Origin of the sequence: Streptomyces sp. NPDC059718, assembly GCF_042733315.1 — a bacterium.
In the GTDB taxonomy this organism is placed as follows: domain Bacteria; phylum Actinomycetota; class Actinomycetes; order Streptomycetales; family Streptomycetaceae; genus Actinacidiphila.
The window spans coordinates 7180-64358 of the sequence record NZ_JBHWGA010000004.1; the positions used below are offsets into that span (position 1 = coordinate 7180).

Sequence of the window (57179 nt, forward strand, 5' to 3'; positions counted from 1 at the left end):
GCTCAACACCTTCGGCGTCCGCATCGTCGCGCTCCTCAACGACATCAGCGTGTGGTGGCACGTGCTCGGCGTCGGCCTGATCGTCGGCGCGCTCGCCTTCGTACCGGACCGGCACCAGTCGACGTCGTTCGTCTTCACCCACTTCGTCAACAACACCGGCTGGGGCAGCAGCTTCTACGTGGTCCTGCTCGGCCTGCTGATGGCGCAGTACACCTTCACCGGCTACGACGCCTCCGCCCACATGACCGAGGAGACCCACGACGCCGCCACCGCCGGGCCGCGGGGCATCGTCCGCTCCATATGGATCTCCTGGATCGCGGGCTTCGTGCTGCTGCTCGGCTTCACGTACGCGATCCGGTCCTACGACGACGTCCTCGGCACGCCGACCGGCGTCCCGCCGGCGCAGATCCTCATCGACGGCCTCGGCGACGTCGGCGGCAAGCTCCTGCTGCTCGTCGTCATCGGTGCCCAGCTCTTCTGCGGGATGGCCTCCGTCACCGCCAACAGCCGCATGATCTACGCCTTCTCGCGCGACGGGGCGCTGCCCTTCTCCGCGGTCTGGCACCGCATCAACCCGCGGACCAGGACGCCCACCAACGCCGTCTGGCTGGCCGCGCTCGGCGCGCTCGTCCTGGGCCTGCCGTACCTGATCAACCTGACCGCGTACGCCGCCGTGACCTCCATCGCCGTCATCGGCCTCTACATCGCGTACGTCATCCCGACCTTCCTGCGCCTGGGCAAGGGGGACGACTTCGAGCGCGGCCCCTGGCACCTCGGCCGCTGGTCCCGCCCGATCGGCGTCATCGCCGTGACGTGGGTCGTCTTCATCACCGTGCTCTTCATGCTGCCCCAGGTCAGCCCGGTCACGGTCGACACCTTCAACTACGCGCCGATCGCCGTGCTGGTCGTCCTCGGCTTCGCCGCGACGTGGTGGTTCGTCTCCGCCCGCCACTGGTTCCTCCGCGACCGGGGCCCCGCCTCCGCCGAGCTCCCCGACGCCGCCCCCGCCCCCGCCCCGGCCGACCCCTCCGGCTGACCTCCCCGCCCCCTCGCCGGCGGCGGCCGCGCCGCACGGGCCGAATGCGCTCGGAGCTACGGCCGCCGTCCGGCTATGCTGCGGGGTGCGGGCCGTTAGCTCAATTGGCAGAGCAGTGGACTTTTAATCCATTGGTTGTGGGTTCGAGTCCCACACGGCCTACCCGCAGGCGGTTGGTCTCGCCACCGCTGTCCTGCGTGAATGCGGCCCCACCGGTTCAGACCGGTGGGGCCGCAGCCCGTTTCCGGGCATGAAAAGCCGTCTGCCGGCCCGCTGCCGGCCCGAAGTGCGGACGATCACGGCATGACGAGGCCCCCACCGCTGGGGGTGCGGTGGGGCCCCGGCCGTCGGCCTCCCGTGGTGCTTGCCGTCGGAGGCCGGTGGTGGTCTCAGGCGGCGCCCGCGCGTCGGGCGCGGATGCGGGCCAGGAGCGCGGCGCCGTTGGCGTCGGGGCGCTCGCCGAGGTGGGCGTGGCCCGGGGTGGGCGTACAGGACGACGCTGGGCCCGGATGCGCCGCCGGCCTCGCCGACCGGTACGGCGTTGCCCTCGATGAGCCCGCTGCAGTGGGAGCAGAGTTCTTCTGACACGGTGTCCCCCACAGGTATCAAATCAGGGGGGACGCCATGTCTACGCCTCAGTACCCGCCGCCGCCGGGACCGCCCGCGGGGCCGCCGTATCCGCCGCCCGGGTGGCAGCAGCCCGGATGGGCCGGGCCGCCGCCGCAGCCGCGGAAGTCCAACACCGGGAAGATCATCGGGTTCGGGTGTCTCGGCGTCGTCGTCCTCGTCGTCCTCGTCGTCATCAGCGGCGTCGTCGGGGTCCTGGCCACCAGGGGCGGCAGCAGCGACCCGAAGCCCGGGGCGTCGAAGGAGTCCAACCGGGCCCCGGCCGCCCCGTCGGAGTCGAAGGACAGCGGCGACGACGAGGAGGAGGCCGGGGCGACGGGTGAAGTGAAGATCGACGCGTGCACCATCGATGACCTCATCAAGTGGCCGGCGGCCGAGCTGACCATCACCAACCGCAGCTCGAAGACGTCGGACTACGTGGTGCAGGTCGAATTCGTGGACTCCAGCGGCAAGCGCATCGCCGAGGGGCTCGCCGCCACGAAGAGCCTTGAACCGGGACAGCAGGCGACGGAGACGGCCCAGGGCCTGAACAAGGCCACGGGGAAGATCACGTGCCGGGTCACCGAGGTGACCCGCTACGCGTCCTGACCCTCCGCGGACGTGACGACATGACGGCACGGCGCGGCACGGGTTCGAGTCCCACACGGCCTACCGCGGGGCCCCCGTCCGGAGTGCATCCGGACGGGGGCCCGAGGCGTTCCGGGGGTCGGCCGGCGGGGTCAGCCGGCGCAGAACTTGAGGCGCTTCAGGGTGTCGTTGATGGCCTTGCCCTGGGCTTCGGTGAGCTCGTTGCCGTGGTAGGTGAAGCTCCGGGCGGCCTCCGCGTCCGCCTGGGGGTCGTTGCTGTTGATGGCGCCGCACAGGTTGCGGGCGGCGTCGATGGCCTTGTCGGGGTCCTTGGCGAAGTCGGGGTTGATGGCCTGCAGGGCGGCGATGAGCGCGGCCCGGTCGGCTCCCGTGGGGGAGGCCGGGATCCCCGCCGCGGGCAGGGACTTCTCGGGGTCGGCCTGGGAGACCGGGGACGCGGACGACACGGCGGTCTCGGGCGCCGTGGCGGCGGTGTCGGCGGAGGAGCTGCAGCCGCTGAGGGCCGTGCCCGCGACGGCGAGCAGCAGTGTGGTTGCGGCGATGTGTGTGCGCATGTCGGGATTATGGCCTTTCGCCCCACCTTAGGTGGTGGAGGCGGCCCGCGGCAGGGGTGTGACATGCGAGGCAAGTCGTCGCCCCCGGGGTGGTGGTGACGGACGGGCACGGCCCCGGCCGCCGCTACGCCGGGGTCGTGCCGCGGCGGCGGACCTCGTCGGGGATGGGGAGTTCGAACCAGACGACCTTGCCCGTGCCCAGGCGGCGGGCGCCCCAGTGGTCGGCGAGGCGGTCGACGACGTACAGGCCGCGGCCGTTCTCGTCCTCCGGTCCGGCCCGGTGTACCCGGGGGACCAGGGGCGAGTCGTCGCCGACCTCGCAGCGCAGCACGTCGGTGCGCAGGAGGCGCAGGGTGATGGGGCGGGAGGCGAAGCGGACGGCGTTGGTGACGACCTCGCTGACGAGCAGTTCGGTCGTCTCCAGCATGGGGTCGAGGCCCCAGCGGTGCAGGGCGCGGCGGGTGAGGCGGCGGGCGCGGCAGGCGGTCTCGGGCTGGGGGGTGAGGTACCAGTAGGCGACGCTGTGCGTGGGGAAGCCGTCGAAGCGGGCGGCGAGCAGCGCGATGTCGTCGTCCCGGGAGCCGCCGGGGCCGAGGTCGCCGAGTGCCTGGTCGCACAGGGCTTCCAGAGGCGGCGGGACGAGGTCGCGGCCGGGGGTCTGGATGCGGGCGAGGAGGTTCTCCACGCCGGTCCAGATGTCCTGGCCGCGGGACTCGACCAGGCCGTCGGTGTAGAGGAGCAGCGTGGCCCCGGTGGGCGCGGGCATCTCGACGGTCTCGAAGTCGATGCCGCCGACGCCGATCGGCGCGCCCGCGGGGACGGGCAGCACCTCGCCCTTGCCACCGGGGAGCAGGACGACCGGCGGCAGATGGCCGGCGTTGGCGATCAGCAGCCGGTGCGAGATGGGGTCGTAGACGGCGTACAGGCAGGTGGCGATGTGCTCGATGCCCAGCCGCTGGGCCTGTTCGTCGAGGTGGTGCAGGACCTCGTCCGGGGGCAGGTCGAGGCCGGCGAGGGCCTGCACGCTGGTGCGCAGCTGGCCCATGATCGCGGCTGAGGTCATCGAGTGGCCCATCACGTCGCCGACGACGAGCGCGACGCGGCTGCCGGGCAGCGGGATGGCGTCGTACCAGTCGCCGCCCACCCGCGCGGTCTCGGAGGCGGGCAGGTAGCGGCTGGCCAGCCGGACCCCGGTGGGCTCGGGGAGGGAGGCCGGGAGCATGGTGCGCTGCAGCGCGTCGGCGACGGACGCCTCGTGGCCGTACATCAGCGCCTTGTGGGCGCCGAGCGCGGTGTGGGTCGCCAGTTGCGAGGCGACCAGCAGGTCGTCGGCGGTGAAGGGGGCGCGCTCGGGCCGGCGCAGCAGGGTGAGGGTGCCCATGAGGCGGTTGCGGCCGTGCAGCGGGGCGATGATCAGGCGGCGGCCGGGTGGCAGCGTGCCGGGCGGGCCGACCACCGGGCCGAGCAGCTCCCTGACGGCGGTGGCGATCCCGGGGGCGTCGCCGAAGACCGGGCGGCCCTCCCGCAGCAGCCGGGTGAGCCGGCCGGTGGTGCTGAGCCGGACGCACTCCGACACCCCCTGCGCTCCGGGGCGGTTGACGCACCGCAGCGCGATCTGCGGCGGCTCCGGCGCGGCGGCCTCCGCGTCCGGTGACGGCAGCCCCGGAGGCGGCCGCTCCGGGGTGCGCCGCCGCGTGGGGTGCAGGTGCAGGACGACGGGACCCGCGGTGTCCGGGCCCTGCGTCCCCTCCCCGGTCAGCAGCGGGTCGTGCAGATGGACGAAGATCGCGTCGGCGAAGGCGGGGACGGCCGCCGTGTCCAGTTCGCGCAGCGTCTCGTCCAGGTCCATGCCGGCGGCGATGCGCCGGGTCGCGGCGTCGAGGTAGCGGAGCCGGTCGGTCTGCGGCTGCCCGGGCGCGCGGGGCGCGTCGGCGTCCCGGGGCCATGGCGTGCGCCGCTCGGGGGGTTCCGCTCCGCCCCCGGTCGGGCCGGGGTCTTCGCCTGGGGTGCGGTGCCGCGCCACGTCCTGGTCCCGTCCCGCCTCAGCCGATTCGCCGGCAACAGAGGAACACCTGTTCCTCCGGCGGTACGTCGCTGAAGGCCGGGGCGTAGGTGTACGAGAACTCCTTGACGATCTCGAAGCCGCCCGACTCGATGACGTGCAGCAACTCCTCCCGGAGGTAGCCGGAGACGCGGATGGTGCAGCCCAGGAACGGGATGGCGAAGTCGTCCACGTCGGCCTCCACCATCGACAGGGCGAACAGCCCGCCCGGGACGAGCAGATGGTGGATCGTGCGGAGGGCGTGCGGGATCTCGGCGCGCGGCAGCATCAGCAGGGAGAAGAAGGCCGCGACGGCGTCGAAGCGGCCCAGCGGGGCCGGGCCGCCGGGGCGCAGGTCGGCGATGTCCAGCTGGTGGAAGGTGGCGTGCGGGACGTACGTCCGGGCCAGTTCGAGCATGCCCTCGGACAGGTCGATGCCCACGACGTCGAACGCCGCGTCGCTCAGCTGCCGGGCGGTGGGGAGTCCGGTGCCGCAGCCGAGGTCCAGCACGCGGGACCCGGGCGGCAGGGTGTCCACGAGCCACAGGCCGGCGGAGAACTGCCCCTCCTTGTGCGGGAAGGCCTCGTCGTAGCGGTCCCCGATGGCGTCGAACGCCTCGGCCTGGCCGCTCCGGTCAGGCCGGCCGCTCTCGTAACCGCCCCACACGGTCTTGTCGATCACGAAAAATCCCTTTCGTGCCCACTTTGAATTATCCCATGGAGTCCTTTTGTCGCCTCTTGATGGAATCTGACCCTCTGGCCACGGGGGTCGCAGGAGCCACGGAGCGCCACCGGGGTCACAAGGGGCGTCCGGTCCCTCTCTCTCCGTGCACGGGAGGTGCTGCCGCGCCGTCCGTTACGGACGGGGCGCGTGCGCCGGGGTGGACCACGCCCGTATCGTGGGGCCACCGCGAGCACGCCGGCCCGGGGCCGCTCCGCCGCGCGCACGCCGCAGACGCCCACCGCACTTGCCAGGAACCGGACCTCATATGACCGCACCCTCCTTGCACAGCACCGCCGACATCGCCTCCCTCCCCGCGGAGGCGCGCGACGACCTGCGCGCCTACGCGGAGCTCGGCGGCTTCACGCTGACGACCGACACCCACGCCTGGTACGCGGCCGTGGACACCGTCGCCGGCCCCGAGGAGGCCCGCGCCGCCTCCACCGTCCTCGCGGAGCTGCGCGGCCGTGACCTGCCCGCGCTGCGCGCCGCCGCAGACCGCCTGGAGGAGACCGAGGCGCTGGGCATCGACGCCCCCCGCACGGTGGCCGAGGGCGGCCGGGCCGTGTCGCTGCTGCTGCGGGTGCGCCTGACGCTGCGCACGCTCAGCGCCGACGTGTACGACGTGGCCGAGGCCGAACTGGACGACCTGGTCGCCGCCACCGCGAGCGGCGCCTGGCGCCGGGACCGCGGAGTGAAGGTCACCTGGCTGCGCCGCCGCTCGCTGCGGGGACGTGTCCGAGGGCTGGCCACCGGGCGGCCGCGGCGCGACGCCGCCCACACCGCCCTGGCCTCCGCGGCCTCCGAGCGCACCGACTGGGCCGCCCTCGGCGGCGCCGGCCGCCCGGCCGTCCCCACGGACGCGGACTTCCTCGACGACGCCTCCCGCGCCGCCGAGGCCGCCGTCACCGGGCTCACCGAACTGGGCCGCCTCCTGCGCCCCGAGGCCGCGCTGGACACCCTGCCCTTCGAGGAGCTCGCGGAGCTCCTCGACCGCCTCGCCGCGGACGAGGGCACGCTGTACCGGCTGCCCAACCTCAAGGCCACCCGCGACCGCCTGGAGGAGCAGGGCCTCGGCGCGGTGCTCGCGGAGCTGACGGAACGTCGGGCGGACACGGCCGAGGTCGTCGCGCTGCTGGGCGAGGCGGAGACCCCCGTCGTCCCCGAACCGCGCACCACGTCGGAAGCGGCGGAGGGGACTCCTGCGGAGGAGGAGGCGGCGGAGGCCATTGCCGAGGCTGCCGTGGTCGAGGCGCCGGTGACGGAAGAGGCGTCGGCGGAAGAGATGCCTGCGTCTGCCGAGCCCGAGCCGGTCGTCGAGGCGGAGGCACCCGCTGCCGAGCCTGAGGAAGAGTCGCCTGCTCCCGCTGAGGCGGAGGCGGTTGACGAGGCTGCGCCCGTCGAGGTGGAGGCGGAGCCGGTCGCCGCGGAGGCTCCTGCCGCGGAGCCCGAGCCCGAGGCGGTTGCGGAGGCCGCGCCCGTCGAGGCCGAGGCCGAGGCCGTCGTGGAGCCGGAGACGGCGCCTGCCGAGCCCGAGTTGGTGGCGGAGGAAGCGCCTGCCACCGAGGCCGTAGCCGTTGCGGAGCCGGCAACGGAGGAGGCGCCTGCCGTCGAGCTCGAGCCCGAGCTTGAGCCCAAGGCCGAAGCCGTCGCGGAGCCCGTGGCGGAGGAGGCACCTGCTCCCGCCGCGGCGGAGCCTGTCGCCGAGGCGCCGGTGGCCGAAGAGGCCCCCGCAGTCGAAGCCGAGCCCGAGCCGGTTGCGGAGGCCGCGCCCGTCGAAGCCGAGCCCGAGGCCGTCGTGGAGCCGGAGGCGGCGTTTGCCGAGCCCGAGCCCGAGCCGGTGAGCGGGGAGGCCCCTGCCACCGAGGCCGAAGCCGTCACGGAGCCCGTGACGGAGGAAGCACCTGCTTCCGCCGAGCCGGAGCCGGTGGCCGAAGAGGTCCCCGCGGTCGAGCCCGAGGAGGAGCCCGCCGCGGCGAACCCGGTGGGGCGGCGGCCGCGGAAGCCGTCGATCACGCCGGGGAAGGCCGTGACGGCGTACTCGGCGGAGGAACTGACCGCGCTGGTGAGGTGGATCGACGGCGACGGCGAGAAGCGGTCGGACGACGAACTGTTGCGTGCCGCGATGAAGGAGCTGGGCTTCGCCCGGCTGGGGCCGCGCATCAAGGAGGCCCTCGGCGCCGCCGTGGCCGAGGCGCGCGGCTGATGGGGCCGCGCGTCATCCGGCGCGCGGCAGGGGTTTGGCGACGACCCGCACCAGGACGGTGCGGGTCGTCGCGTTGTGGCAGGCGTCGGTGATGGTGGCGGTGAACGCGTCGGTGCCGGAGAAGTCCCCGTGCGGGGTGTAGGTGAAGAGGCCGTTGCCCTGTTGGACGACGATGCCCCGCACGGGCTCGCTGTGGGCGGTGACGGCCGTACCGCTGCCGCTGACGCCCTTGAGGACGTCGCCGGTGGCGTGGCCGTGCGGGCCGGAGGTGACGCGCAGCAGGCCCGGTACGAGGACGGGGCGGGGGACGACCCAGACGCGGTGGGCGGCGTGGTCGGAGACGTACAGCCGCCCGTCCGGGGCGAGGGCGGTGCCCCAGCGGGTGCGCGGGGAGGGGTAGAAGAGGGAACCGTCCTCCGTGACCGCCAGCCCGTGGACGTCGCCCGTGGAGACCCGGGTGGTGCCCGGTACGGGGGTGACGCGGCCGTCGCGGTCGATGCGCCGGACGCGGCCGTCGACGACGGCGTAGACGGTGCCGGCCCGGTCGGCGGTGAGGGCGTAGACGGTGGCGCCGGGGAAGGAGCGGACCGGGGCCTTGCCGCCGGGTGGGAGCCGCCGCAGTCCACCGGCCGCACCGCCCGAGACGTACACGGAGCGGTCGCCGCCGACGGCGACGGCGTCGTGCCGTCCGGCCTCGGTGAGCAGCGTGGTCGTGCCGCGGCCGTCGGCGCCCACGGAGACGGCCTTGCCCTCGCCGGAGACGTAGACCGTGCCGTCCGGGCCGACGGCCAGGCCGTACGGGGCGAAGTCGGTGGTCGCGAAGGTCGTGATGACGGGTGCCGCGCCCGCCGCGCCCGGGGTGACGCGGCGGACGGCGCGGTTGGCGGAGTCGGCGATGTAGAGGCGGCCCGCGGTGTCGGTGGCGAGCCCGGCCGGGTCGTGCAGGGTGGCCGCGGTGGCGGCGGCGCCGTCCCCGCCGCGGCCGGGCGCGCCGGTGCCTGCGTAGGCGACCGGGGCGCAGCCCGCGGCGGGGGCCGGGGCGGCGGTGCCGGGGGTGAGCAGCACGGTGACGGCCGCGAGCAGGGCGGCGGCGAGGGCGGGCCGGTGGTGGCGGCCGGGCCGTCCGAGGGGTGGGCGCACGTCGGGCTCCGCGGGATGAGGTGGGGCGACCGGTACTGACGGGACGTCATCAATGTGGCAATCCCCGCCGGTCCCGGCGCGCCGGGTGACCCATCGGGGGGTCGCCCGAACGGTGGCGCGTCCGCGCCAGGGCGCCCGCCGGTGGGTGCGGTGTCGCGGTTACGCCACGGCGGACTCGCAGATTTAACCTCTTCGCCCTTGTCATGTCTGTTTCTACGCGCGTAACTTGAGCCGGTCCGCCGTGCGCTGCCCGTTGTTGACGGGCTGTTGGACCCCGATAGGAGAAACCCTCGTGCCGATCGCCAGACCGAGCCGACACCGCAGCCGCGCCGCGGCGCTCGCGCTCATATCGACCGGAATCGCCGCGTCCGTCGTGCTGACCGGGCTGCCCGCCGCCCACGCGACCCCCTCCAGCGGGGCGGTCGTCGCCGAGGTGTACGGCGGCGGCGGCAACTCCGGCGCGACGCTGACCAACGACTTCGTGGAGCTCGCGAACGCCGGTTCGGCCGCGTACGACCTGGCCGGCTACAGCGTGCAGTACCTGCCCGGTACGCCGTCCGCCTCCTCCAAGTGGCAGGCGACCGCGCTGACCGGGTCGATCGCCCCCGGCGGCCGCTACCTCGTGTCGGAGTCCGCCGGCACCGGCGGCACGACGCCGCTGCCGGCCGCCGACGCCAGTGGCTCCATCGCCATGAGCGCCACCTCGGGCACCATCGCCCTGGTCAACGGCACCACCCCGCTGACCTGCATCACCGCCGCCGACTGCACCGCCGACCCGCGCGTGGTCGACCTCGTCGGCTTCGGCACCGCGGTCGTGCGCGAGGGCAGCGGCCCCGCGGCCGGCGCGAGCAACACCGCCGCCGTCGCCCGCGGCGCGTCCCTGGCCGACACCGACGACAACGCCGCCGACCTCACCGCCGGCGCGCCGACCCCGGTCAACGCCGCCGGGCAGACCCCGGGCGGCGGCACTCCGGACCCGACGCCCACCCCCGAGCCGACCGAGCCCGGCACCACCCGGATCCACGACATCCAGGGCACCACCCGGGTCTCTCCGCTCAAGGGCCAGACCGTCACCCGGGTCCCCGGCATCGTCACCGGCGTGCGCACCACCGGCTCCAAGGGCTACTGGATCCAGGACCCCGAGGCCGACACCGACGCCCGCACCAGCGAGGCCGTGTTCGTCTACACCGGCTCCGTCACGCCCACCGTCGCCGTCGGCGACAAGGTGCTGGTGACCGGCAAGGTCTCCGAGTACTACCCGGGCACCGGCAGCCAGTCGGTCACCGAGGTCACCGGCCCGACCGCCACCGTGCTCTCGGCCGGCAACGCCCTGCCCGCGCCCGTCACGCTGGACGCGTCCACCGTCCCGGCGGCGTACGCGCCCGACGCCGGCGGCGGCAGCATCGAGGGCCTGCCGCTCGACCCGGCCGGGTACGCGCTGGACTTCTACGAGGCCCACGAGGGCGAGCTGGCGCGGTTCTCCGACGCCCGCGTCGTCGGCGGCACCACCCAGTACCACGAGGTCTGGGTGACCGTGAAGCCGGCCGAGAACCCCACCCGCCGCGGCGGCACGGTGTACGGCTCGTACGCCCAGCCCAACACCGGCCGCATCAAGGTCATGTCGATCGGCGCGGGCACCGACGTCCCGACCGCCGACGTCGGCGACGAGCTGGCCGGCACCACCACCGGGGCGATCGACTACGACGGCTTCGGCGGCTACAACCTCCAGGCCACGCAGCTGGGCACGCTGGTCGACAACGGCCTCAAGCGCGAGGTGACCCGCAAGCAGAAGGGCGGCGAGCTCGCGGTCGCCACGTACAACGTGGAGAACCTCGACCCCACCGACCCCGCGGACAAGTTCGCGCGGCTCGCCGACGGCGTCGTCACCAGCCTCTCCTCGCCCGACATCGTGGCGCTGGAGGAGATCCAGGACAACAACGGCGCCACCGACGACGGCACCGTCGCCGCCGACCAGACCGTGCAGAAGTTCATCGACGCCATCGTCGCGGCCGGCGGCCCCCGCTACAGCTGGCGCTCCGTCGACCCCACGAACGACACCGACGGCGGTGAGCCCGGCGGCAACATCCGCCAGGTCTTCCTCTTCAACCCGCACCGCGTGCAGTTCACCGACCGCGCCGGCGGCGACGCCACTACCGCGGTCAAGGCGGTCAAGACCCGCAAGGGCGCAGAGCTGTCGGTCTCCCCGGGCCGGATCAACCCGGGCAGCGAGGCGTGGAACGCCAGCCGCAAGCCGCTGGTCGGCGAGTTCCGCTTCCACGGGAAGCCGGTCTTCGTCATCGCCAACCACTTCAACTCCAAGGGTGGCGACCAGCCGCTGCACAGCGTCAACCAGCAGCCGGTGCGCAGCTCCGAGACCCAGCGGAAGCTGCAGGCCACCGAGGTCAACACCTTCGTGAAGTCGCTGCTCGCGGCCGACCGGGACGCCAACGTCGTGGTCCTCGGCGACCTCAACGACTACGAGTTCTCCGGCACGGTGTCCACCCTCACCTCGGGCGGCGTGCTGAAGGACCTGCTGACCACGCTGCCCAAGTCCGAGCGCTACACCTACGTCTACGAGGGCAACTCGCAGTCGCTGGACCACATCCTGCTCAGCCCGGCGCTGCGTGACTTCGACTACGACGTGGTGCACATCAACGCGGAGTTCGCCGACCAGGCGAGCGACCACGACCCGCAGATCGTCCGCATCAAGCCGGACGGCTGCTGACGCACCCATGCTGAGGGCGGTACCGGCGCGACGCCGGTGCCGCCCTCACGGCGTCACGGCGTCACGGCGCCACCGCGTCACCGGGGGTCGGGCTCCGGGTCGGGGAACCCGCTGGCGGGCGTGTCGGCGCCGGTCCACGCGGCCAGCAGCTGCAGGGCCGCCTCGGAGGTGGAGCCGGGCTCGGCCGTGTGGATGCACACGAGCTGGTCGCTGTCGCCGGGGAAGAGCACGTGCTCGTACGACAGGGTGAGGTCGCCGACGACGGGGTGGTGGTAGAGCTTCACCCCGTGCAACCTCTGCCGCACGTTGTGGTCGGCCCACCAGGCGCGGAACTCGGCGCTCTTGATGGTCAGCTCGCCGACCAGCTCGGTCAGCCCCGGGTCGTCGGGGTGGCGCGCCGCGTCCAGGCGGAGGGCTGCGACCGCCTCGGCGGCGTGCTTGTCCCACTCCCGGTACAGGTCGCGGGCGGCGTCGTCGAGGAACATGAAGCGGGCGAGGTTGCGGTCGCGGTGCGGCAGCGCGTCGAAGTCGGTGATCAGCGTGCGGGCCAGCCGGTTCGCGGCCAGCACGTCCGTGCGGCGGCCGATGACGAACACGGGGGTGCGGTCGCCCAGCAGGTCCAGCACGCGGTGGACCTCGGGGCGCACCCGTTGCGGCCGCTGCGGCCTGCGGCGGGGCGGGGTGCGGTGCCGCGCCAGCTCGAAGAGGTACGCGCGCTCGGCCGCGTCCAGTCGCAGGGCGCGGGCGACGGCGTCCAGCACCGCCTCCGAGACATTCAGGTGCCTGCCCTGCTCCAAACGGGTGTAGTAATCGGTGCTCACCCCGGCCAGCCGCGCCAGCTCCTCCCGCCGCAACCCCGGCACACGGCGCGGCGCACCGCTGACGGTGATGCCGGCGTCCTGCGGGCTCAGCCGGTTCCTGCGGGCCCGCAGGAAGTCCCTGAGCTCGGCGTTGTGCTCCATGTGTTCCAGTATGGGCGGCCGATCATGAGGCGGCCCGGTGCGGCCGGACCCGCCGGCGGCTACCCGGACGGAGGGCTCTCCTCCAGGCGGTCCAGCCGTTCCAGCCGCTCCTGGAAGCGGTCCAGCATCTCCCTGAGCCGTTCCGCCTCCACCAGCAGCTCCTCGTGCAGCGGTTCCTCGTGCGGCGGTTCCTCGGCGGCGCCCGGTCCGGGCGGTTCGCCGGTCACGTTCACCCAGGGCCCGGCCAGCCGCGCGAACTCCGCCGGCCGCAGCACCCGAAGCCCCGCCGCGCAGCGCCGGCAGGACGCCGTCAGCGCACGCCAGCCCGGCAGCCCGGTGCCGTCGCGCACGAACACCCGGGCGGCCCGCCCGCACCGGCAGGCGCCCATGCGCACGGTGCGCACCCGCTGCCGGGCGTAGCGCGTCCCGCGCTCGTACCGGGTGTACGCGCCCAGCACGCTCACCTGGAGCACCACCGCGTCCCGGCAGTCCGTCGCGCAGGTCAGGGCCTGTGCCTCGGCGGCCGTGTGCAGGCAGTAGAACCCGCAGTCGCAACCCCGGGCCGGGCTGCGGTGCCGCCGCCCGTAGCCGCACACGGCGTCGTCGAGGGCGCCGTACACGATCCGTCCGCCCAGCGACACGCCCCGGAAGCCCACGCGGGCGCCGTCGTGCGCCAGCATCGGGAAGGCCAGCTTGTACCCCGTGGGGGGCACCGCCGGCCGTTCCTCGGGCAACCGGCGGGCGAACCTCACCGTGCCGCGGCCTCGGCGGGCTCCGCCCCGGGGGCCGGGGCGGCGTCCGGGGCCCGGCCGGCGGGGGCCTTCTCCTCGTCCACGAGCCGCTCCCGGCCCGTGAGCTCCTCGTCCGTCTCCTCCGCGTAGCCGTTCGCCAGTGCCCTGCCCAGCTTCATTGCGGCCTCCAAGATCGGGCGAATCCCCCGTACGGGGGGTACTCGGGCATCATGGCGCACCGGGCCGCCGCCGGGGTAGGGCGCCTCGGAGCCCGGCCCGCGCCGATTTCCTGTCCGTTACACACAACTCCCCGCACGACCGGTGTGAATGACGGTGCGTCAGCGTAGGCTGGGAAGGAGGGGAGGCGTCATGGACACGTACGTGACCATCGAGCTGGAGGGCGGCAAGGACCCGGCCGCGGACCTGCGCAGACTGGAGGTCTGGCTGCGGGCCGAGGAGGAACTGGCGCCGCTGGTCGTCCGCAGGGAGCGGCCCGCCGACGAGAGCATGGGCGTCGCCTACGACCTGCTCCTCATGATCCTCCAGGAGACGCTGCAGGCCACCGCCCTCACGCTGCTCCGCGCCCTGCGCAACCACCTGCGCAACCAGCCCGGCGACTCGCTCAGCGTCACCGTCCGCGCCGGGGACGTGGAGTGCGTCCTGACCGGCCGGGACGCCCTGACCCGCGGCGAACTGGAGGCGATGGCGGCACGCATCCGCCAGACGCTGGAGAACTAGATCCGGGGAGAACCCGATCCGGAGGAAGACGGCCCTGGGGAGGTCCGGCGGGCATGCCGTACGAACCGTTCGCGTCCCGGTCGCGGGCGGTCCTGATCGGGGTGTCCCAGTACGAGCACGCCCATGACTTCTCCAACATCCCCTCCGCCAGGGCCAACGTGGCGCGGCTGCGGGCCGCGCTCGTCTCCGGCGCGCACGGACGGTTCATCCCGCGGACCGTGGAGACCCTCGCCGAGCCGCGCACCCGCGACCGCGCGCTGCGGCTGATCGGCACCGCCGCCGCCCAGGCCCAGGACCTGCTGCTGGTCCACTTCACCGGGCACGGCTACGTGGACCTCGGCACCGGGGAGCCCGAGCTGTACCTGATGACCCGGGAGTCCACCAAGGACGGCGCCCGCCTCGACGGCATCCCGTACCGGGACCTGCTGAGGCTGCTCGCCTCCTCGCGGGCCGAGCGTGTCGTCCTCGTCCTGGACTGCTGCTGCTCCGGCAACGCCGGCCTGGTGCCGCTGCCCGAGCGGCCGTTCTCCCTGATCACCTCGTCGGCCGTCGGCTCCCGCATCCACAAGGGCGACGGCATCGACCCGACGCCCTTCACCGGCGCCCTGGTCCGGGTGCTGACCGAGGGCACCGACCCGTACGACCCGGTCACCGTGCAGCGCCTCGGGGTACGGCTCCACGAACTGGCCGGGGAGTACGCCGCCACGCTCGACGAGCGGGTGGACTACGACCCCTGGTTCCCGACCGAGCGCTCCAGCAACAGCGCCGGCGACACCGTCCTGTCCCAGGCCCGGCTCACCCCGCGCCCCGCCCGCGGGACCCGCTGGCTGACGCCCTTGCGCAGGCTCGCCCAGTACGCCGGCTTCACCTGGACCTGGACGGCGGGACCCCACCAGCCGCTCTGGCACCGGGCCGTGGGCGCCGGCACCGCCCTGGCCCTGCTCGCGGGCGCCGTCACCGGCTGGACGTGGGCGCACCGCCCGGCACCGCTGTGCCCCGCCCCGCTCGAACTGCGGGTGCTCACCTCGCCGGAGACGCGCGCCGCGCTCACCTCCGTGCTCGACGCCTTCCAGGACAGCGACGCCGCCGGCACCACCGCCTCCCTCGGCGGCCGGCCCGAGGGCTGCGGCCAGATCAACACCACCGTGTACGCGGCCCCCACCGACCGCACCCTCGCCGCCTTCCGCGCCTCCGCCGCCTGGGCCGAACCGGAACGCGCCTGCGAGGACGGCGGGGACTGCGCGCTGCCGCTGCGGGACGTCGGGCCGCACCCGGACGTGTGGATACCGGCGGCCGGCACCTCCCCCACCCAGGTGCTGGCCGAGACGCGGCGTCCGGAGAGCGTCGTCGCCCTCGGCCGGCCGGTCACCCTCGCGCGCTCCCCGGCCGTCCTCGCCGCGACCACCTCGCTGGAGGGCGTCGGGCGCACCGGCGGCACCGCGCAGCAACTCGTCGACGCCGCCCACGCGCAGGACGTGGTCGTCCGCAGCGCCGAACCGCATTCCTCGGACGCCGCCCTGGACCAGCTGCTGCACCTGACGCCGGGCACCCGGGTCACCACCGACGCCGTGCCCCCTGCGGACGACCGGGCCCTGGCCTGTTCCGCCCGCACCTGGCTGGTCGAACGGCGCGGGACCCAGCAGGCCCTCGTCATCGCCGAGTCCACCCTCGCCGGCCTCGTCACCCCGGCCCTGGAGTCCCGTCCCCCGTGCCTGGGCACCCAGTCCGACCCCTACACCGCCTACTACCCCGCCGACGTGCCACCCCTGGACCTCACCCTCGTACCGGTGACCTGGGAGACCGGCCGGTCCGACCGCGCCGTACGTGCCGAGGCGGTGCACCGGCTCGCCGTCTGGCTGCGCTCCGGTCCGGGACAACGGGCGCTGGCCGCACAGGGCTTCCGCACGGGCGTCACCGGGACGGCCGCGGCCGGCGACACCCCGCTGGACAGCGCGATCTTCGTCGCCGACCCGCCGACGGGCGGCGCACCGCCCACCAGGAGGGCCATCGAGGCCGCCCTGCGGGACCACGGCCAGGCCGCCGGCACCCGGCGCGACGTCCTCTTCGCCGTCGACGTCTCCAGCTCCTCCTACTCCGGGGCGAACGTCTCCGTCGTGCGCTCCGTCCTGGCCCGCGCGTCCGGCTACCGGTACGGCATCGCCGCGGTGCCCGGCCGCACCCTGCTGGCGCCGGGGCCGAACGACGCGGCCGCGCGGGACGCCGCGATCCGCGCGCTGGCACCGGTCGAGCGGGACGCGCCCGTGGCCGCCGCCCTGCGCCGGTGGTCCCGCGCGCTGGCCGATTCCCCAGGCGCCCTGATCGTCCTCATCACCGACGACGAGGACAGTGCCCGCGTGGAGCCGCCGGACGTGGACGTCCCCGTACTGGTGGTCTCCCTGGAGAGCTACGGCTGCTCGCTGCGCTTCAACAAGGCGGTGACGGAGGGCGGCGGCGCCTGCCTGGCGGCCACGCAGGACCTTCCGGACCGGGTCGCGGAGACGATCACCCGCCTCACCTCGGGAGGGTCATGACAGCCCCGGGCCTCAGGAGCACGAGCGGCATCCTCCCGCCCCCGCCCCCGCGCCCCGTCCGCCGACAGCGACGGCGCCGCGCCCTGGGCGTCCTGCTCCTGCTGGCCGCCGCGGCCTGCAGCGGCCCCGCCGCGGCGCCGGGCCCGGCACCCGACCGCTCCCGGCCGCTGATCGTCGCGAGCGACGCCGACCTGACCGCCGGCGGCCGGCCCGGCGTCCGCCGCACCCTGATCGACGCGTGGAACCGGCGCAACCCGGACCGGCCCGCCCGGCTCGTCGAGCTCCCCTCCGCCTCCGACGAGCAGCGCAGCGAGCTGATCGGCGCCTTCCAGTCCGGCACCGCCGCGTACGACGTGGTCAACCTCGACATCAGCTGGCTCCCCGAGTTCGCCGACAGCGGGCTGCTGCGCCCGCTCGACCCCGCCCTCGTCGACGGGGACTTCCTGCCCCAGGCCGCGGCCGCGGGCCGCTGGAAGGGCCGCACGTACGCGGTGCCCTTCAACACCGACGTCGGCCTGCTCTACTACCGCACCGACGACCTCGCCAAGGCCGGGCGCCGCCCCGCCGACCTGCGCGGCTACGCCAAGATCGGCGACCTGCTCGCCGACGTACGCCCGCTCGGCCACGCCGCCTACACCACCCAGCTGCGCGCGTACGAGGGGCTGACCGTCAACACCCTGGAGGCCTTCTGGACCGCGGGCGTCACACTCGTCGACGGCGACGGCCGCTACATCGGCACCGAGGACGGGCTGCGCGAGGGCCTGGACGAGCTCGGCCGGCTGGGCGCCGCCAACAACCTCAACCCGGAGTCCCTGGAGGCCGACGAGTCGGTCACCCTCGCCCAGTTCACCGAGGGGCAGAGCGTGCTGATGCGCAACTGGCCGTACGCCTACAACCGGCTGGACGCCACCCTCGCCCCCGGCGTCCGTTTCGGCGTGGCCCGGCTCCCCGGCGTCGCCGCCCTCGGCGGCCAGAGCCTGGGCGTGGCGGCGACCAGCGACCGCCCGGACGACGCCGCGGACCTGATCCGCTTCCTGACCGGGCGCGGCGCCCAACATGCCCTGCTCGGGGCGGGTTTCGCCCCCGCGCGGCGGTCTGCATACGGAGCCGGGGATGTCAACTGTGACGATCCTCACGACCCTCGTGCGTGGTTCTACGACCGTCCCGCGGGGCGCGGCTCGGAGCCCTCGCCCTCGCCGTCCGCCGCGACCCCCGGTTACACGACCCTGCTGTGGTGCGCGCTGCAGGCCGCCAGGGCCCGTCCGGCGACCGCGCACTACGTCACGTTCACCCGGGTCCTGCAGCGTGAAGTGCACGGAATGCTCGCGGCGCACCGCAGTGCCGACGCCTCGGCGGAGCGTCTCGACGCCCGTCTGGGGCGCGCGCTCGGCGGCCGGGGTCCGGGGTGACCATCACTCCTCGTGAGCGCGGCACTCCCTTCCGCATAACGACTGATGCACGCTCACATTTCCCGTAGGTCACGGCAGTCACGTCCCAATGTCCACGTATGTCCTGTCCATCCCCATAGATTCCCGTCATGAACTCGCTTGAGTGGCTTGGAATTGGCGGGCGCCTCTATTAACGTTCGATAACGCAGCGCGGTCATCCCGCCGCCGACAGGGCGGCGCCGTGCGCTTGCCGAATCCCGTCCGCGGGAACCGGGGAACCACTTCCTGGGGTGAATCGGGGGCCCTCCGCGGTCCTCGTAGGAGACCTTCCTGCTCCGAACCCGTCAGCTAACCCGGTAGGCGAGAAGGAAGGAAAGGAGCGCGCCCGAGTGGCGTCGAACGAGCCTGCCCTGATACCCGGACAACAACAGGGGTCCGCCACCGCGTACTCCGAGTGGGACACCGCCGAGTGGAACATCGCCGCCGGCTGGAATCCCCCGGCCGCCGAGCAGGCACCGCCGACGAAGAACGCGATCGACGGCTGGGACACCGGCCAGTGGAACATGGCCGCCGGCTGGTTCGAGGCGGCGGCCGCCGAGGCGACGACCTCCCAGGACACCACGTCCGCGGGGTACGAGGCCGCGGGGTACGAGACTGCTGGGTACGAGGCGCCTGAGGTCGCTGAACCCGCCCCCACCCACCCGCTCCCCGAGCACATCGAGGCCTTCGACGCCTTCGACGGCACCGGGGACTTCGAGGACCCCGACACCTTCGAGAGCGCGCCCTACGAGGGCCCGCAGGCCGAGCCGTGGAACCCCACCGAGGAGTCCGCCGGCCCCCGTCGCGCCCGGCACCGCGTCGCCAAGCAGCGCTCCATGGGCCGTGGTTCGGCGGTCTTCGGGGTCGCGGCCGTGGCCGTACTGGGTGTCGGAGGGGTGGCCACCGCCGAGGGCAAGAACCCGCTCCCCGTCTCCCTGCCCGAGGTGTCCCACCTGCCGGGCATCGGAGCCCTCGTCGACGACGACAGCGCCCCCGAGGCCAAGCAGGTCGCCGAGGCCCTCAGCCCCGACGCGGGTGAAGCGCTGCGCAACCGCATCCTCGACCAGGCCCAGCAGCAGCGGAACGCCGCCGACCGGTCCGCCAGGAACGCCGCACAGCAGGAGGCGGTGGCCAAGGCCGCCAAGTCCGCGGCGGCGGAGCGGGTCCGCGCCGAGGCCGCCGCAAAGAAGAAGGCCGTGGCGGAGGCCGCGAAGAAGCTCGAGGCCGCCCGCCTGGCCGAGCTCGCCAAGAGCTTCGTCAAGCCGGTCACCTCGTACACGCTGACCGCCGGCTTCGGCGAGTCCAGCTCGCTGTGGGCCAACACCCACACCGGCCAGGACTTCGCCGCCCCGACCGGCACCCCGGTCAAGGCCATCCACAGCGGCACCATCACCGAGGCCGGCTGGGCCGGTTCGTACGGCTACCGCATCATCCTGACCCTCGACGACGGCACCGAGCTCTGGTACTGCCACCTCTCCTCGATGATCGTCACCTCCGGCAAGGTCAACACCGGTGACACCATCGGCCGAGTCGGCGCCACGGGCAACGTCACCGGCCCGCACCTGCACCTCGAGGTGCGCCCCGGTGGCGGCGACCCGATCGGCCCGATGGGCTGGCTGCGCAGCAAGGGCCTGTCCGTCTGAGCGACCGGCCCCACGGACTCCGGCGGTCCTGGTGACACCCCCCGTCACCCAGGGCCGCCGGTCCGTTTCGCGGGACGCCTACGGGACGCCCGCGGACGCTTACGGGGACGCTTACGGGACGACGAAGTTGTAGAGCTCGGCGATCCTCGGCGGTCCGCTCGGTTCGGGGAAACCGGACTCCTTGGCGGCGGGCAACATGATCTCCATGAAGGCCTCGAGCGCCTGCGCGGACTGCCAGACGTTCACCAGCCGCAGACCCTCGTTGGTGATCACGGCGGCATGCGAGAGCAGCCCCGCGGGAGGATGCTCGGGCCCGAACCCCGCGCGGTGGTTCGCCTCCTCGTACTGCAGGGCCGTCACACCGGGGAACTCGACCTCCGCCAGGACCGGCATGGGGACCTCCCGCTTCCCACCGACACGCCTACGCCCCAATTTCCTCCGGCTGCACCCCGGCCGCAATCCGGCCGCAATCCGGCCGGGGTCCGGCGACGAGGCCGACGAGGCTAGAGAGCCTCCAGCCGGACGTCCGCCGAGTCGCACGCCGCCGTCTCGTCGGAGTACACCTCGCACACCGGACGTCCGTCGGGGGTCATCGTGTGCTCGACCTCCCAGAGACTGATCTCCTCGCCGGTCTCCAGCAGGAAGGCGTGCTCGTACAGCGTCCAGCCGGCGACCCGGCCCGTGCCGATCCGCGTGTGCCGCCCGGTGACGTACGCAATGTCGTGGCCCACCGCCGAACCCAGCCGGCTGCGCAGCTCCTCGCCCGGTACGTCCGTGTTCTCGGCCCGCCGGAGCACCCGCCACGCGTGCTCCGCGGAGTGGTCCGCCGTGTACTGCCGGGGCCCCGGCGTCAGGTCCATCGCCATCTGCGGCAGCCGTGCCAGCCAGTCCGCCGCCTCCGCCTCCAGTTCCTCCGGAGAGGGCTCGCCGAAGCGGGCGTCGATCACGTGCTGGGCGGCGGCCAGCTCATCCGGGTCGGAGTACACCTCGTACAGCGGTTCGTCGTCGCCCGGGCCGGTGTTGTGCTCGATCTCCCACAGCAGCTGCGTACTGCCGTCGGCCAGCAGGAACGTGTGCCGCAACGTCCTGCGGCTCAGCCTGCGCGGCGGGCCCTTGCGCTGGCGGAAGGACGCCAGCTCCGTGCAGCCCATCAGCGCGGTGGCCAGCCGTCCCAGCACGCGGTCGTCGACGTCGAAGGCGTTCTGCGCCCTGGCCAGCACCACCTCGACGTCCGCCGGACCCGCCCCACCTGGTCGCGCGTTCCCCATGCGGTCCTCCTGCTCACGGCATTCCCCGCGCACCATTGCGAGCACTCAGCGTAGTGGCATCGACGCTCTGCGCGTCGGGTCTCCCGGAAAAATGGTGCACCCCCACCCGTAGGAGGCGCGTAAGACGCGAAACGCACGCTCCCTGCTGCCACTATGCGCCCATGCGCGCACTCTTCGTAGGCCTCTGCACCCTCGATGTCATCACCCTCGTCGACCACGTCCCGGCCCCGAACGAGAAACTCACCGCCCGCACCCAGACCGTCGCCGCCGGCGGCCCCGCGACCGGCGCCGCCGCCACCTTCGCCCACCTCGGCGGCGAGGCCGTCCTGCTCACCGCCTTCGGCGGCCACGCCCTCGCCGGCGCCATCGACGCCGACCTCGCGGCCCTCGGCGTCGACGTCATCAACCTCACCGCGGACTCCCCCGCACCCCCCGCGGTCTCGACCATCCTGGTCACCGCCGCCACCGGCGACCGCGCCGTCGCCTCCACCAACGTGGCCTCAGGGACATCCGTGTCCCCGCCCGGAGACCTCTCCGTCCTCGTCGGCGACGCCGACGTCGTACTCGTCGACGCCCACCACCCCGCCCTCGCCGTCCCCGCCGCCCGCCTCGCCCGCGCCGCCGGGGTCCCCACCCTCCTGGACGCGGGCAGCTGGCGCCCCGCCACGCCCACCCTGCTCCCCTACGTCGACGTCGCCGTCTGCTCCGCCGACTTCCACCCCCCGGGCACCTCCACCCCGGCCGAGGTCCTCGCCTTCCTCCACGACGCCGGCGTCCGCTGGACCGCCGTCACCCAGGGCCCGTCCCCCATCCTCCGGCCCGAGGGGCAGATCCCCGTCCCCGCCGTCACCCCCGTCGTCGACACCCTCGGCGCCGGCGACGTCCTCCACGGCGCCCTCGCCCACCACCTCGCCGCCCACGTCACGCCCCGCCTCACCCCACCCGCCTTCGACACCGCCCTCGCCTTCGCGGCGGACATCGCCTCCCGCTCCTGCGGCTCATTCGGCACGCGTGCGTGGATGCGGGCGTGAGCCCGTCCGTCCCCGGGACCGGCGTTCAGGACCGCCCGCGGCTCCGCCCCGCGAACAGCGTGAACAACACCACGCTCACCCCGAGCACGGCCCATCCCACGGCGGTCTCCGACAACGAGGTCTGCGTCCGCTTCGGCAGTAGCGACAGGCACCCGAGCACGACGAACATCGCCCCCAGGTAACTGAGCCCCGCCGTCAGCACCCACCGCACCATCCGGCCCGACCGCACGTTCGGCGACTGTTTGCCCATGGGGATCCCGCCCTGTTCCTCGACGATGTCGCGACACCGGGGGCCGGTCACGCCCGGCCCCTCCGCAGTGCTTCAACGCTCGCCTACGGTCCCCGACACGGGCGCACGAAGTCGCGAATTCACGGGTGTTGCTCACGGGACTGGTGTGAATGGGCTATCGACAGCCGGTTGGATGCTGCCGCGTCATCGCTCGCGTCGACTCCGAAGGGCCAGGGCCCCCGCCGCGAAGATGACGACAGCGGTGGCCAACACCGTCCAGAAGAAACCCGATTCCTGGAGGGATCGCAGGGCGTCTTGAGGAAGTAGGGCGAAGATGAGCAGGACCAACCCAGTTGCGAGTGCGTAGCTCACTCCCGCGCCCAGGAGAACGCGCAACGCGCGGGAAGCCAGCGAGGGGTGCATTCGAGAGGGCATGGTCGCTCCGGCTGTCACTCGGTGATGAAGTGGCATTGCGATGCGCGCCTGGTGCCAGCGACGAAGAAGTCCGCGCACGCCTTGCCGTAGTGCTTCAACGTGTGGTGCGTCGTGTCGACACGGCCGATCGAACTGTGAAGCGTGCACTTGCGGTGCGTTTCGCCCCTGCTGATGAGGTAGGTGCGGCCATTCGTGTCCGAGTAGCGCCAGTCGATGCGCCAGTTGCACCAGTTTCCGCCGGCGCTGTCCATTCCGAAGCTGTCCTGCACAGAGGCCTCATGGCGATCCACATTCCTGCCCGACCCGCGCACGAAGTGCCCAAGCGTGGTGGTCGGGAGGCAAACCTCCTGGCCCTTGGCGTCCAGGCAGAAGCCGACCACCTTTGCGTACCCCACGGCACTTGCCGACGCGGGCGTCGAGAAGCTGATCACCGTCGCGACTGCCGTGGACGTGGCCAGGGCGACCTGCGACACGTAGCGCGTCACCGCGTTCACTCGACCCATGGGATTCCTCCGATGCTGCTCTTGATGTCGTGACGCACCAGGAACGGCGGATCGGATTCGGGCGATACGTGGTGTTGCGTGCCGGTGACACAAGGTCGCTCGGGGGAGTGGTGCAGGAACCTTTAAGCATCAGTTCCGCAACAGGAGTTGGGGCGTCAGCCTGCGGCGATGGCCGAGTACGTCCAGACGTCCGCGGGCAGTTCGTGCTGGAGGCGCCAGACGATGCCCATGGGGTTGCTGCCCTTGTGTTCGGCGTATTCGGCTGGGCCGAGGAGCATCCAGGGCTGGGGGCCGCCGATGTCCGTCTTCTTGTAGCGGCGGACGAAGAGCAGGACGTGACTGCCGCGGGCGCGGTGCTGCTGATAGCGGAGACCCGTCGGGGACGTGCTGGAGGTCTGGTTCTGGGACTCCCAGTGGAACTCGGTCTCGTTGCGCGCGTAGTCGTGATAGCGCGTCTGCGGGGAGAAGTCCTTCTCGTCCTTCTCCAGCGTGATGAAGAGCGCGTCGGTCCCAATCGACTCGCACCACTTCACGCCCTCCCGGAAATGCCCGGGCAGGAAGCCGCCCAGTGCGGACTGTCTCAAGGCCGGGAGGATCTCCTCGCGGCTGTAGGAGGCGTGGATCGTCAGGGGCAGTTCGCCGAGTGTCCCGCCGAGCGGGATGGGGACGTGGTCGGTGCGGTCCAGGCCGTGGGCGAGGACCTGGCGGAGTTCGTCGCGGAGGTGGGGCTGGGCGTGGAGGGCGTCCAGGCCGTCCTGGTAGGTGGGGAAGCCGTTGCCCAGGGGCCACAGCGAGAAGAAGAGCATGCGGGCGTAGTCCTGCACGCGCGGGTCGAGTTCTTCGTACGTGGGGGCGTCGTCGGCCAGCACCCGCTGGTAGGCGGCGATCCGGGCCGGGTCGTCGACGTGGAGGAACGCGGGGACGCGCTTGAGGAGCGCGGCCTCGCCCTCGGGGTGGGTGGCGGGCAGGAGCCTGGCCCGGCGGAGGAGGCCGGTCCAGGAGTTGCCGCCGCGGTAGATCTCCTTGACTTCGCGGCGGCTCTCCGCGAGGTACTCCGCCAGTGTGGGGCTCGCGTACGTGGCGACCTCACGCGCCAACTGGGTGACGTTGACGTTGATCTGGCTGCGGATGTTGTCGATGACGAGTTCCTTGGCCTTGGGCTCAAGGATGATCTGGCAGCCGGAGGGGAGCTGGGGGAAGTCGTGCTCGATGTTGCTCAGCAGCCGGTTGCGCGTGAAGTTGGTGAGCGCGCGGAACTGCTCCTCGAAGCGGAACTCCTTGCGGTGCTGGCCGATGAAGTCGAGGACGGTGAGGACGGCCTTGCCTTCGCTGCGGCGCAGACCGCGCCCCAACTGCTGCAGGAACACCGTGGCGCTGGACGTGGGACGCAGGAGCAGCAGCGTGTCGACGTCGGGGATGTCCAGCCCCTCGTTGAAGAGGTCGACGGAGAACAGGATCTGCAGCGACCCGGCCCTCAGCTCCTCCAGGGCGGCCTTCCGCTCGTCCCGGGGCGTCTCCCCTGACAGGGCCTTGGCCTTGAGGCCGGCCCGGCGGAAGAAGCCGGCCATGAACTCGGCGTGCGCAACGGACACGCAGAAGCCCAGAGCCCGCATGGAGCCGGGGTCGGTGACCTTGTCGCGGACGGCCTGGACGACGAGGCGTGCGCGAGCGTCGTTGCCGGTGAAGAGGTTGTCCAGGCCGTTGCGGTCGTAGGCGCCCGCCTTCCACGCGACGGCGCTCATGTCGGTGTTGTCGGTGATCCCGAAATAGTGGAAGGGGCTCAGGAGATCGTTTTCGAGGGCCTCCCACAGCCGCATCTCGGCCGCGATGCGCCCGTCGAAGAAGTCGTCCTGGACCTTGTGCCCGTCCATGCGCTCCGGCGTCGCCGTGAGCGCCAGCAGTTCGCGTGGAGCGAAGTGGTCGATGATCTTCCGGTAGGTGGGGGAGACGCCGTGGTGGAACTCGTCGATCACGACGACGTCGAAGTGGTCGGGCGCGAAGCGGTCGAGCGACTGGGCGTTGAGGGACTGGACGCTCGCGAAGACGTGCGTCCAGTTGTCCGGGATCTCGCCGCCGACCAGGAGTTCCCCGAAGTTCGCGTCGACGAGCACGTCCTGGTAGGTGCGCAGGGACTGCTCGAGGATCTCCTTGCGGTGAGCGACGAAGAGGAGCTTCAGGTCCCCGCCGAGCTTCTGCCGCAGGTGCTTGTAGTCGAGGGCGGCCATGACGGTCTTACCCGTCCCAGTCGCGGCCACCAGGAGGTTCCGATGCCGGTCGTGGACCTCTCGCTCCACTTCGAGCCGCTCCAGCATGTCGCGCTGGTGCGGGTAGGGGCGGACCTCGAGCCCCGAGAGGCTGAGCCTGCGTCCGATGCCCGGTGCACTGCCGCCACCCGCGGTGGCGAGTGCCTCGTCGAGCCGCACGGCGTCCCGGTCGGGGTCGTACGACTCGAACGCCGGCTCGCTCCAGTAGGCGTCGAAGGTCGCCTCGAACTTCCGCAGGACGCTGGGCGTGGCCACCGACGACAGCCGCACGTTCCACTCCAGCCCGTCCAGCAGTGCGGCCTTGGAGAGGTTGGAACTTCCCACGTACGCCGTGTCGTAGCCGGTGTTGCGCCGGAAGAGCCACGCCTTGGCGTGCAGTCGGGTGGAGCGCAGCTCGTAGTTGACCTTCACCTCGGCGTCGAACTCCCGGACGAGGCGGTCGAGGGCGCGGCGCTCGGTGGCGCCGACGTACGTCGTCGTGATGACGCGGATCGGTACGCCGCGCTCGTGCGCTGCCCGGAGGGACTGCTCCAGGACCCGCAGGCCGTGCCATTTGACGAAGGCGCAGAGCAGGTCGACGCGGTCCGCGGTCGCCAGCTCGGCGCGGAGCTCGTAACCGAGGCTGGGGTCCTCGGGGGAGTTCGTGATCAGTGCGGTCTCGGAGAGGGGGGTCGCCGGGCGGATCGCGTAGACGCCCTCGGCCTCCCGTTCGGCCAGCGCCAGAAGCTGCCGTGGCCCGTCGGAGATGAGGTCCGTCACCTGCCGGGCGCCCTCGATGGAGCTCATCGACTCGAGGATGAGGTTGGCGGCGACCACCTGCTCGGCCGGCGTCAGCCCCGCGAGGACGTGCTCCACCCTGCTCGCGATGTGCCGGGACAGCACATGCGGCGCCGACTCACCGCCGACGACCTCGTCGACGGCGCTCCACCCGTCGGCCCCGAGCGCCTTGATGCGTTCTTCGAGGCTGTCGGTGATGAGCCTTTCGTACAGCCCGGAGACAGGATCGAGGTCGTGGTTCGGATTCGTCACGTAGGCCCCCCTGAGGCGAATCGGCGTGATCCAGTTCTAACAGGAGCGACTGACACGTGTGGCGCCCAGTGCGCGACGCGCACGCGCCGCGGGCGGAGCATGGGGCCATGAGGCAGAGCGAGACGCCGGTCACGGATGGGTTCGAGCAGGCGATGGAGGCGTTGCGGAGGGCGCCGTACGGGGCGGTGGACGAGGCGTTGTGGGAGGTGGAGGGGAGCGTGTTGCGGGAGGTGCGTGGGCATTTGGAGGCGTGGGAGCGGGTGGTGCGGGGGCTGGAGGCGGGGCGGGGGGCGGCGCGGGGGGAGCTGGTGTGCCGGGACGGGGTGGCCGGGCTGGTGCGGAGGTTGCCGGGGCCGGTGGCGGAGTTGTTCGGGGAGTCGCTGGGGGAGGTGGACGGCCGGTACATCGAGCTGACGGTGGAGGACGCGGCCGCGCCGGGCGGTGAGGGCGGCTGGTGGTGGGGGCGGCGGCCGCGCGCTGGGTGGGCGTGACAGTGGGCACGGGCACACTGGAGCCATGTGCCGAAGCATCAAGACCCTGCGCCCGCCGATGACGCCCGAGGTCGGCGAAGAGGACATCCGGGCCGCGGCCCTGCAGTACGTGCGGAAGATCTCCGGGTTCCGGGCGCCGGCGGCGCACAACCGGGAGGCGTTCGAGGAGGCGGTGGACGCGGTGGCGGCGGCCACGCGGGAGTTGCTGGACGGGATCCAGGTGCGGGGCCAGAGGGCCTCTTAGTCCCTACCGGTGGTTCCCCCGCAGCCGCGTGACGGTGAGTGGTGGCTGAGTGACGGTAGGTTATGTCCTGCTCGAAACAGTCCGCCGCTGCACTGAGGTGTGCCATGTCCGTTGTCCGTAGGGCCCTCGTCGTCACCGCTCTCACCGCCGTGCTGCTGGCCAGCGCCGTCGTGTGCCAGTCAGCGGAGTGACGCCTGCTGGTGCAGGCCGGGGATCGTGAGCCGCTGCGCGGTCAGCAGCTGGTTGTACGCCACGACCTGCGTGAAGAAGACCGGGATGGGGATCGTCAGCCCGGGCGGCAGCGGGGGCGGTGTGTCCGGGGTGAAGGTGACCGGGAGCAGGCCGAGGAGGTTGCCGCTCAGGACGCGGGTGAGCAGGACGACCGGGCGTCCGGTGGCGGTCGTGGTGCTCCAGGGCCGGGCGTCCGACTCGAGTTCGCCCTGGCAGGGGGCCCACGGCGGCGGCCCGGGGGAGACGCGGCCGATGCCGGGCAGCCCGATGTCCAGCAGCGGCAGGCCGATCCCGGGCAGGCCGTGGAAGGGCGGGGTCCAGTCGCGGGCGTGGCGCCGGGCGCAGGCGGGGGAGAGCAGGCCCGCGGTCTGGCGGAGGCTGGCGATGTCGGCGCGCCAGGCGGTGAAGACCAGGACGCGTTCCGCGCCGGCGCGGGTGGGGACGGCGGTGATCCCGTGGTACGTCAGCCCGGTCAGGACCAGCAGCGGGGTGAGCACGCGGAACGGCTGCTCGGCGGTGATGACGCGGTCGCGGTAGCGGGCCGCGCCGATCGACAGCTCCAGGGAGGCCTTCGGCAGGCACCAGGGGGAGTCGGGGGTGCCCAGGTGGATGCGGGCGGGGAGCAGGGAGAGCGGTTCGTCCATGCCGCCGTCGGAGGGGTGGCGGGGGACGACCAGGTCCAGCAGCGAGTCGGGGCCGATCTTGTTGCCGGACAGGATGCCGGTGGGGGGCGCGCCCGCGGACGGGGCGGGGACCTCGGGCCGTGTACGGCGGGCGGACCCGCCCGGGCGGGGTGCGGGCGGCGCGTACGGGGTGGCGCCCGGTCGCCGTGGCGCCTGTGCCTGTGCCGGCGGCTGCTTGCCGCGCAGGCCCAGCAGGTCGCCCACCGCGCCGAGCAGCCCGCCCGGCGGTTGCTGCGGGGCCGCGCGCTGGGACGGTACGGGGCTCGGGCCGGCGCCCTTCGGGGTGCTGCCGGACGAGAGGTCGAGCGAGCCGCGGACCGGGAGCGGGGCCTCCGCCTCGACGCCGACGTGGAGCCCGCCCCGGGCGCGGTTCCTGGCCTTGCCGATCGCGGTGCCGGTGCCGGTGCCGTGCACGGTGGGGTTGCGGGCCTGGTAGAGGCCGTCCAGCACGTCGCACACGGCCTCGCCCGCGCTGCGGTAGCCCTCGGCGGACTTCGCGGTGCCGTCACCCTTGGAGGCGCCGGCGTCGTGGGCCATGGCCATGGGTGCCATCGGCTGCAGTCCGCCGGCGAGCAGCGCCCCGCCGACCGGGAGGGCGCCGATGGCCCGCAGCCGTACGGCCCGGTTGCGGACGGCCGAGCGGACCGATGGGGTGTCCGCACCGTCCTGACCTGGGGCGTCCTGACCTGAGGCGGAGCCCGTGGCCGTGGGCGGCGCCGGCTCCGTGCCGCCCGCGGGGGCGGCCGGTGGTGCCGCAGGGGGCAGGGCGCCGTCCGGGGTGCCGCCGTGGGGTGCGCCCGCGCCGGGCCCGGTGGTGCCGCCGTGCCCGCCGCCGCCCCAGTCGGGCACCGGCCGGGCGCGCCTGCCGCGGCCTCCGTCGCCGTCCTCGTCCGGCACCCAGCTGACGGCCATGGCCCCGCCGATGACGCCCAGCAGGAAACCGATCAGGAAGCCGCCGAAGTTGGACAGCACGAGCGAGGCGACGGAGAAGATCAGGGTCGCGATGCCGGCGAAGGCGCGGTAGTGCGGGGCGAGCCACAGGGTGAGGCCCAGGACGACCAGGAAGACGCCCATGAGCAGGCCGGAGACACCGGCGATGCCCTCGTGGATCATGAGCGCGAGCGGGGCGAGCGGGATGGAGAGGATCTCCACGCCGGCGAGCAGGGTCCACACGCCGGCCCAGAAGGGACGGCTGCGGCGCCAGGCGCGGAAGCGGGACCGGAGGGCTCCGGCGCGGCTCAGCATGCGGGTCACGGCGGCGTCTCCTAGAAGCAGGAGTGGTCGCCGCGCAGCACCTGCACGTGCAGGTCCGGCAGCCGGAACGTGGCCGCGCTGACCGACCGGTTCGTCTGCCGCAGGTCGCGGACGCGGATGGAGGTCGCCTGCTGGGCGAAGGCCCCGGCCGGCCCCCGGACGCCGGGCACCTGGTCCACCGTCGAGGCGTCCTGGCCGATGTGGATGTTCTCGAAGACGGCGTCGCCCTTGATGTCGTGGGCGTCCGCGATGAGCCGGTCGGCGCTCGCCGGGTCCGCGGTCAGCCGCAGCGTGACCGGGCCGATGACCGGCACCGGCTGGACAACGGACTGGCACAGGTCGTGCAGGGTGGCCCGGCGGATGGCGGACAGCGCCTCCGGGTAGACCGCGTCACGTCCCCGGTCGAGGACGCCGAACTGGACGAAGCCGTCGCCCTCCAGGAGGGAGGAGGAGATCTGGAAGCTCTCTCCGGCGACGGTGAAGGAGTTGGCCGAGACCCCGAAGGAGGCGGCGAGCGCGCCGGTGGCCAGGCTCGCGACGACGGCGCCCGCGGCCGCGACGGTCGGCACCATGACGAGGGCGAGCCGCTTCCAGCTGGTGCGGCCGGAGACGGCGACGGCGGCCTGGGACGTGGCGGGCCGGGACCCGGTGGGCTCGGTGGTCAGCACGTCCCGTCAACCGTGGGACGGTCTGATCGGTCGCTCGGGAGCGGTACGCAATCACCCCGATGGTCGTACACACTCGCCCATTCGGGTCAGAAGCAGGGGTCGGCGCCCTTCTTGACCGTCATGTGCAGGCCGTTCAGCCGGAAGGTCGCCGCGCTCACGGACTTGGTGGTCTGCCGCAGGTGGTCGATGGTGACGCTCTCGGCCTGCTGTCCCAGGGCACCGGCCGGGCCCTTGGCCCTGCCCTCGGTGTCCGTCGTGGAGGCGTCCACACCGATCCGGATGTCGTGGAACTCGGCGTCACCCGCCAGGTCGTCGGTGTCGACGATCAGCTGGTCGGCGTGGACGGGCTTGTCGCCGCCGCCCGCGGTGATCAGCAGGGTGACCTGGCCGAAGCCGGGGACGGTGCCGACCACGGACTGGCACATGTTGTGCAGTTCGGCGGAGCTGATGGCGGAGACCGCCTGGGGGAAGTCGCCCTCGGCGGTGTAGTCGACGGTCACGTACTGCGTGAAGCCGGTGCCGGTCAGGCGGTCGGCGGTGATCTGGATGCTCTGGCCGGACAGGGCGGTCGTGGTCGGTGAGATCGCGAGCGAGACGGGCACCAACCCGGCGCCCGCGCCGACGGCCACGGCGGTGGAGACGGCGAGGGTGAGTATCAGGACGACGGCCGTCCGCGTCCAGCTGGTGCGGCCGGACGGACGGCCGATACGGCTCGTACGTCGTATCAGCGGGCTCACACGCTCATTGCAACCCCGGCCACCGGGCCCGGCAACCGGAGTCAGCGGTGCTGTCCGCCCCGGGGGTCCTGGTAGGGGGCCGCTGCCTGCGGGTGCCACCCCTGCTGCGGCGGCACCTGCGGCCCGCGCGGGCCCCACCGCTGCGGGTGCGCCCCCGGCTGCGCGGGCTGCTGCGGCCACGCGTGGGGGCCCTGGGGCTGCTGCGGCCAGGGCTGCCCGTACGGCTGCTGCCCGTAGGGCTGCGCGTACGGCTGCGTGTACGGCTGGACCTGCGGGTACGGCCCGTACGGCGCTCCGGGCGGGGGCGCCGCCCAGGGGTACAGGGGCGGGAACGCGGGACGGATGGCGTGGGCCGCATGGGTGAGCGCGGGCTGGGCGACGGCCTTGCGCTCCCACAGGTGGTGGAGCAGTTCCTGCTCCCGGGCCTGGAAGTCGGCGCCGGCGGCCCCGCGGTTGGCCCGGGCGCGCAGGAAGGCGAGCGAGGTCGCGAAGGACACGTACTCGCGGACGGTGCGGGCGGCGTCCTTGCCCTGTGCGCGGCGGGCGGCGGAGCGGGCGAGGCCGCGGCCCTTCATGGAGCCGATGGCGGCGGGCTCGGGCAGGCTGAGCCAGCCGGCCACCGCGTACAGCGGCAGCTGGGTGCGGATGGTCTTCAGCTCGTTCGAGCGGGACCAGATCGCGAGCCAGACCAGCAGGCCGAAGAGCGGGATCATCAGCGTCGCGTAGACGGCGAGGAAGCCGAGCGGGCTGAGCGAGGCGGAGCCGTTCCAGGTGCCGTGCAGGACCATCGCGAGCAGCCAGCCGCCCAGCGGGGCGAGCCAGCGGCGGGCCTGGCCGGGGCGCGAGGTGGCGGCGATGGCGAAGCCGATGCCGGTGAGCGAGGTGAACAGCGGGTGCGCGAAGGGCGTCATGACGATCCGGACGACGAACATCGCCGCGGTCGTGCCCAGCCCGCCGTCGGTCCCGTACGCCTGGTCCTCGGCGAAGCCGGAGCCCAGGTAGAGGATGTTCTCGGTGAACGCGAAGCCGGTGGCGGTGAGTCCGGCTATGACGACGCCGTCGACGATCCCGGTGAAGTCACGGCGGCGGAAGAGGAAGAGCAGCAGGACGGCGGCGCCCTTGGCGCTCTCCTCCACGACGGGGGCGACGAAGGTGGCGCCCCAGATGTCGCTCTGCGAGTCGCTGGCCGTGAAGGTCGTGGCGAGCAGCTCGGTCGCGTACTCGTTGGCGAGGATGGCGACCAGCGTGGCGGCGCACGCGCCCCAGGCGAAGGCGAAGACCGCGTCGCGCAGGGGGGTCGGCTCCACCCGGTCCAGCCACAGGAAGGCCCCGCCGAGGAGCGGGACCGGCAGGACCGCCAGGAGGAGGCCGACCAGGAGGCCCTCCGTGCCGGTCTGCCGGCGCACCAGCGCGAGGATGATCACCCCGCACAGCGCCAGCACGGAGAAGAGCGCCACGAGCCGGAACGTCCGGTTCTCCCAGAAGTGCCGGCGCGGCTTGTAGTGCCACTGCCCGGGGGCGGGCAGTGCGAACTGCGGTTGCTGCTGGTGATCCGGATACTCGGGTACGGCCGGCCGGGCCGCCGGGCTCGGGAGGGGCGAGTCTGGCGCATGCGAGTACGAGGACACCCAATGACCTTACGGGGCGGTGGCCGCGTGGCGCGATGGTGTTACGGATAACCGCCCTGCGTACCGCGCGGCGCGCCGCCCGGCCGGACGTTCACCGGCGCTCGAAGAGCAGGTCGTGGACGACGTGGCCCTTGGCGATCCCCTGGCGCTCGAACTTGGTCATCGGGCGGAAGGCCGGACGCGGCTCGGCGTAGCCGCTGCCGGTGGCGTAGGCGTTCCCCAGTCCGGGCTCCGCCGTCAGCACCTCGAGCATCTGCTCGGCGTACGGCTCCCAGTCGGTCGCGCAGTGCACCGTCGCGCCGGGCCGCAGGCGCGACACGGCGAGCGCCACGAACTCCGGCTGGATCATGCGGCGCTTGTGGTGCCGGGCCTTGGGCCACGGGTCGGGGAAGTAGACCCGCAGGCCGGCCAGCGAACCCGGGGCGAGCATGTCGCGCAGCAGGACGACGGCGTCGCCGTTGGCGACCCGGACGTTGCGCAGGCCCTCGCGCTCGGCGAGGTGGACGAGGTTGCCCTGGCCGGGGGTGTGCACGTCCGCGGCGAGGATGCCGGTGCCGGGGTCGGCGGCGGCCATCGCGGCGGTGGCGTCACCCATGCCGAAGCCGATCTCCAGGACCACCGGGCGGTCGGGGGCGAGGCCCGCGTCGGCGAAGAGCTTGTCCAGGTCCAGCGGCGTGCCGTCGAGGTCGACGCCCCAGTCCGCCCAGCGCCGCTCCAGCGCCGCCCGCTGGCCGTGGGTGACCCGGCCGCGGCGCGGATGGAAGGTGCGGATGCGCTGCTCGGTGTGCGCGTCCGGATGCGGGTGGGAGGCGGGGCCGCCCGAGAAGTGGGGGGTGCGGGGCTTCGACATGATGCGTCGATTTTACGTACGCCCCAGCACCGCCAGTGCCCTGCGGGCGATCTCCCGGCCGATCGGCAGTGAGGCCGTCGCGGCGGGCGAGGGGGCGTTCAGCACGTGGACGAAGGGCCCGTCGCCCGTGATGAGGAAGTCGTCGACGAGCGTCCCGTCGCGCAGCACGGCCTGCGCCCGCACCCCGGCCGCGGCCGGCACCATGTCGTCGGCGGTCACCGCGGGCAGCAGCCGCCGCACGGACTCCACGAAGGCCCGCTTCGACAGCGACCGGCGGATCTCGCCGGCCTCGTAGCGCCAGTGGCGGCGGGCGATCCGCCAGGTGCCGGGGAACGCGGCGGTCTCGACGAGGTCGCGCGGGCGCACGGTGCGCCGCCGGTAGCCCTCGCGGGCCAGGGCGGGGACGGCGTTCGGGCCGACGTGCACGGAGCCGTCGAAGCCGCGGGTCAGATGCACGCCGAGGAACGGGAACGCGGGGTCGGGGACGGGGTAGACCAGTCCGTGGACGAGGTCGGCGCGGTCCGGGCGCAGCTCGTAGTACTCACCGCGGAACGGCACGATGCGGACGCCCGAGGTGTCCTCCCCGGCCATGCGCGCGATGCGGTCGCAGTGCAGGCCGGCGCAGTTCACCAGCGCCTTGGCCCGGACGGGCGGGCCGTCGTGGGGCTCGACGATCACGGTCCGCCCGTCGCGGTGGATCGCGCGGACCTCCGTGCCGTACGCGATGCGCGCGTCGGCGCGACCGCCCTCGGTCGTGAGGCGGGCCATGGCCGCGGCGACCGCCGTGAAGTCGCAGACCCCCGTCGTGCCGACGTGGATCGCCGCCAGGCCGCGTACGTGCGGCTCCCGCTCCGCGATCCGGGCCGGGCCCAGCTCCTGCACCGGGATGTCGTTCTGCCGGCCCCGCTGGACGAGGGCGTGCAGCCGGGGGAGCTCGTCCCGCTCCGTGGCGACGATCAGCTTGCCCGTCACGTCGTGCGGGATGTCGTTGCCGGCGCAGAACTTCACCATCTCGGCGGCGCCTTGCGTCGCGTACCGCGCCTTGAGGGAGCCGGGGCGGTAGTAGATGCCGCTGTGGATCACGCCGCTGTTGTGGCCGGTCTGGTGGCGGGCGGGGCCGTCCTCCTTGTCCAGGACCAGGACGGAGGTGCCGGGGGCGGTGCGGGTGAGCGCGTACGCGGTCGCGAGGCCGACGATGCCGGCGCCGATGACGACGACGTCCGTGGTGTCCATGCGCGCGGTCACCTCCCCCGTAAGGCTTGGCCCGTCCGCGCCGCGTGCAAACCTGTCGGCGGGGCGTGTTGTTCGCGCCGGATTGGTGTGTGCGGCGCCGTTGCGTGTTGCGGGCGGCTGCGCCGGGCTGCCCGGTTGTTGTGTGCGGGTGCGCTGCGCCTGCGGCGGGCGTCCCCCGCCGCCCGCCCTCCCCCAGCCTTCGGCCGGGGGGACCCCCACCTCGGCGCTCGCGGCGCTGCCCCACGTCATTCGGCACCGCGCGCACCGCTCGTCTCCCCCAGCCTTCGGCCGGGGGGACCCCCATGGGCGCACCCCGCCACACCCCCTCCGGTCGTGTGGGCGGCTAACGGGCGGACGGGGTTCAGAGAGCGGTCCGGGGTGGCCGCAGGTGCCCTACTCACCCCCCACCGGCCATCAGGCGCCCCAACCGGCATGAGGGGGTGTGGCGGGGTGCGCCCGGAAGCGACGAGCGGCGAACCCGGTACGCAACGACGTGGACGTAAACCGCGAGCGCTGAGGACGTGCGCCGGCGCGGCCCCGACCCCAACCCAACGGAGCGCAGGCCCGCACTGACCGCGCCGGGCAATCGGGCGGGTGGCGGGGAAACCGCCCGCCGCAGGCGCAGACAACCCGCACACAATGACCGGCCGCAAGGGGCACCCCCCCCCGCCCGCCGCAGGCGCAACGGACCCGCACACAACAATCCGGCCGCAAGGGGCACCCCCGCGCACCCCGGAGGGCTACGCGGGGGCCGCCAGCAGGGGGCGGGCGCGCTCGCGCAGCTCCGCGACGCGCGGCTCGTTCCCGTACGGCTCCAGCCGGTGCAGAAGGTCCCGCACGTACTCCGTCGTCCGGGCCGACGAGATCCGCCCGGCCACCTCCACCGCCTTGACCCCGGCCGCGCAAGCCGCGTCCAGGTTGCCGGACTCCAGCTCCGCGACCGCCGAGACCACGAGCCGCAGCCCGTGCGAGCGCACGAACTCCTCCGTGGGCCGCGCGAGGGCCGTCTCCGTGAAGCGGCGCACCTGCCCGGGTACGCGCAGGTCGCGGTAGCACTCGGCGGCGTCCGCGGCGAGGCGGTCGTAGGAGTAGAAACCGAGCCAGGGCGGGTCGGCGTCGCCGTCGCGGGCGCGGTCGAGCCAGGACTCGGCCGCGGCCAGGGCCGTGGCGCACGTGGCGCTCTCGCCGGCCTTGGCGTGGGCGCGGGCCTCGACGAGGTGGAAGAAGGACATCGTGCGCGCCGTGGCGAGGCCGCGGTTGCGTTCGAGGGCGGCCTGGGCCAGGTCCACGCCTTCGTCGGCGAAGCCGCGGTACGTGGCCTGGAGGGACATCGACGCCAGCACGTAGCCCCCGAGGGGGACGTCGGCGGCGGCGCGCGCGAGCCGCAGGGCCTGGATGTAGTACCGCTGGGCGGCCTCCTGCTGGCCGGTGTCGAAGGCCATCCACCCGGCGAGCCGGGTGAGTTCGGCGGTGGCGCCGAAGAGGGAGCGGCCGACCTCGTCGCTGTACGAGCCGAGCAGCAGCGGGGCCGCCTCGACCCGCAGGCACTCGGGGACCATGCCGGAACGCCAGTCGCCGCCGCCGTACTTGGAGTCCCAGCGCCGGGCGTCCTCCGCGGCCTCGCGGAGCTTGGCGACGTCGGAGTGGCCGACGTGGTGCGTGCCCGGGGCGGGGTCCTCGCGGGCGACGCGGGCGTCGGCCGGGGTTATCAGCCAGCGGGAGGCCGGCGTGACGTACGCGCTGACCGCGAAGGAGCCGGCGAGGCTCTGCCAGATGCCGCCGCCGCCCGGGCCGCGCCGGCCGGGGTCGAGCTTCCACAGGTCGGTGGCGGACTTGACGGCCTCCCCGACGTCGCGGGGGAAGGCGAGGCCCACCTCGGGCGCTGGGTCGGCGTCGGCGAGGCCGATCTCGTGCAGCGGCACGGGACGGCCGAGCTTGCTGCCGATGGCCGCCGCGATGAGGTGCGGGGCGGCGCCCTGCGGCACCATGCCCTTGGTGACCCAGCGGGCGACGGAGGTCTTGTCGTACCGCAGGGTCAGACCGCGCTGGGCGCCGAGGTCGTTGACCCTGCGGGCGAGTCCCGCGTTGCTGATGCCGGCCAGGGCGAGAAGGGTGCCGAGTTTCTCGTTGGGCCCTCGGGGTTCTTTGGTCATGACCACTACCACCTCTCGCCGTAAGCGCGAGGGCCGCGTACGCCTGCCACGCCTGTCACACCCTCTCGACGCACAACAACGGCTTGCCCGGCGCCTCTTGTGGAGGCGTGCCGGGTCCGCCGCAGCCCGCCACCGGGCATGCGCCGGACCCCGAGCTGCCGGGACCATCGCTTCTCGGGTGAACCCAGCGTAGTTCGCCGTATCCCGCCCGTTAAGAGCTGTTGTCCCGGATGGCGAGATTCCTGCCCTGAATGCGGCCTGGCGACTCCTGCTGGTGGCGCGTGCTACCGGCGTATGCGGCTGTGCGCCCATCCGCGCGCTCTGTGCCGGTTCGGGCGGTAGGGGTTCCATGGTGGGGTGGGTTGGCCCGCGGCTCTCATGTGCGGCTATGGGGGGTAGTGGCGGGTCAGGGGGCTCCGCCACCACAATCCCCGCGGGTGGCGGACCGGTCCGGGAGGTGCGCCACGCCTCCCGGACCGCGACCCCCACACGTCGCAGAACGGACGAATGCGGGCTGCCCGGACACTGACCGGAAAATGACGTTTGAAATCCGGTGGTTCGTTCCAAGTGACCATGATCAAGGGGGAGTTGGGCCGAACCGGCCCGCGCCGGACCGCGCGTGACGCGCGGTCCGGCGCTCAACCATGTCCTCATGCGCCTCTTTGTGCGCCGCTCCGTGGCAGCATGTTCCTCGGACGGGGCGGCAGTTCGGCCTGCCGCGGGGCCGGTTGGCCACGGTGGCCCACGTAATCCACAACCTGTGGAGGCGGCGATGCGGTGGTTGGTGGGGTGGAGCAGCGCTGCCGTGGGACAGGTTCCCGGCACGCGCGCCGGCCGCACCCTGCAGCCCGTCGGCGCACAACTCCTGTGGGGCGACCCCGATCCGCTGTGGATGGTGGGCGACTGGCGCCCCGACGAGGTGCGGATCGTCCACGCCGAGAACGGTTCCGTGGCGCGGCTGGCCGTGCTGGGCCGCTGCGCCGCCTCCGACGCCGACCTGCGGGTGGGGCTGTTCGCGGCGCGCGGCGGGGCGCTGCGCCATCTGACGGCCTGGGCGGGGAGCTACACCTGCGTCCTGCAGATCGGCCGCCGCGTCACGGTGCTGGGGGACCTCGCGGGCGCCCGGCCGGTGTTCCACACCCAGTGGGCGCGGGGCACGGCGTACGGCACGGCCGCGCTGCCGCTCGCCGACCTCACCGAGGCCGCCCTGGACGTGACCTACCTTGCGGCGCTGCTGGCCTGCCCCGACTCGCCCGAGGCGCTCGGCGAGGGCACCCCCTACGCCGGGGTGCGCCGGGTGCCGCCCGGGCACGCGCTCATCATGCGCGACGGGGTGCCCGAGGTCAGCGGCTACGAGCCCACCGCCTCGCTCGCCGTCGCCGGCACGCCTGCGGCCTTCGCCGACCCGGACCGGGCGCTCGCCGGCATACGGGACGCCCTGGTGGACGCCGTCCGGACGCGGCTCGCGCAGCCCCGCTTCGTACCGGACCCCGGCGAGGCCCCGGCGCCGGGCATCGGCGCCGACCTGTCCGGGGGCAGCGCCTCCTCCACGCTCGCCCTGCTCGCCGCGGGCCTGCCGGGGATGCCGGGCACACCGCTCGGGCACGGCTCCGCCGCGGGGCAGCGCCTGCTGGCGGTGACCTTCAACGACCTGGCCACGGGCGGGGTCCACGGGCGCGAGGCGGAGCTGGAGCGCGCCCGCAGCATGGCCGCCGACCCGCGGCTGCACCACGTCGTCGTACCGGGCGGGCCGGAGTCCCTGCCGTACGCCGATCTCCTGGACAGCGGGCCGCTCACCGACGAGCCGGGCCCCTCGCTGGTCACCGCGGAACGCCACCGGCGGCGCCTGGCGGCCGGCGGTGCCGACCACTTCGTGGGGCACGGCGCCCGGCAGGTGCTGGACGCCCATCCGGCGCGCCTGGCGGACCTGTTGATGGACCGGCGGCGGCGCGGCCTGCTGCGTCCCGTCACGGCCCTGGCGCGGGCGGACGGACCCTCGGGGCGCTCGGTCTTCGTCCCGTTCACGGTGTACCGGGCGGCGCGGCGGCTGGCCCGCACCAGTTACCGGCAGGGCGTGGAGGACGCCGCCGCACGGCTGCTGGCCCGGCGCTTCGAGGAGCACGGGGACGCCCTGACCGCGTCGCTGGCGGCCCTCGCGTGGTGCCGGCCGGGCCCCGCGGCGCGCTGGCTGACCGGTGAGGCGCTCGCCGAAGTATCGGTTCGCCTGCAGGAGGCGGTTTCCCGGCCGGCTACGACGGTTGAGCGCCCCGGAGAGCGCCGGGCGCGCGCCGTGCTCGCCCGGCACGCCGCCGACCACCGGGTCTTCGAGCAGGCCGCCGAGGTGCGCAGCCAGCGGCTCCACGCGCCCTTCCTGGACAACCAGGTGGTGCGGGCCTGCCGGGCGCTGCCCGAGACGCTGCGCGTCCAGCCGGGCGCCCGCACCACGATCCTGCGCTCCGTGCTGGCGGGCGCGGGCATCCGCGAACTGCCGCCCGGCTGGGGCGCCAACTCCCACGTCTCCACGGCCGTCGCCGTCCGCGCGGGCCTGCGGGCGGCCGTCGACGACCTGCTGGACCTCTTCGAGGCCCCGCTGCTCGCGGACGCCGGGCTCGTCGAGGCCCGGGTCGTACGGGCCGCCCTGCGCGCCGCGGCGGACGGCGAACCGGTGCCCGTCGACGGCCTCGCCGACCTGGTCGCCACGGAGGTGTGGCTGCGCCGGCTGCTGGCCCGGCGCGGCTCCTGCTGGACGGGCACGGAGGTGCCGGAACAGCGCGCGGTCGCGAGCGGGGTGCAGCGGCTGTCGCTGTAGGCCGGCGCCGGCGGTCGTCTGACGGGGCGTGCGCCCCACGGGCGCGCCGTCCGGGGGGATATGGACGCCGTTGCTCCACAAATGTCACTGGCCGGAAAAGGACCCCGGCGCAGCCCCGCGCGCGGGTCTCCGGGACACTCTGAACATGCGCATCCGTACCACGGCGGCGGCCCTCGCCGCCGCTGCCGCCGCCGCGGCCCTCCTGGGCCTGGCCGCGCACGCCTCCGGCGCGCCCGCCGACCGGTCCGGGGTCCGCCTCTACGACGAGGCACTGGGCAGGACGCGCGAAGACGGCGCCACGGTGTGCACCTTCTACTTCAAGGCCGAGGGCTTCGGCCCAGACCAGCCGGTCAACTGGACGGTCTCGTACGCCCGGGGTGAGGACGCGGTCGTCGGCACGCTGGTCACCGGCGCCCGGGGCACCGGGAGCACCGGCCGTGTCGTCCTCGCCGACGGCGACTACCGCTTCCGGTGGGCCGGTTCCGACGCGAAGCCGCAGCGCTTCACGGTGGCCTGCCCGGCCGGGACGGCGACCCCGTCGCCGGGCACCGCCTCCACCGCCCCCTCCGCGCCCGCGGGCGCCGTGCCCGGGGTGACGGCGGCGGCGTCCACCGGCCCGGGCACGGGCCTCCCCGCGGCGGGGCTCACCTCCGCGTCGACCTCCACCGGCCCCTCCGACGTCACCGCGGGCGTGGCCTCCGTACTGGTCGCCCTGGGCATCGCCTCGGTGGCGACATTTGTGATGCTCCGCCGCAAGCCCGTCCCGCGACCCGGGCCCCGCCGCCACCGGCGCGCCTCCGGCTGACCGTCTGGCGCTGCCGTGCGGGTGCGTTGTGGTTGCGGTTGGGGGTTTCCCCGCCCGCCCTCCCGATTGCCCGGCGCGGTCAGTGCGGGCCTGCGCTCTGTTGGGTTGGGGTCGGGGCCGCGCCGGCGCACGTCTCCCCCAGCCTTCGGCCGGGGGGACCCCCACAGCGCTCGCGGTTTACGTCCACATCGTTCGGCACCCGGGTCCGCCGCTCGTCGCTTCCGGGCGCACCCCGCCACACCCCCTTCGACGGTTGGGGCGACTGACGGCCGGTGGGGGTGAGTGAGGCACTTGCGGCGACCCCGGACCGCCTTCTCAGCCACCTTCCGGCCGTTGGTCGCCCGGCGATAGGGAGGGGGCGGGGGAGTTGGGGGCACCCCCGGCCGAAGGCTGGGGGAGAGTGGGCGTTCTGGACGCTGACGTGTATTTGTTGTGCGGCACGGGCGGCACGACAAGTGCCGCCCGTCATGCACATAAATATGCGGTCCAGAATGCCCAGCCCCGAAGGCCCCGCCCCCGGCCCACCACCAACCGCGCGAGGCCCGCACCAATCGCGCCGGGCAATCGGGCGGGAGGGCGGGGGAGAAACCGCAACCACAACGGCGCCGCACATGACAACCAGCCGGAACAACGACGCACTCCCCCCGCCCGCCCCGCAGGGTGTCCGTGGCGTACCCGACAATGGTGGGGCCGGACAACGCAAGGGCAGCGGCACCACAGGACGGGCGGGCACGATGGCGGTATGGGACGACCTGGTCGGCCAGGACCGGGTGGCGGAGCAGTTGGCCGCCGCCGCACGGGACGCCGACGCCTATGTGACGGCGGCTGCCGCGCGCACCGCGCTGCCGACGGCGTCGAAGATGACGCACGCCTGGCTGTTCACCGGCCCGCCCGGCGCGGGCCGTGACACGGCCGCCCGCGCCTTCGCCGCCGCGCTGCAGTGCGTGAGCCCGGACCGGGCGCTGGGCGGGGCGCCGGGCTGCGGCTTCTGCGACGGCTGCCACACGACCCTGGTCGGTACGCACGCCGACGTCGAGGTGGTCCGCACCGACCTGCTCTCCATCGGCGTGAAGGACACCCGCGACCTCGTCCGCCGCTCCACGCTGTCGCCCGCTTCCGGCCGCTGGCAGGTGATCGTGCTGGAGGACGCCGACCGCCTCACCGAGGGCGCCGGCAACGTGCTGCTCAAGGCCGTGGAGGAGCCCGCGCCCCGGACGGTGTGGCTGCTGTGCGCGCCCTCCATCGAGGACGTGCTGCCGACGATCCGCTCGCGCTGCCGGCACCTGGTGCTGCGCACCCCGCCCGTGGACGCCGTCGCCGACGTGCTGGTCCGGCGCGACGGCATCGACCCCGTGATCGCCGAGGCCGCTGCCCGTGCCACGCAGGGGCACATCGACCGCGCCCGACGGCTCGCCACCGACGAGGGGGCGCGCACCCGCCGCGCGGCAGTGCTGAGGCTGCCGCTGCGCGTGGACGACGTCGGGGGCTGCCTCAAGGCCGCGCAGGAACTGGTGGACGCGGCGACCGAGGACGCCAAGCAGGTCTCCGAGGAGATGGACGCCAAGGAGACCGAGGAACTGCGCACGGCGCTCGGCGCGGCCGCGGGGGCGGGCAGCCGGATGCCGCGCGGCACGGCGGGCGTGATGAAGGAGCTCGCCGACCGGCAGAAGCGCCGGTCCACCCGTACCCAGCGCGACACCCTCGACCTGGCCCTCACCGACCTGGCGGGCTTCTACCGGGACGTGCTGGCGGTGCAGGTCGGCACGTCCGTCGCCATCGCGAACGTCGAGGCGCGGGACGCCGTCGAGCGGATCGCGGCGGCTTCGCGGCCGGAGAACACGCTGCGCCGCATCGAGGCCGTGCTCGCCTGCCGTGGGGCCCTGGACAGGAACGTCGCGCCGTTGCTGGCCGTCGAGGCGATGACGCTGGCCCTGCGCGCGGGCTGACCGCCGGCGCGCGGGACCGGCCGCGCGGCCGCCCCCGCGCCTTGATCATCCGGCGGACGGGTGATCGTTTGCGGCGCCCGCGCGTCGCCGCTCCCCGGTGCGCCCGGCCTTGCCGCAGGCTGCTGTGCGGTGCCCCCGGCCGCTGTCCCCGCGGGGGTGATCCCAGCGCACGGGGTGCGCTCCCCCCTGCCTCCGGCGCGGGTGCCGCGCCCGTGCCCGAAGCGCCGTGGGGGACCTGCCGAGGTGGTGCCGCACGTGCCCGAGGTGGCCGAGGTCGTCGTTCTGTACGCGCTGCTGACCGTGGCCGGGGCCGTGGCGGTGGCGCTCGCCCGCTCGGCCCTGCGGCACTGGTGGGAGCAGCGCGCGGGCCGCGCGTACGAACTGCCCGTCGAGCGCACCGGCACGGTGCTGCGCGGCGCGGGGTCCGCGCTGGCCGCCGCGGTGGCGGTCACGTTGGCCGTCTGGTCGCCGTCCGGCCCGGCGGATCCGTCGCCCTCGCCGCCCCGCCCGGTCACCGCCGCCGCCCCTCCGCCGTCCCGGCCGCCGTCCGCGCCACCCCCGCGGCCGGTGCCGTCCGACCCCGTGGACGCCGGGCTGGAGCCGCCGCGCACCCTCGGTCACCCGGCCGGGGGCACGCTCCAGGAATTGTCCGACGGCACGCGGGTCTGGCTGCCCCCGCAGTACGACTACCCGGACTCCGTCGGGGTGTACTTCCCCCTGGTCGTGGCCCACATCGACCCCGCCGACCCGGATCTGTTCGCCGGCTTCGCCGCCCAGTCGCTGCGGGGCATCGCCGACCCCTTCGTGGTCGTGCTGCCCGCCCACTGCGACACCGGCCCGGGGGCCCGTCCCGCGGCCGTCCCGGTCGCGGTCGCCCGGCTCTACCGCGTCCTGCCCGGCCGCCCCGCGCGGGCGTTGCTGGGCGCCGACGGGGACGCGGCCTGCGTCGTACGGCAGCAGCTGACCGACCCCGAGGGGTACACCGCGGCGATCGGCGTCTCGGGCGGCTACGACGGGATCGACCGGTCCGGCCCGCCGCCGTACTACTCCTCCACCGACCGCGGCTACCCCGGGGGTGACATGCCGCGCCCCGCGCTGCTGCTCGCCGTACCCTCCGGAGAGGAGGACGCGCGGCGCTCCGCCCTCGCCCTGCGGGAACGGGTGCGTGGCGTGTCCGCCGGGGTGCGGGTGCTGGACGGCATCGCCCCGCGGCGGCGGCTCTTCGCCCTCGTGGCCGGGTACGCGACCGAGAAGCTCGACGGCCCGGACCGTCCCTGACGACGCGGGCCGGAATCACCCGTATGAGGACTGTGGAGGACGGTTCGCCACCGGCCCTCCGGATACGCTCCAGATGACCACCACGAGGAACCGAGGCTCCGATGCACACCCCGCGCCTGCTCCGTACCTCCGGCACCGTCCTCGCCGTCGCCGGGCTGATGCTGTCCGCGTGCACGACCGGAGGCAGCACGCACAGTGCCGCCGCCTCGTCCCCGACGGGCTCGCGCGGCGGGCCGCCGCCCTCGGGCGCTCCCGCGGACGCCTACGGCAACCTCCGGCCGTACTACGAGCAGCGCCTGTCCTGGCGCGAGTGCAAGGACATGCCGGGCATGCAGTGCGCCACCATGCGGGTCCCCCTCGACTACGCCCACCCGTCCGCCGCGAGCGACCTCAAGCTCGCCGTCACCCGGAAGCGGGCCGAGGACGGCGGCAAGCGGCTCGGCACCCTGCTGGTCAACCCGGGCGGCCCCGGCGGCTCCGCGATCGACTACCTGCAGTACGCGGCCTTCGGCTACCCGTCGGCGGTCACCTCCCGCTACGACATGGCCGCCATCGACCCGCGCGGTGTGGCCCGCAGCGAGCCCGTCGAGTGCCTCAGCGACCGCCAGATGGACGCCTTCACGGCGACCGACGTCACCCCGGACGACGGCGCCGAGGTCAACGCCCTCGTCGCCGCCGACAAGGAGTTCGCCGGGGGCTGCGAGCAGCGCTCCGCCAAACTGCTCAAGCACATCAGCACGGTGGACTCCGCCCGCGACATGGACGTCTTCCGCGTCCTGGTCGGCGACCGCAAGCTCAACTACGTCGGCAAGTCCTACGGCACGTTCCTGGGCGCCACCTACGCCGAGCTGTTCCCCGACAAGGCCGGCCGGCTCGTCCTCGACGGCGCCGTCGACCCGTCGATCTCGGCCCTCGACGCGAGCCGCGGCCAGGCCTCCGGCTTCGAGACCGCCTTCGACGCCTTCGCCCGGGACTGCGTCGGCCACCGCGACTGCCCGCTCGGCACCAAGAGCTCCGCCGACGCCGGGCACCGCCTCGACGCCTTCTTCAAGCAGCTGGACGCCAAGCCCCTGAACACCGGCAGCGACCGCAAGCTGACCGAGGCGCTCGGCACCACCGGCGTGATCGCCGCGATGTACGACGAGTCGATGTGGCCCACCCTGCGCACCGCCCTCACCAAGGCGAACAAGGGCGACGGAAGCGGTCTGCTCGCGTTGTCCGACACGTACTACGAGCGCGACGACCGCGGCCGCTACGACAACCTCATGTACGCCAACGCCGCCGTGAACTGCCTAGACCTGCCGCCGGCCCTGTCCGGCCCGCCGGCCGCCGAGCAGTCCGTCTCCGCGTTCACCGCCGAGTCCCCGCACTTCGGCAAGAACCTCGCGTGGTCCAGCCTGATCTGCGCGTACTGGCCCGTCGCGCCGACCGGCAAGCCCCACCGCATCGAGGCCACCGGCGCCGACCCCATCCTGGTCGTCGGCACCACCCGCGACCCCGCCACGCCGTACGCCTGGGCCAAGTCGCTCGCCGGCCAGCTCGACTCAGGCGTCCTGCTCACCTACAACGGCGACGGCCACACGGCGTACGCCCGCGGCAGCAGCTGCATCGACTCCGCCGTCAACCGCTACCTCCTCGACGGCACGCCTCCGGCGGACGGCAAGACCTGCTGACCCCGTGAGGGGCCCGATCGCCCCGTCCCGACCCGACAGCACCCTGGTCAGGGGCTCCTCAAGAACTGTGTAGACTTGTGCCCGCTGCCGATGCGAAGCTGTCTCGGCAGCCTGCCGCCTTAGCTCAGTCGGCCAGAGCGACGCACTCGTAATGCGTAGGTCAAGGGTTCGATTCCCTTAGGCGGCTCCACAGTGAAGGGCCGGGTCAGTTCCACTGACCCGGCCCTTTCGCGTTCCCCGGACGATCGGCCCTCCGACGTGATCTTCCGGGCGGCCGCCACCCCGGCCGTGACCACCGGGGCCGGAGCCCGGGACCCGGGGCAGGGCCGCAGGCGCGCTGTAATCGGCGGGGCCGTGCCGGACATTCCCCAGTGACAGCCTGTTCTGGGAGGGAAGGGTGCGCATGACGGCACGTGAGGGTCCGCGAGGGCACGGGTTGGTGGAGGAGTGGTTCGAGGCCCATGCCGACCGGGTGATGGGTTACCTGATGCACCGTACGGATCGCGAGACCGCGCAGGACGTGCTCTCGGAGACCTTCCTGCTGGCCTGGCGCAAGCAGCGGTCCGTACCGGAGGACGCGTTGCCCTGGTTGCTGGCGGCGGCGCGCCGGCTGCTCGCCAACCGGGTGCGGTCGGACCTGCGCAGGCAGGCGCTCGCGGCGCGGATGGCCGCGGTGATGGACCGTGCGCCGCAGGAGGTGTTCGAGGACCGCATAGGCGACCGTGAGCGCGTGTTCCGGGTGCTGATGTCGCTGTCCGAGAACGACCGCGAAGTGCTGCTGCTCACCGGCTGGTACGACCTGAGCGCGCAGCAGGCGGCCAAGGCCCTGGGCTGCACCAGGGCGGCCTACGCGCTGCGGCTGCACCGGGCCCGCAAGAGGTTCCGCGCCGCCCTGGAGCCGCGACCCGCATCCTTCACCCCGCTCGATTCGGAGGTACACGCATGACGAACGACCCTGTCCTGGACGCCGTCCGGGAGCTGCGCCCGCAGGGCGCCGACGGCTGGGCGCGGTCGGCGGACGGGCGGGAGACGCTGCGGTCCGTGCTGGACCGGGCGGCGCCGCGGAGCGCGCGGCGGCGGTCGCTGCGGGTCGCCGTGGCCGGCGGCGCGGTCGTCGCCGCGCTGGCCGGCGGCGGGGTCGTCGCCGTCGCCGGGGGACTGCCGTGGGGGAAGGACGCCGGGGCGCAGGTGATGTGCGCCCGGACGCTGGCGCGCGACGCGGACCTCTCGGGTCTGCCGTCCGACGCGATCAAGGCCTTCGACCCCAGGGACCCCGGCAAGGCCTGCGCCGGGCGCTGGGAGCAGATGTGGGGCCCGTCCGAGCCCGTCCCCACGTCCTTCGCGGCCTGCTACTACCCCGGCGCCGCCGGCAAGGTCGTCTGGCCCGCCGACGGCCTCGACCAGGACCAGGCCTGCGCCCGTATCGGGGCCCGGCCGATTCCCGTCGGGTAGCCCGTCCGCGTCGCGGGGCCGCGCCCATACCAAAAGGGCGCGGCCCGTACGGGTGACCCGGTGACTTCCGGTGTGCGGAGTTGCTCCGGGTGACACCTTGCTTTCTTCCATCCGTACTCGTTGACACGGCAACGGACGGACGCGGCGCCACGGCGGGCGCGTCCGGGACATCGGACGAGGGAAGGCGCGCATGAACGTCAGTGCTCACATCGAGGCCGTCTACGCGGACGTCTGCCGGCGCAATGCCGGCGAGACGGAGTTCCACCAGGCGGTGGGGGAGGTGCTGCGCTCGCTGGCGCCGGCGCTGGAACGGCACCCGGAGTACCTGGGGACCCGGATCGCGGAGCGGATGTGCGAACCGGAGCGGCAGGTGATCTTCCGGGTGCCGTGGGTGGACGATCGGGGACGCGTGCAGGTCAACCGGGGCTTCCGGGTGGAGTTCAGCAGCGCGCTCGGCCCGTACAAGGGGGGTCTGCGCTTCCACCCGAGCGTGGACCTCGGCATCGTGAAGTTCCTCGGCTTCGAGCAGATCTTCAAGAACGCGCTGACCGGGCTGGCGATCGGCGGCGGCAAGGGCGGCTCCGACTTCGACCCCAAGGGCCGTTCCGACGGCGAGGTCATGCGCTTCTGCCAGTCGTTCATGACCGAGCTCCACCGGAACCTGGGCGAGCACACCGATGTGCCGGCCGGTGACATCGGCGTGGGCGGCCGGGAGATCGGCTACCTCTTCGGGCAGTACAAGCGGATCACCAACCGTTTCGAGGCGGGCGTGCTGACCGGGAAGGGCGTCGCCTGGGGCGGCTCGCACGCGCGGACCGAGGCGACGGGGTACGGGGCGGTGTACTTCGCGGCCGAGATGCTGGCCACGCGAGGGCAGGGCTTCGAGGGGCGCAGGGCGGTGGTCTCCGGGTCGGGCAACGTCGCCGTCTACGCGATCGAGAAGGTGCGCGCGCTGGGCGGCTCGGTGGTGGCCTGCTCGGACTCCGGCGGCTACGTCGTCGACGAGGCCGGCATCGACCTGGAGCTGCTGAAGGAGATCAAGGAGGTGCGCAGGGCGCGGCTGTCGGCGTACGCGGAGGCCAAGCCCTCCGCGCGGTACTCCGAGCGAGGCTCGGTCTTCGACGTGCCGTGCGACGTCGCGCTGCCCTGCGCCACGCAGAACGAGTTGGACGGGCAGGACGCCGGGTCGCTGGTGAAGAACGGCGTGCTGGCGGTCGCCGAGGGCGCGAACATGCCGTGCACCCCGGAGGCGATCGAGGTGTTCCGGGAGGCGGACGTGCTCTTCGGCCCGGGCAAGGCGGCCAACGCGGGCGGCGTGGCGACCTCGGCGCTGGAGATGCAGCAGAACGCGTCCCGTGAGCTGTGGACCTTCGAGCGGACCGAGGCCCGGCTCGCGCAGGTGATGCGCGACGTCCACACCCACTGCCGGGCCACCGCCGCGGCGTACGGCGGCACGCCGGACGACTACGTCCTCGGCGCCAACGTCACGGGCTTCCTGCGCGTGGCCGAGGCGATGACGGCGCAGGGCGTCGTCTAGGTCCTCCGGGTTCCGCCCTCCGTGGTGCCCGTGCCCTCCCGCGACGCGCGCGGGAGGGCACGGGCGTTACCGGCGGCGATCAGGAGGCGTCGCCGCCCATCACACGGGCGAAGGCCACCGGATCGGCGTCGTACCCGCGGACGCCGGAGCGGAAGCGCCACTCGCCGGAGTCGCCCCGGCGGAACTCGCCGACGGTGGCGGCCGTGGCGGCCGCGACCTCGCCGAGGTCGGAGGCGGCGAGGTCGGTGTGGCCCTCGACCACGTGCACGCCGGTGCCCGCGACGTCGCCGAAGGTCATCCGGCCGTCGCGCTGCTGCACGACGACGCCGACGACGACCCGGTGGTAGGCGGCACCGAGCCGGTCGAGTTCGAGGGTCATGATCTCGTCGAAGCCCAGCCCCTTGCCGGTCTTGCTGTCGCGGTTGAGCGTGATGGTGCCGTCCGGGGAGCGGCTGTCGAAGTGGACGAGGTACGCCGGGACGCCGTGCGGGTCGGCGGTGCTGTAGGTGGCCGCGACGATGTCCAGGTCGCTGGCGGGTGCGCCGAGCGGGCTGGGGTCCCACTTGAGCCGGACCTCGACCTTGCCGAGGCCTTTGGTGACATTGCTCACCGGCTGGCTCTCCTTGCTTCCGGCTGATCGGGTGCGGAGGCGGCTGTCACAGGGAACGCCCTTTCGTCTGCAGTCAGTTGGGGGACGACCGCGTGCCGCGCGCCCGTCCGAGGCGGCAACGAACGAGGGCGATCCCGGATTCCTGGCAACCGGTCCGGGGTCCCAGACGGTTCATGGGGGTGTGAGGCTGCTGGGAGCACGGACAGGAACGCGATGGCAAGGACACCACGGTGAGGGATGCGGAGACGGACTTCGAGGAGTTCGTCGCCGCGCGCGGGCCGCGGTTGCTGCGGGTCGCCTGGCTGCTGACCGGGGACACGCACCTGGCGGAGGACCTGCTGCAGACGGTCCTGGCCAAGGTGTGGCCGAAGTGGCGGGGCATAGCCGCGGAGAACCCGGAGGCGTACGTGCGCAGGGCCCTGGTGAACACGGCCTCCTCGTGGTGGCAGCGCCGCTGGCGGGGCGAGGTGCCGCACGGCGAGGTGCCGGACACGGTGACGGCGGTGGCGGACCCGTTCGCCTCGGTCGACCTGGAGCAGTCGCTCGCGGTGCTGATACGCCGGCTGCCCGCGCGGCAGCGGGCGGTGGTCGTGCTGCGCTACTTCGAGGACCTGAGCGTCGAGGAGACCGCCGAGGTGCTCGGCTGCCGGCCGGGCACGGTGAAGAGCCAGGCCGCCAAGGCGCTGGCCATGCTGCGGGGGCAGGTCGCGGCGGTGCCGAGCCTGGCGAAGGGTGGTGAGCGGTGTGGATGAGGAGCCTGAGCCGGAGGAGGAGTGGGAGCTGAGCGTGCTGCTGGAGCGCGTCGTCCCGCAGCCGGCCGCGCCCCACGACCGGATGGCGCAGATCAGGCGGCGGGTTCGGCGGCGCAGGCGGCGCCGGGTGGTCGCCGGGGCGGTGGCCGCGGTCGGCGGTGTCACGGCGGCGGCGGTGGTGGCCGCCGCGTTGCTGCAGCCCGCGGGTCCCGTGACGCCCCGGGGGCAGCACGTCCTCCCCGCCGCGTCCCCGTCCCGCGCGGTGCCCGCCCCGGGGTCCCCCCTGCCGACGTCGACGAGGAGCACGCACCCCGGCTACGCGCTGGTCAGTCTGGACGCCCTGTCCGGGCTGACGCTGAAACTGCCCGGCGAGGGCTGGCGGTCCCTCGTGACCACCGACCCGCGGGGCCTGGTGGTCGGGTTCGTCGGCTCCGGGCCGCTCCACGAGCCCGGCGGGTGCACGAAGCAGGAGATGATCCGCTACTCGGTGTGCCCGCCCGTGGACAAGGTCGCCGAGGGCGGGGTGCTGATCGCCTTCGAACAGGTGGGGGCGTCCGTGGGCGACGGCACGAGGTCCGGCCGGTTCGTGGTGAAGGGCGTGGCGTCCGCGGGTGCGGGCTGCCGCGCGCTCGGCGGCCAGTGGGAGCTCACGGCCTGGGGGGAGGACCCGGACCCCGCGTCCTCCGTCGGTCTCGTGGTCAGCGCCTGTTTCAACCGTACGGCGAAGGACACCATCGCCGCGGTCACCACCAGCCTCAAGACCGCGAGCTACACCTCGGCGTCCCCCGGCGGGCCGACCGGTCCGGGCCGCCCGACCGGTACGGGAGCGCCGGGCTGATCCACTGGGCTGAGCCGGTCGTCGTGATGGGGGACGCGGCCTCGCTCACGCGCTGAGACGTGCCGCGTGCGCGGCCTCGTCGGGCCGTGGCTCGCCCGGCCGGGAGCCGCCGAACTCCCAGTGGGTGGTGCCGAGTCCGCCCGCCGCCAGGGCGGCGTCGATCCGGCGGCGGACCTCGGCCTCGTCGCCGGGCGCGGACGCGAACAGCACGCGCAGCCGCAGCGTGCCGCCGGGCCCGGCCGTGACGGCGGTGTGGTGGGGCGCCAGGGGGCACGGCGGTTCGTGCTCCCAGTGACCGCACAGGGCGACGGTGACCGCGGCACCGGGGGCACGCTCGTCGCCGCCGGGGGCGAGGGTCACGACCGCGTCGTGGGCGAAGGTCAGGCGCACGCCCCCAGTATCGGTGTCAGCCGCCCTGCTCGTGGCGGGGACGCATCGCCTGCCGCTGGACGCGCCGCCCGAACGCGGACAGCAGCGGTTCCACGGCGGCGCGCGGGAGCACGACCTTCTGCCGGCCCGTGGGCGGGGCCGCGACCTCGCCCCGGTCGAACGTCACGACCAGGTTCCCGCAGCCGGTGAAGGCCAGGTCGTCCAGGACGGCGCGGCGTGCCGCCGGGTCCTGCAGCGCGCGGAGCCCGCGCGGGTCGTGGCCGGCGCGGGCGGCGAGCGCCCGGACCAGGTGCCCGGCGAGGTCGCCGGCCGCGTCCGGACCGACCATGGCGAGGGCGGGCAGCACCTCGCCGGAGCGGCCGTCGTACCAGTACGTGGCCGTCGTGGTGCCGCTCCCGGAGGTGGTGCCGTCCCCGGCGGCGGTGCCCTCGGCCGTCGTCAGCTGGACGCCGAGCACGTCCCCGGACGCGGCCAGGAACGTGTACGAGATGGTGAACTCGCCCGCGCAGGCGGCACCGTGCCCGTGCGCGGCCAGGAAGTCCCGCAACCCGCGGCGCACCTCGCGGTCGAGCGTCCGGGTCAGCGGCCGTGCGCCCGGGACGGACGGGTAGCTCGTCGACCAGCGGCAGGCGCCGCCGGTGCCCCGGGCGCCGATGACCCGCAGCCCGTGGATCCAGGTGGGCATGACCGCCCTGACCTCCTGTCCGTCGGCGGAGGGGTTCGCGGGGGAGGGCCGGCCGCCGGAGGGCGCCGTGCACGCGGGGACGGCCAGCAGCGCGGCCACGGCGACGGCGGCGATCGGCACGGACTTCACCCGGCGACCGTAACCGCCCCCGGGTCCGGGGCGGTTGGCCGTGCCGTATCCGGACCGGGGCGTGACAGGTTCGCGACATCGAGGCGGTCCCCCGCCCGGGGAGGTGGTGCTACAGTGCGAGAAGCACGGCTGTGCGCCCCTCTTCGGCGCCGGTGCTCCCCCGCGTGACCGCCCGGCGGTCCGCTCCCGCAGCCACTGCGGTGTTCCCCTTCGCCCGCGCCCCGCGTCGGCGATCTTCCCGAGGCTCCGCCTCTTGCGCCGCGTGTCCCGGCGGCCGGCCGATTCCGCCGCCGTACGCGCCCTTCTCCCGAGGACCACGTATGTCCACAGCTCCCACCACCGCCCCCACCCCCACTCCCGCTTCCTCCCCCTCGGGCGAACGACTCGTCGCCGTCGCCGGGGTCCTCGACGTCGAGGGCGGGCGCGGCTTCCTGCGCACCGCCGGCTACGCGCAGGGCCCGCACGACGTCCCGGTGCCGCCGGAGGTGATCAGGCGGCACGGGCTGCGCAAGGGCGACGCCGTCGAAGGCGTGGCCACGGCCGGTCGCTCCCGCGCCCTCGTACGGGCCGACCAGGTCGGCGGGCTGCCCGCCGGCCTGGCCCGCGGGCGGCGGCACTTCGCGGACCTGACCCCGCTCCACCCGTCCGAGCGGCTGCGCCTGGAGTGCCCGCAGGGCGGTCTGACCACCCGGGTCGTGGATCTGCTGGCCCCCGTCGGCAAGGGCCAGCGCGGGCTGATCGTGGCGCCGCCGAAGGCCGGCAAGACGATGCTGCTGCGGCGGCTGGCCGACGCCGTCGCGGACAACCACCCCGAGTGCCACCTGATGGTGGTGCTCCTGGACGAACGGCCGGAGGAGGTCACCGACATGCGGCGGTCGGTGCGGGGCGAGGTCGTCGCCTCGACCTTCGACCGCACGCCCAAGCAGCACATCGCCGTCGCCGAACTGGCCGTCGAGCGGGCCAAGCGCCTGGTCGAGACCGGCCGGGACGTGGTCGTGCTGCTGGACTCCCTCACCCGGCTGTGCCGGGCGCACAACAACGCGGCCTCCTCGGGCGGCCGGACGCTGTCCGGAGGTGTCGACGCGGCGGCGCTGCTCGGCCCGAAGCGGCTGTTCGGCTCGGCGCGCCTCGCGGAGGAGGGCGGTTCGCTGACCATCCTGGCCACCGCGCTGGTCGACACCGGATCGCGCGCCGACGACTACTTCTTCGAGGAAATGAAGAGCACCGGCAACATGGAGTTGCGGCTGGACCGGGGGCTGGCCGACCGGCGGGTCTTCCCTGCGGTGGACGTCGGCCCGTCGGGGACCCGGCGTGAGGAACTGCTGCTCAGTCCCGCGGAGCTGGCGGCCGCGCGCGGTCTGCGGCGGGCGCTGCGCGGTGCGGGGAGTTTCGAGACGCTGCTGGAGCGGATGCGGGCGACCCCGGACAACGCGGCCTTCCTGCGGCAGATCCGCGGCACGGTGCCGGCCGCCTGACCCCGCGGCGCCCGCATGATGGAGCGGTGACCACACCGCAGCGCGTGGGGCCCCGGCGTGCCGTGCGGCGGGACCGGCCGCCCGGTTTCGTCTGGTACGCGGCCTACGGCTCCAACACCCACCTCGTGCGCCTCAACAGCTACCTCGCCGGCGGGGTGCCCCCCGGCGGCGGCCGGGAGTACCCGGGCTGCCGGGACGCGCGCCCGCCGCTGCGGTCGGTGCCGCTGGAACTGCCCGGGCGGATGTACTTCGCGACGCGGTCGCCGGTCTGGTCGGGCGGCCGGGCCTTCTACGACGGCGACGTGCCGGGCGGCGGCGTGCGCGCCAGGGCCCATCTGCTGACGGTCGGTCAGTTCTCGGACATCGCGGCCCAGGAGATGTACCGGTCGCCGGGCTCCGACCTCGACCTCGCCGAGGTGCTCCGGCACGGCAGGGCCCGGCTGGGCGACGGGCGGTACGAGACGCTGCTGTACCCCGGGGACGTGGACGGTCACCCGGTGCTCACCTTCACCGCGCCCTGGGGCTCCGGCGGGGCCGAGCACGTCAGGCCGTCCGGGATCTACCTGCGGCACATCGCCGAGGGCCTGGCCGAGACGGGCGCCTGGGACCTGCCCGGCATCGCGGCCTACCTCGCGGAGTGCGCCGACGGGGCCTGGGACCCGCGGGAGATCACGGCGCTGCTCGGACGGTGACGCGCGGCGCCGATGGATTACGGCGCCGCCGGCGGTCCTAGGGACGTACGCGGTACGCATCCCCGCATCCGCCCCAGGAGGTCGCCCATGGCCCGGCCCGCGCCGCCCCCGCCCGCGTCCCGACCGGGCGGTGGGCCCGCCGTGCTCGTCCTGACCGGGAGGCTCGACCGCTCCGGGATCCCGCCGCTGGTGGAGCGGCTGCGCGCGCTGCTGGCCGAGCGGGGCGGCGGGACGGTGCTGTGCGACGTGGGCGGGCTCGACGGCGTCCCGGACGTCGTGCTGGTCGACGCCATCGCGCGGTTGCAGCTGACCGCCCGGCGCCACGGCGGCCGGATCCGGCTGCGGGGCGCCGGGGGCGCGCTGCGGGAACTGCTGGCGCTCACCGGGCTGGGCGGGCTAGCGGGCCTCGGGTCCGAGGCGCGCGGGGAGGCCGAACAGCGGGAAGAGCCGCTCGGTGTCGAGGAAGGAGTTGAGCCCGGTGATCCGGCCGTCTGATATCTCGATGACCTGCAGCGCCCACGGCTCGTGACCGCCGTCGGGGCTGGGCCGGTACTGCCCGAAGCCCGGTGTGCCGTTGGCCGTGACCGGGACCAGCCGCGAATCGCGGCAGCCGGAGCCGAGCCCGAGCATCCAGGCCCTGATGTCCGCGGATCCGCGCAGCCACAGGCCGAAGGGCGGCATCGACAGCGTGGCGTCCTCGTGGAGCAGTGAGGTGAGGGCGTCGAGGTCGTAGGACTCGAAGGCGGCGACGTAGCGGCCGAGCAGGGCGCGCTGCTCCTCGTCGAGCGGACGGGCCGGGTCGGTCGTGGCGGGGCCGGCGGCGGCCAGGGCGGCGCGGGCCCGCTGCAGCGCGCTGTTGACCGAGGCGACGGTGGTGTCGAGCAGCTCGGCGACCTCGGCCGCCTTCCAGGCCAGCACCTCCCGCAGGATGAGCACGGCCCGCTGGCGCGGCGCGAGGTGCTGCAGGGCGGCGACGAACGCCAGGCGCACGCTCTCGCGCTGGTCGGCGAGGTCGGCGGGGTCGCCCGTCTCGGGCAGGACGCGGCCGTCAGGGGCGGGGGAGATCCAGGTGCTCTCCGGCAGGGTGCCGGGCAGCGGGCCGTCGGCGCTGCCGGGCGAGGCCAGGTCCATCGGGCGGGCCCGGCGCCCGGTGCCGCCCAGGATGTCCAGGCACGCGTTGGTGGCGATGCGGTACAGCCAGGAACGCAGGCTGGAGCGGCCCTCGAACCGGTCGTACGCCCGCCAGGCGCGCACCATCGTCTCCTGGACGGCGTCCTCCGCCTCGAAGGCCGAGCCCAGCATCCGGTAGCAGTAGCCGGTCAGCTCCGCGCGGTAGCGCTCCAGCTCCTGCGCCACGTCCGGGGGTGCAGCGAGATCGCTCATGGTTCTCCTCCGCCTTCCGATGAGTTCCGGAGCGTCCACGGGTCTACTTCAGCACAGACCACTGACAGAAACCCCGGAACGGAACGAGGCGGACCATGCCGACCCAGATCTTCGTCAACCTCCCGGTGCAGGACCTGCCCAGGTCGAAGGCCTTCTTCGGTGGCCTCGGCTTCTCCTTCGACGCCCGGTTCACCGACGACAACGCCGCGTGCATGGTGATCGGCGAGGGCATCTTCGCGATGCTGCTCGTCGAGCCCTTCTTCCGGCAGTTCACCAAGAAGGAGGTCGCGGACGCCACGAAGACCACCGAGTCCATCCTCTGCCTGGGCGTCGAGTCGCGGGAGCGCGTGGACGAGCTGGCCGACGCGGCCCTGGCCACGGGCGGGTCGCCCTCGAACGAGCCCATGGACCAGGGGCCGATGTACGGCCGCAGCTTCCAGGACCCGGACGGCCACCTGTGGGAGGTCGTGCACATGGACCCGGCCGCCCTCGGGGACTGACGCGCCGGGCTCAGCCCGGGTGGACGTCCGGTATCTCCTGCTCCGCCCAGATCAGCTTGCCGTCCGCGGTGTAGCGGGTGCCCCACCGGCGGGTCAGCTGGGCGACGAGGAAGAGCCCGCGGCCGCCCTCGTCGGTGGTCCGGGCGTGCCGCAGCCGCGGCACGGTGTTGCTGCCGTCGTAGACCTCGCAGATGAAGACCGACTGCCGGATCAGCCGCAGCCGGATCGGCCCCGAGGCGTGCCGGATGGCGTTGGTGACCAGCTCGCTGACGACCAGTTCGGTGGTCGTCCGCAACTCCTCCAGCCCCCACTCGGCGAGTTGGCGCGCGGCCAGCGCCCGGGCCTGGCTGACGACCGCCGGGTCGACCGGCAGGTCCCAGGCGACGAACCGGTCCGTGGTGAGCGCGTGCGTACGGGCGACGAGCAGGGCGACGTCGTCGGCGGGCGGACCGGGCAGCAGACGCTCCAGCACGGCCGAGCACAGGTCCTGCAGCGGAAGTTCGGGGTGGGCCAGGGCGTGCGCGAGCCTCTCCAGGCCCACGTCGACGTCCTCGCCGAAGGTCTCGATCAGGCCGTCCGTGTAGAGGGCGATGATGCTGCCCTCGGCCAGTTCGAGTTCGGCGGACTCGAAGGGCATGGCGCCCAGGCCGAGCGGCGGGCCGGCGGGCAGTTCGGCGAAGGTGACCCGGCCGGAGGGGTCGACGACCGCGGGCGGCGGGTGCCCGGCCCGGGCCATCGTCAGCCGCCGGGTCACCGGGTCGTAGACGGCGTACAGGCAGGTGGCGCCAATGACGGTGGTGGCCACGGACGCGTCGGCGCTCTCCCCTTCGGTGAGCCGCATGATGAGGTCGTCCAGGTGCGCCAGCAGTTCGTCGGGCGGCAGGTCCATGTCGGCGAGGGTGTGGACGGCCGTCCGCAGCCGTCCCATCGTCGCCGCCGCGGTGAGCCCGTGCCCGACGACGTCCCCGACCACCAGCGCGATCCGCGCCCCGGAGAGCGGGATGACGTCGAACCAGTCGCCGCCCACGCCGTCCTGGATGTCGGTGGGCAGGTAGCGGGAGGCGACCTCCAGCGCCGTGCCGCCGGCCAGGGTCTGCGGCAGCAGGCTGCGCTGCAGGGTGAGCGCCGCCTCGTGCTCGCGGGTCCAGCGCCGGGCGTTGTCCACGCACACCGCGGCGCGGGCCACGAGCTCCTCGGCGAGCAGCAGGTCGTCCGGCTCGAAGGGGCCGGGCCGGCGGTGCCGGATGAAGGTCACCACGCCGAGGACCGTGCCCCGGGCCCGCAGCGGCACCCACATCACCGAACGCATCCCGAACTCGCGGATCTTGGCCGCGCGGGCCGGGTCGTCGGTGAGCCACGACGCGCGGTCGATGGCGATGTCGGCCTCGATCTCGGGCCGGCCGGAGGTCATGCAGCGCACGTGCGGCGAGGTGGCGCCGGCGTTGATCCGCTCGCCGAGCGCGACGATCGACTCTGGGGTGCCCGGGTGCACCGAGCGCATCGCGGCGCGGCGCAGCGGCACCCTGCCCAGCGCGCCGCCGGCCGGTGGTTCGTCGCCGCGCAGCACCGGCTCCAGCAGGTCGACGGTGACGAAGTCGGCGAGCCGCGGGACCGACACGTCGGC

The 57179-nt window shown here is 74.0% G+C and carries 49 protein-coding genes, 2 tRNA genes and 1 riboswitch (1 of these 52 running past the window's edge); of the genes, 27 read left to right on the forward strand and 24 right to left on the reverse strand.

From position 1 onward, the window contains the following. The 3 genes from ACFV3E_RS06600 to ACFV3E_RS06610 all read left to right on the forward strand — a co-directional run. Positions 1-1036: amino acid permease (locus ACFV3E_RS06600; RefSeq protein ID WP_500533709.1), on the forward strand; the 1036-nt coding region annotated here is incomplete at its 5' end. An 89-nt stretch (positions 1037-1125) separates the two neighbouring features. Next, positions 1126-1198: transfer RNA gene (locus ACFV3E_RS06605), tRNA-Lys, on the forward strand. Between the two features lie 462 nt (positions 1199-1660). Further along, positions 1661-2251, forward strand: a complete 591-nt coding sequence (locus tag ACFV3E_RS06610; RefSeq protein ID WP_500533710.1) for an FxLYD domain-containing protein — start codon at positions 1661-1663, stop codon at positions 2249-2251. 131 nt (positions 2252-2382) lie between these two features. Here the strand turns inward: ACFV3E_RS06610 and ACFV3E_RS06615 are convergent, their stop codons facing one another. The 3 genes from ACFV3E_RS06615 to ACFV3E_RS06625 form a co-directional block, all read right to left on the reverse strand. Beyond that, on the reverse strand, positions 2383-2805 hold the full coding sequence (locus ACFV3E_RS06615; protein WP_500533711.1) for a hypothetical protein: 423 nt from the start codon (positions 2803-2805) through the stop codon (positions 2383-2385). Between the two features lie 124 nt (positions 2806-2929). Further along, on the reverse strand, positions 2930-4828 hold the full coding sequence (locus ACFV3E_RS06620; protein ID WP_500533712.1) for a SpoIIE family protein phosphatase: 1899 nt from the start codon (positions 4826-4828) through the stop codon (positions 2930-2932). A 19-nt stretch (positions 4829-4847) separates the two neighbouring features. Continuing rightward, the gene (locus ACFV3E_RS06625) at positions 4848-5528 is read right to left on the reverse strand and encodes a class I SAM-dependent DNA methyltransferase (protein ID WP_500533713.1); all 681 of its coding nucleotides are present in this window, start codon (positions 5526-5528) and stop codon (positions 4848-4850) included. 307 nt (positions 5529-5835) lie between these two features. Here ACFV3E_RS06625 and ACFV3E_RS06630 point away from each other — a divergent pair, with 307 nt between their 5' ends. After that, positions 5836-7773, forward strand: a complete 1938-nt coding sequence (locus ACFV3E_RS06630) for a hypothetical protein (protein ID WP_500533714.1) — start codon at positions 5836-5838, stop codon at positions 7771-7773. A gap of 12 nt (positions 7774-7785) precedes the next feature. Here ACFV3E_RS06630 and ACFV3E_RS06635 read toward each other — a convergent pair whose 3' ends face one another. Continuing rightward, on the reverse strand, positions 7786-8913 hold the full coding sequence (locus ACFV3E_RS06635; RefSeq protein ID WP_500533715.1) for an Ig-like domain-containing protein: 1128 nt from the start codon (positions 8911-8913) through the stop codon (positions 7786-7788). A gap of 346 nt (positions 8914-9259) precedes the next feature. Between ACFV3E_RS06635 and ACFV3E_RS06640 the strand changes: the two genes are divergently transcribed. Beyond that, the gene (locus ACFV3E_RS06640; RefSeq protein ID WP_500533917.1) at positions 9260-11638 is read left to right on the forward strand and encodes a DUF8508 domain-containing protein; all 2379 of its coding nucleotides are present in this window, start codon (positions 9260-9262) and stop codon (positions 11636-11638) included. A 77-nt stretch (positions 11639-11715) separates the two neighbouring features. Here ACFV3E_RS06640 and ACFV3E_RS06645 read toward each other — a convergent pair whose 3' ends face one another. From ACFV3E_RS06645 to ACFV3E_RS06655, 3 genes are read right to left on the reverse strand one after another with little or no spacing between them, the layout of a single operon-like run. Further along, complete coding sequence (locus ACFV3E_RS06645) at positions 11716-12600, reverse strand: helix-turn-helix transcriptional regulator (RefSeq protein ID WP_500533716.1); 885 nt, start codon at positions 12598-12600, stop codon at positions 11716-11718. A 59-nt stretch (positions 12601-12659) separates the two neighbouring features. After that, on the reverse strand, positions 12660-13313 hold the full coding sequence (locus tag ACFV3E_RS06650) for a hypothetical protein (protein ID WP_500533717.1): 654 nt from the start codon (positions 13311-13313) through the stop codon (positions 12660-12662). Positions 13314-13348: 35 nt separating this feature from the next. Beyond that, entirely contained in the window at positions 13349-13510 is a 162-nt protein-coding gene (locus ACFV3E_RS06655; protein ID WP_500533718.1) for a hypothetical protein, read from the reverse strand. A gap of 190 nt (positions 13511-13700) precedes the next feature. On the opposite strand from ACFV3E_RS06655, the gene ACFV3E_RS06660 reads away from it, so the two are divergent. From ACFV3E_RS06660 to ACFV3E_RS06675, 4 genes are all read left to right on the forward strand, one after another. Beyond that, positions 13701-14069 (forward strand): effector-associated constant component EACC1, encoded by a 369-nt coding sequence (locus ACFV3E_RS06660; RefSeq protein WP_500533719.1) that lies wholly within the window; start codon positions 13701-13703, stop codon positions 14067-14069. Between the two features lie 53 nt (positions 14070-14122). Continuing rightward, positions 14123-16600, forward strand: coding sequence for a caspase, EACC1-associated type (locus ACFV3E_RS06665; protein WP_500533720.1), 2478 nt, complete (start codon positions 14123-14125; stop codon positions 16598-16600). Then, the gene (locus ACFV3E_RS06670; protein WP_500533721.1) at positions 16597-18009 is read left to right on the forward strand and encodes an extracellular solute-binding protein; all 1413 of its coding nucleotides are present in this window, start codon (positions 16597-16599) and stop codon (positions 18007-18009) included. Before ACFV3E_RS06665 ends, ACFV3E_RS06670 begins: the two co-directional genes overlap by 4 nt. 217 nt (positions 18010-18226) lie before the next feature. After that, positions 18227-18366, forward strand: a riboswitch (cyclic di-AMP (ydaO/yuaA leader). 338 nt (positions 18367-18704) lie between these two features. Continuing rightward, positions 18705-19670, forward strand: coding sequence for a M23 family metallopeptidase (locus tag ACFV3E_RS06675; RefSeq protein WP_500533918.1), 966 nt, complete (start codon positions 18705-18707; stop codon positions 19668-19670). A gap of 111 nt (positions 19671-19781) precedes the next feature. On the opposite strand, the gene ACFV3E_RS06680 is transcribed toward ACFV3E_RS06675, so the two are convergent. Together ACFV3E_RS06680 and ACFV3E_RS06685 are read right to left on the reverse strand one after the other, a co-directional pair. After that, on the reverse strand, positions 19782-20063 hold the full coding sequence (locus ACFV3E_RS06680) for a hypothetical protein (RefSeq protein WP_499512596.1): 282 nt from the start codon (positions 20061-20063) through the stop codon (positions 19782-19784). Between the two features lie 110 nt (positions 20064-20173). Beyond that, on the reverse strand, positions 20174-20938 hold the full coding sequence (locus ACFV3E_RS06685; protein ID WP_500533722.1) for a DUF6227 family protein: 765 nt from the start codon (positions 20936-20938) through the stop codon (positions 20174-20176). A 161-nt stretch (positions 20939-21099) separates the two neighbouring features. On the opposite strand from ACFV3E_RS06685, the gene ACFV3E_RS06690 reads away from it, so the two are divergent. Beyond that, the gene (locus ACFV3E_RS06690; RefSeq protein WP_500533723.1) at positions 21100-21969 is read left to right on the forward strand and encodes a PfkB family carbohydrate kinase; all 870 of its coding nucleotides are present in this window, start codon (positions 21100-21102) and stop codon (positions 21967-21969) included. A gap of 25 nt (positions 21970-21994) precedes the next feature. On the opposite strand, the gene ACFV3E_RS06695 is transcribed toward ACFV3E_RS06690, so the two are convergent. The 3 genes from ACFV3E_RS06695 to ACFV3E_RS06705 form a co-directional block, all read right to left on the reverse strand. Then, the gene (locus ACFV3E_RS06695) at positions 21995-22270 is read right to left on the reverse strand and encodes a hypothetical protein (RefSeq protein ID WP_500533725.1); all 276 of its coding nucleotides are present in this window, start codon (positions 22268-22270) and stop codon (positions 21995-21997) included. Between the two features lie 377 nt (positions 22271-22647). Then, a complete protein-coding gene (locus ACFV3E_RS06700) occupies positions 22648-23127 on the reverse strand; it encodes a hypothetical protein (RefSeq protein WP_500337918.1) in 480 nt (159 codons plus the stop codon). A gap of 164 nt (positions 23128-23291) precedes the next feature. Then, complete coding sequence (locus ACFV3E_RS06705; protein ID WP_500533726.1) at positions 23292-26429, reverse strand: DEAD/DEAH box helicase; 3138 nt, start codon at positions 26427-26429, stop codon at positions 23292-23294. Positions 26430-26536: 107 nt separating this feature from the next. On the opposite strand from ACFV3E_RS06705, the gene ACFV3E_RS06710 reads away from it, so the two are divergent. Beyond that, on the forward strand, positions 26537-26920 hold the full coding sequence (locus ACFV3E_RS06710; protein WP_500368419.1) for a hypothetical protein: 384 nt from the start codon (positions 26537-26539) through the stop codon (positions 26918-26920). A 25-nt stretch (positions 26921-26945) separates the two neighbouring features. Further along, complete coding sequence (locus ACFV3E_RS06715; protein ID WP_499512588.1) at positions 26946-27164, forward strand: DUF2277 domain-containing protein; 219 nt, start codon at positions 26946-26948, stop codon at positions 27162-27164. 179 nt (positions 27165-27343) lie between these two features. Here ACFV3E_RS06715 and ACFV3E_RS06720 read toward each other — a convergent pair whose 3' ends face one another. From ACFV3E_RS06720 to ACFV3E_RS06750, 7 genes are all read right to left on the reverse strand, one after another. Continuing rightward, on the reverse strand, positions 27344-29323 hold the full coding sequence (locus ACFV3E_RS06720) for a DUF6114 domain-containing protein (protein WP_500533919.1): 1980 nt from the start codon (positions 29321-29323) through the stop codon (positions 27344-27346). Between the two features lie 20 nt (positions 29324-29343). Then, on the reverse strand, positions 29344-30000 hold the full coding sequence (locus ACFV3E_RS06725) for a DUF6230 family protein (protein WP_500368421.1): 657 nt from the start codon (positions 29998-30000) through the stop codon (positions 29344-29346). A gap of 86 nt (positions 30001-30086) precedes the next feature. Continuing rightward, on the reverse strand, positions 30087-30737 hold the full coding sequence (locus ACFV3E_RS06730) for a DUF6230 family protein (RefSeq protein WP_500533727.1): 651 nt from the start codon (positions 30735-30737) through the stop codon (positions 30087-30089). 41 nt (positions 30738-30778) lie between these two features. Beyond that, the gene (locus ACFV3E_RS06735) at positions 30779-32365 is read right to left on the reverse strand and encodes a PrsW family intramembrane metalloprotease (protein ID WP_500533728.1); all 1587 of its coding nucleotides are present in this window, start codon (positions 32363-32365) and stop codon (positions 30779-30781) included. Between the two features lie 91 nt (positions 32366-32456). Then, entirely contained in the window at positions 32457-33215 is a 759-nt protein-coding gene (gene trmB, locus ACFV3E_RS06740) for a tRNA (guanosine(46)-N7)-methyltransferase TrmB (protein ID WP_500533729.1), read from the reverse strand. A 12-nt stretch (positions 33216-33227) separates the two neighbouring features. Next, positions 33228-34448 (reverse strand): L-2-hydroxyglutarate dehydrogenase, encoded by a 1221-nt coding sequence (gene lhgD / locus ACFV3E_RS06745; RefSeq protein ID WP_500533730.1) that lies wholly within the window; start codon positions 34446-34448, stop codon positions 33228-33230. A 740-nt stretch (positions 34449-35188) separates the two neighbouring features. Then, positions 35189-36601: an NsdA family TPR-like regulatory protein gene (locus ACFV3E_RS06750; RefSeq protein WP_500368431.1), complete on the reverse strand. Its 1413-nt coding sequence runs from the start codon at positions 36599-36601 to the stop codon at positions 35189-35191. A 772-nt stretch (positions 36602-37373) separates the two neighbouring features. Between ACFV3E_RS06750 and ACFV3E_RS06755 the strand changes: the two genes are divergently transcribed. The 9 genes from ACFV3E_RS06755 to gdhA all read left to right on the forward strand — a co-directional run bounded on the left by ACFV3E_RS06755 (position 37374) and on the right by gdhA (position 48101). Continuing rightward, a complete protein-coding gene (locus ACFV3E_RS06755; protein WP_500533731.1) occupies positions 37374-39410 on the forward strand; it encodes an asparagine synthase-related protein in 2037 nt (678 codons plus the stop codon). 145 nt (positions 39411-39555) lie between these two features. Beyond that, positions 39556-40215, forward strand: a complete 660-nt coding sequence (locus ACFV3E_RS06760; RefSeq protein ID WP_500533732.1) for a hypothetical protein — start codon at positions 39556-39558, stop codon at positions 40213-40215. Positions 40216-40949: 734 nt separating this feature from the next. After that, a complete protein-coding gene (locus ACFV3E_RS06765) occupies positions 40950-42161 on the forward strand; it encodes a DNA polymerase III subunit delta' (RefSeq protein WP_500533733.1) in 1212 nt (403 codons plus the stop codon). A 255-nt stretch (positions 42162-42416) separates the two neighbouring features. Continuing rightward, the gene (locus tag ACFV3E_RS06770; RefSeq protein WP_500533734.1) at positions 42417-43439 is read left to right on the forward strand and encodes a hypothetical protein; all 1023 of its coding nucleotides are present in this window, start codon (positions 42417-42419) and stop codon (positions 43437-43439) included. A gap of 101 nt (positions 43440-43540) precedes the next feature. Then, positions 43541-45112, forward strand: a complete 1572-nt coding sequence (locus tag ACFV3E_RS06775; RefSeq protein ID WP_500533735.1) for an alpha/beta hydrolase — start codon at positions 43541-43543, stop codon at positions 45110-45112. A gap of 113 nt (positions 45113-45225) precedes the next feature. After that, positions 45226-45302, forward strand: a tRNA-Thr gene (locus ACFV3E_RS06780). 213 nt (positions 45303-45515) lie between these two features. After that, positions 45516-46058, forward strand: coding sequence for an RNA polymerase sigma factor (locus ACFV3E_RS06785; RefSeq protein WP_500533736.1), 543 nt, complete (start codon positions 45516-45518; stop codon positions 46056-46058). Continuing rightward, on the forward strand, positions 46055-46564 hold the full coding sequence (locus ACFV3E_RS06790) for a hypothetical protein (protein ID WP_500533737.1): 510 nt from the start codon (positions 46055-46057) through the stop codon (positions 46562-46564). Before ACFV3E_RS06785 ends, ACFV3E_RS06790 begins: the two co-directional genes overlap by 4 nt. Before the next feature lie 190 nt (positions 46565-46754). Then, positions 46755-48101: an NADP-specific glutamate dehydrogenase gene (gene gdhA, locus ACFV3E_RS06795; protein WP_500533738.1), complete on the forward strand. Its 1347-nt coding sequence runs from the start codon at positions 46755-46757 to the stop codon at positions 48099-48101. A gap of 79 nt (positions 48102-48180) precedes the next feature. Here gdhA and ACFV3E_RS06800 read toward each other — a convergent pair whose 3' ends face one another. Further along, positions 48181-48711: a TerD family protein gene (locus ACFV3E_RS06800; RefSeq protein ID WP_500533739.1), complete on the reverse strand. Its 531-nt coding sequence runs from the start codon at positions 48709-48711 to the stop codon at positions 48181-48183. A gap of 230 nt (positions 48712-48941) precedes the next feature. Here ACFV3E_RS06800 and ACFV3E_RS06805 point away from each other — a divergent pair, with 230 nt between their 5' ends. Both ACFV3E_RS06805 and ACFV3E_RS06810 read left to right on the forward strand, forming a co-directional pair. Further along, the gene (locus ACFV3E_RS06805; protein WP_499512566.1) at positions 48942-49463 is read left to right on the forward strand and encodes a SigE family RNA polymerase sigma factor; all 522 of its coding nucleotides are present in this window, start codon (positions 48942-48944) and stop codon (positions 49461-49463) included. Beyond that, complete coding sequence (locus ACFV3E_RS06810) at positions 49456-50301, forward strand: hypothetical protein (RefSeq protein ID WP_500533740.1); 846 nt, start codon at positions 49456-49458, stop codon at positions 50299-50301. Before ACFV3E_RS06805 ends, ACFV3E_RS06810 begins: the two co-directional genes overlap by 8 nt. A gap of 45 nt (positions 50302-50346) precedes the next feature. Here the strand turns inward: ACFV3E_RS06810 and ACFV3E_RS06815 are convergent, their stop codons facing one another. Both ACFV3E_RS06815 and ACFV3E_RS06820 read right to left on the reverse strand, forming a co-directional pair. Next, positions 50347-50691, reverse strand: coding sequence for a hypothetical protein (locus ACFV3E_RS06815; RefSeq protein ID WP_500533741.1), 345 nt, complete (start codon positions 50689-50691; stop codon positions 50347-50349). Between the two features lie 16 nt (positions 50692-50707). Next, entirely contained in the window at positions 50708-51505 is a 798-nt protein-coding gene (locus tag ACFV3E_RS06820; protein WP_500533742.1) for a hypothetical protein, read from the reverse strand. Positions 51506-51825: 320 nt separating this feature from the next. On the opposite strand from ACFV3E_RS06820, the gene rho reads away from it, so the two are divergent. From rho to ACFV3E_RS06835, 3 genes are all read left to right on the forward strand, one after another. Continuing rightward, entirely contained in the window at positions 51826-52980 is a 1155-nt protein-coding gene (rho, locus tag ACFV3E_RS06825; protein WP_500533743.1) for a transcription termination factor Rho, read from the forward strand. Positions 52981-53006: 26 nt separating this feature from the next. Then, positions 53007-53672, forward strand: coding sequence for a histone deacetylase (locus tag ACFV3E_RS06830; protein WP_500533744.1), 666 nt, complete (start codon positions 53007-53009; stop codon positions 53670-53672). Positions 53673-53759: 87 nt separating this feature from the next. After that, the gene (locus tag ACFV3E_RS06835) at positions 53760-54167 is read left to right on the forward strand and encodes an STAS domain-containing protein (RefSeq protein WP_500533745.1); all 408 of its coding nucleotides are present in this window, start codon (positions 53760-53762) and stop codon (positions 54165-54167) included. Here ACFV3E_RS06835 and ACFV3E_RS06840 read toward each other — a convergent pair. After that, entirely contained in the window at positions 54069-55055 is a 987-nt protein-coding gene (locus tag ACFV3E_RS06840) for a sigma-70 family RNA polymerase sigma factor (protein WP_500533746.1), read from the reverse strand. The genes ACFV3E_RS06835 and ACFV3E_RS06840 overlap by 99 nt on opposite strands. Before the next feature lie 95 nt (positions 55056-55150). Between ACFV3E_RS06840 and ACFV3E_RS06845 the strand changes: the two genes are divergently transcribed. Further along, positions 55151-55555 carry a VOC family protein gene (locus tag ACFV3E_RS06845; RefSeq protein WP_500533747.1) on the forward strand — a complete coding sequence of 135 codons (405 nt, stop codon included), beginning with the start codon at positions 55151-55153 and terminating at the stop codon, positions 55553-55555. Between the two features lie 10 nt (positions 55556-55565). On the opposite strand, the gene ACFV3E_RS06850 is transcribed toward ACFV3E_RS06845, so the two are convergent. Continuing rightward, positions 55566-57179, reverse strand: the 3' portion of a protein-coding gene (locus ACFV3E_RS06850) for a SpoIIE family protein phosphatase (protein ID WP_500533748.1). It continues 834 nt past the right edge of the window; only the last 1614 of its 2448 coding nucleotides appear in the window; the start codon falls outside the window, past its right edge — the gene reads right to left on this strand; its stop codon occupies positions 55566-55568.

Bases quoted from the DNA above. Each gene is read 5' to 3' on its own strand.
- ACFV3E_RS06610 (WP_500533710.1), top strand. From the start codon at position 1,661: ATGTCTACGCCTCAGTACCCGCCGCCGCCGGGACCGCCCGCGGGGCCG.
- ACFV3E_RS06615 (WP_500533711.1), bottom strand. From the start codon at position 2,805: ATGCGCACACACATCGCCGCAACCACACTGCTGCTCGCCGTCGCGGGC.
- ACFV3E_RS06630 (WP_500533714.1), top strand. From the start codon at position 5,836: ATGACCGCACCCTCCTTGCACAGCACCGCCGACATCGCCTCCCTCCCC.
- ACFV3E_RS06645 (WP_500533716.1), bottom strand. From the start codon at position 12,600: ATGGAGCACAACGCCGAGCTCAGGGACTTCCTGCGGGCCCGCAGGAAC.
- ACFV3E_RS06655 (WP_500533718.1), bottom strand. From the start codon at position 13,510: ATGAAGCTGGGCAGGGCACTGGCGAACGGCTACGCGGAGGAGACGGAC.
- ACFV3E_RS06660 (WP_500533719.1), top strand. From the start codon at position 13,701: ATGGACACGTACGTGACCATCGAGCTGGAGGGCGGCAAGGACCCGGCC.
- ACFV3E_RS06665 (WP_500533720.1), top strand. From the start codon at position 14,123: ATGCCGTACGAACCGTTCGCGTCCCGGTCGCGGGCGGTCCTGATCGGG.
- ACFV3E_RS06670 (WP_500533721.1), top strand. From the start codon at position 16,597: ATGACAGCCCCGGGCCTCAGGAGCACGAGCGGCATCCTCCCGCCCCCG.
- ACFV3E_RS06680 (WP_499512596.1), bottom strand. From the start codon at position 20,063: ATGCCGGTCCTGGCGGAGGTCGAGTTCCCCGGTGTGACGGCCCTGCAG.
- ACFV3E_RS06685 (WP_500533722.1), bottom strand. From the start codon at position 20,938: ATGGGGAACGCGCGACCAGGTGGGGCGGGTCCGGCGGACGTCGAGGTG.
- ACFV3E_RS06690 (WP_500533723.1), top strand. From the start codon at position 21,100: ATGCGCGCACTCTTCGTAGGCCTCTGCACCCTCGATGTCATCACCCTC.
- ACFV3E_RS06710 (WP_500368419.1), top strand. From the start codon at position 26,537: ATGAGGCAGAGCGAGACGCCGGTCACGGATGGGTTCGAGCAGGCGATG.
- ACFV3E_RS06715 (WP_499512588.1), top strand. From the start codon at position 26,946: ATGTGCCGAAGCATCAAGACCCTGCGCCCGCCGATGACGCCCGAGGTC.
- ACFV3E_RS06720 (WP_500533919.1), bottom strand. From the start codon at position 29,323: ATGCTGAGCCGCGCCGGAGCCCTCCGGTCCCGCTTCCGCGCCTGGCGC.
- trmB (WP_500533729.1), bottom strand. From the start codon at position 33,215: ATGTCGAAGCCCCGCACCCCCCACTTCTCGGGCGGCCCCGCCTCCCAC.
- lhgD (WP_500533730.1), bottom strand. From the start codon at position 34,448: ATGGACACCACGGACGTCGTCGTCATCGGCGCCGGCATCGTCGGCCTC.
- ACFV3E_RS06750 (WP_500368431.1), bottom strand. From the start codon at position 36,601: ATGACCAAAGAACCCCGAGGGCCCAACGAGAAACTCGGCACCCTTCTC.
- ACFV3E_RS06755 (WP_500533731.1), top strand. From the start codon at position 37,374: ATGCGGTGGTTGGTGGGGTGGAGCAGCGCTGCCGTGGGACAGGTTCCC.
- ACFV3E_RS06760 (WP_500533732.1), top strand. From the start codon at position 39,556: ATGCGCATCCGTACCACGGCGGCGGCCCTCGCCGCCGCTGCCGCCGCC.
- ACFV3E_RS06765 (WP_500533733.1), top strand. From the start codon at position 40,950: ATGGCGGTATGGGACGACCTGGTCGGCCAGGACCGGGTGGCGGAGCAG.
- ACFV3E_RS06775 (WP_500533735.1), top strand. From the start codon at position 43,541: ATGCACACCCCGCGCCTGCTCCGTACCTCCGGCACCGTCCTCGCCGTC.
- ACFV3E_RS06785 (WP_500533736.1), top strand. From the start codon at position 45,516: ATGACGGCACGTGAGGGTCCGCGAGGGCACGGGTTGGTGGAGGAGTGG.
- ACFV3E_RS06790 (WP_500533737.1), top strand. From the start codon at position 46,055: ATGACGAACGACCCTGTCCTGGACGCCGTCCGGGAGCTGCGCCCGCAG.
- gdhA (WP_500533738.1), top strand. From the start codon at position 46,755: ATGAACGTCAGTGCTCACATCGAGGCCGTCTACGCGGACGTCTGCCGG.
- rho (WP_500533743.1), top strand. From the start codon at position 51,826: ATGTCCACAGCTCCCACCACCGCCCCCACCCCCACTCCCGCTTCCTCC.
- ACFV3E_RS06835 (WP_500533745.1), top strand. From the start codon at position 53,760: ATGGCCCGGCCCGCGCCGCCCCCGCCCGCGTCCCGACCGGGCGGTGGG.
- ACFV3E_RS06840 (WP_500533746.1), bottom strand. From the start codon at position 55,055: ATGAGCGATCTCGCTGCACCCCCGGACGTGGCGCAGGAGCTGGAGCGC.
- ACFV3E_RS06845 (WP_500533747.1), top strand. From the start codon at position 55,151: ATGCCGACCCAGATCTTCGTCAACCTCCCGGTGCAGGACCTGCCCAGG.